The organism is Stenotrophomonas sp. YAU14D1_LEIMI4_1, assembly GCF_003086815.1.
Lineage (GTDB): Bacteria > Pseudomonadota > Gammaproteobacteria > Xanthomonadales > Xanthomonadaceae > Stenotrophomonas.
This window is the reverse complement of the sequence record NZ_CP025997.1, coordinates 4,240,663-4,298,105: the sequence shown is the minus strand read 5'-3', so window position 1 is coordinate 4,298,105 and position 57,443 is coordinate 4,240,663. Positions and strand designations below refer to the sequence as shown.

46 protein-coding genes, 1 rRNA gene and 1 pseudogene (2 of these 48 only partly in view) are annotated in these 57,443 nt (G+C 68.6%); 24 read left to right on the top strand and 24 right to left on the bottom strand.

Annotation, left to right across the window (positions count from 1 at the left end):
- Both leuE and C1932_RS19650 read right to left on the bottom strand, forming a co-directional pair.
- Nucleotides 1–20: the beginning of a leucine efflux protein LeuE gene (gene leuE, locus C1932_RS19655; RefSeq protein WP_108763282.1), read on the bottom strand. The gene continues 610 nt to the left of window position 1, outside the view; 20 of the gene's 630 nt are visible here — the first part of the coding sequence; it begins with the start codon at nt 18–20; the stop codon falls past the left edge of the window.
- Between the two features lie 8 nt (nt 21–28).
- Entirely contained in the window at nt 29–1,009 is a 981-nt protein-coding gene (locus C1932_RS19650) for a LysR family transcriptional regulator (protein WP_108754663.1), read from the bottom strand.
- 92 nt (nt 1,010–1,101) lie between these two features.
- Here C1932_RS19650 and C1932_RS19645 point away from each other — a divergent pair, with 92 nt between their 5' ends.
- Nucleotides 1,102–2,109: a zinc-binding alcohol dehydrogenase family protein gene (locus tag C1932_RS19645; RefSeq protein WP_108763281.1), complete on the top strand. Its 1,008-nt coding sequence runs from the start codon at nt 1,102–1,104 to the stop codon at nt 2,107–2,109.
- Between the two features lie 610 nt (nt 2,110–2,719).
- On the opposite strand, the gene C1932_RS19640 is transcribed toward C1932_RS19645, so the two are convergent.
- Nucleotides 2,720–3,322 carry a glutathione S-transferase N-terminal domain-containing protein gene (locus tag C1932_RS19640; protein ID WP_108763280.1) on the bottom strand — a complete coding sequence of 201 codons (603 nt, stop codon included), beginning with the start codon at nt 3,320–3,322 and terminating at the stop codon, nt 2,720–2,722.
- A 44-nt stretch (nt 3,323–3,366) separates the two neighbouring features.
- Between C1932_RS19640 and rmuC the strand changes: the two genes are divergently transcribed.
- The 3 genes from rmuC (at nt 3,367) to C1932_RS19625 (ending at nt 5,983) form a co-directional block, all read left to right on the top strand.
- On the top strand, nt 3,367–4,911 hold the full coding sequence (gene rmuC, locus C1932_RS19635; RefSeq protein WP_108763279.1) for a DNA recombination protein RmuC: 1,545 nt from the start codon (nt 3,367–3,369) through the stop codon (nt 4,909–4,911).
- 63 nt (nt 4,912–4,974) lie between these two features.
- On the top strand, nt 4,975–5,373 hold the full coding sequence (locus C1932_RS19630; protein ID WP_108754659.1) for a hypothetical protein: 399 nt from the start codon (nt 4,975–4,977) through the stop codon (nt 5,371–5,373).
- Between the two features lie 64 nt (nt 5,374–5,437).
- Nucleotides 5,438–5,983, top strand: a complete 546-nt coding sequence (locus tag C1932_RS19625) for a glutathione peroxidase (protein WP_108754658.1) — start codon at nt 5,438–5,440, stop codon at nt 5,981–5,983.
- A 66-nt stretch (nt 5,984–6,049) separates the two neighbouring features.
- Here the strand turns inward: C1932_RS19625 and C1932_RS19620 are convergent, their stop codons facing one another.
- The 6 genes from C1932_RS19620 to C1932_RS19595 are packed head-to-tail and all read right to left on the bottom strand — an operon-like array spanning nt 6,050 to nt 10,140.
- Nucleotides 6,050–7,054, bottom strand: coding sequence for a VacJ family lipoprotein (locus C1932_RS19620; RefSeq protein WP_108763278.1), 1,005 nt, complete (start codon nt 7,052–7,054; stop codon nt 6,050–6,052).
- Nucleotide 7,055: 1 nt separating this feature from the next.
- On the bottom strand, nt 7,056–7,367 hold the full coding sequence (locus tag C1932_RS19615) for an STAS domain-containing protein (protein ID WP_108763277.1): 312 nt from the start codon (nt 7,365–7,367) through the stop codon (nt 7,056–7,058).
- Nucleotides 7,357–8,022, bottom strand: a complete 666-nt coding sequence (locus C1932_RS19610) for an ABC transporter substrate-binding protein (RefSeq protein ID WP_108754656.1) — start codon at nt 8,020–8,022, stop codon at nt 7,357–7,359. The genes C1932_RS19615 and C1932_RS19610 overlap by 11 nt, the downstream gene beginning before the upstream one ends.
- Complete coding sequence (gene mlaD / locus C1932_RS19605) at nt 8,019–8,543, bottom strand: outer membrane lipid asymmetry maintenance protein MlaD (RefSeq protein WP_108757579.1); 525 nt, start codon at nt 8,541–8,543, stop codon at nt 8,019–8,021. The genes C1932_RS19610 and mlaD overlap by 4 nt, the downstream gene beginning before the upstream one ends.
- 59 nt (nt 8,544–8,602) lie before the next feature.
- On the bottom strand, nt 8,603–9,352 hold the full coding sequence (locus C1932_RS19600) for an MlaE family lipid ABC transporter permease subunit (protein ID WP_108751406.1): 750 nt from the start codon (nt 9,350–9,352) through the stop codon (nt 8,603–8,605).
- On the bottom strand, nt 9,352–10,140 hold the full coding sequence (locus tag C1932_RS19595) for an ATP-binding cassette domain-containing protein (protein ID WP_108763500.1): 789 nt from the start codon (nt 10,138–10,140) through the stop codon (nt 9,352–9,354). The genes C1932_RS19600 and C1932_RS19595 overlap by 1 nt, the downstream gene beginning before the upstream one ends.
- A gap of 194 nt (nt 10,141–10,334) precedes the next feature.
- Here C1932_RS19595 and recC point away from each other — a divergent pair, with 194 nt between their 5' ends.
- From recC to recD, 3 genes are read left to right on the top strand one after another with little or no spacing between them, the layout of a single operon-like run.
- The gene (gene recC / locus C1932_RS19590; RefSeq protein ID WP_108763276.1) at nt 10,335–13,676 is read left to right on the top strand and encodes an exodeoxyribonuclease V subunit gamma; all 3,342 of its coding nucleotides are present in this window, start codon (nt 10,335–10,337) and stop codon (nt 13,674–13,676) included.
- Entirely contained in the window at nt 13,673–17,317 is a 3,645-nt protein-coding gene (gene recB / locus C1932_RS19585) for an exodeoxyribonuclease V subunit beta (protein WP_108763275.1), read from the top strand. Before recC ends, recB begins: the two co-directional genes overlap by 4 nt.
- The gene (recD, locus tag C1932_RS19580) at nt 17,314–19,179 is read left to right on the top strand and encodes an exodeoxyribonuclease V subunit alpha (RefSeq protein WP_108763274.1); all 1,866 of its coding nucleotides are present in this window, start codon (nt 17,314–17,316) and stop codon (nt 19,177–19,179) included. The genes recB and recD overlap by 4 nt, the downstream gene beginning before the upstream one ends.
- Before the next feature lie 71 nt (nt 19,180–19,250).
- Here the strand turns inward: recD and C1932_RS19575 are convergent, their stop codons facing one another.
- The 6 genes from C1932_RS19575 to C1932_RS19550 form a co-directional block, all read right to left on the bottom strand.
- A complete protein-coding gene (locus C1932_RS19575; RefSeq protein ID WP_108763273.1) occupies nt 19,251–19,649 on the bottom strand; it encodes a hypothetical protein in 399 nt (132 codons plus the stop codon).
- A gap of 94 nt (nt 19,650–19,743) precedes the next feature.
- Nucleotides 19,744–21,783, bottom strand: a complete 2,040-nt coding sequence (locus C1932_RS19570; RefSeq protein WP_108763272.1) for an FUSC family protein — start codon at nt 21,781–21,783, stop codon at nt 19,744–19,746.
- Nucleotides 21,784–21,786: 3 nt separating this feature from the next.
- Nucleotides 21,787–23,247 carry an efflux transporter outer membrane subunit gene (locus tag C1932_RS19565; RefSeq protein WP_108763271.1) on the bottom strand — a complete coding sequence of 487 codons (1,461 nt, stop codon included), beginning with the start codon at nt 23,245–23,247 and terminating at the stop codon, nt 21,787–21,789.
- A complete protein-coding gene (locus tag C1932_RS19560; RefSeq protein WP_199911990.1) occupies nt 23,244–24,158 on the bottom strand; it encodes an HlyD family secretion protein in 915 nt (304 codons plus the stop codon). The genes C1932_RS19565 and C1932_RS19560 overlap by 4 nt, the downstream gene beginning before the upstream one ends.
- Nucleotides 24,155–24,364: a DUF1656 domain-containing protein gene (locus C1932_RS19555; RefSeq protein WP_108754648.1), complete on the bottom strand. Its 210-nt coding sequence runs from the start codon at nt 24,362–24,364 to the stop codon at nt 24,155–24,157. Before C1932_RS19555 ends, C1932_RS19560 begins: the two co-directional genes overlap by 4 nt.
- A gap of 102 nt (nt 24,365–24,466) precedes the next feature.
- Nucleotides 24,467–24,922, bottom strand: a complete 456-nt coding sequence (locus C1932_RS19550) for a MarR family transcriptional regulator (RefSeq protein WP_108751397.1) — start codon at nt 24,920–24,922, stop codon at nt 24,467–24,469.
- Nucleotides 24,923–25,519: 597 nt separating this feature from the next.
- Between C1932_RS19550 and folE the strand changes: the two genes are divergently transcribed.
- The 4 genes from folE to C1932_RS19530 all read left to right on the top strand — a co-directional run bounded on the left by folE (nt 25,520) and on the right by C1932_RS19530 (nt 31,801).
- Nucleotides 25,520–26,131, top strand: a complete 612-nt coding sequence (folE, locus tag C1932_RS19545; RefSeq protein ID WP_108763269.1) for a GTP cyclohydrolase I FolE — start codon at nt 25,520–25,522, stop codon at nt 26,129–26,131.
- Nucleotides 26,132–26,246: 115 nt separating this feature from the next.
- Entirely contained in the window at nt 26,247–27,716 is a 1,470-nt protein-coding gene (locus C1932_RS19540) for a DUF3375 domain-containing protein (protein WP_108757572.1), read from the top strand.
- The gene (locus C1932_RS19535; RefSeq protein ID WP_108763268.1) at nt 27,703–28,404 is read left to right on the top strand and encodes a DUF4194 domain-containing protein; all 702 of its coding nucleotides are present in this window, start codon (nt 27,703–27,705) and stop codon (nt 28,402–28,404) included. Before C1932_RS19540 ends, C1932_RS19535 begins: the two co-directional genes overlap by 14 nt.
- Nucleotides 28,405–28,420: 16 nt before the next feature.
- Entirely contained in the window at nt 28,421–31,801 is a 3,381-nt protein-coding gene (locus tag C1932_RS19530) for an SbcC/MukB-like Walker B domain-containing protein (protein ID WP_108763267.1), read from the top strand.
- Nucleotides 31,802–31,890: 89 nt separating this feature from the next.
- Here C1932_RS19530 and C1932_RS19525 read toward each other — a convergent pair whose 3' ends face one another.
- Nucleotides 31,891–32,670, bottom strand: a complete 780-nt coding sequence (locus tag C1932_RS19525) for a sulfite exporter TauE/SafE family protein (protein ID WP_108763499.1) — start codon at nt 32,668–32,670, stop codon at nt 31,891–31,893.
- 83 nt (nt 32,671–32,753) lie between these two features.
- Here C1932_RS19525 and C1932_RS19520 point away from each other — a divergent pair, with 83 nt between their 5' ends.
- Nucleotides 32,754–33,146 carry a YchJ family metal-binding protein gene (locus tag C1932_RS19520; RefSeq protein WP_108763498.1) on the top strand — a complete coding sequence of 131 codons (393 nt, stop codon included), beginning with the start codon at nt 32,754–32,756 and terminating at the stop codon, nt 33,144–33,146.
- Between the two features lie 3 nt (nt 33,147–33,149).
- Here the strand turns inward: C1932_RS19520 and C1932_RS19515 are convergent, their stop codons facing one another.
- Nucleotides 33,150–34,430 carry a GGDEF domain-containing protein gene (locus C1932_RS19515; RefSeq protein ID WP_108763266.1) on the bottom strand — a complete coding sequence of 427 codons (1,281 nt, stop codon included), beginning with the start codon at nt 34,428–34,430 and terminating at the stop codon, nt 33,150–33,152.
- Nucleotides 34,431–34,571: 141 nt separating this feature from the next.
- Between C1932_RS19515 and egtB the strand changes: the two genes are divergently transcribed.
- From egtB to C1932_RS19500, 3 genes are all read left to right on the top strand, one after another.
- Entirely contained in the window at nt 34,572–35,843 is a 1,272-nt protein-coding gene (gene egtB, locus C1932_RS19510) for an ergothioneine biosynthesis protein EgtB (protein WP_108763265.1), read from the top strand.
- On the top strand, nt 35,840–36,820 hold the full coding sequence (egtD, locus tag C1932_RS19505; protein ID WP_108763264.1) for an L-histidine N(alpha)-methyltransferase: 981 nt from the start codon (nt 35,840–35,842) through the stop codon (nt 36,818–36,820). The genes egtB and egtD overlap by 4 nt, the downstream gene beginning before the upstream one ends.
- 78 nt (nt 36,821–36,898) lie before the next feature.
- Entirely contained in the window at nt 36,899–39,055 is a 2,157-nt protein-coding gene (locus C1932_RS19500) for a lytic murein transglycosylase (RefSeq protein ID WP_108763263.1), read from the top strand.
- A 52-nt stretch (nt 39,056–39,107) separates the two neighbouring features.
- On the opposite strand, the gene C1932_RS19495 is transcribed toward C1932_RS19500, so the two are convergent.
- The gene (locus C1932_RS19495) at nt 39,108–40,316 is read right to left on the bottom strand and encodes a benzoate/H(+) symporter BenE family transporter (protein ID WP_108763262.1); all 1,209 of its coding nucleotides are present in this window, start codon (nt 40,314–40,316) and stop codon (nt 39,108–39,110) included.
- A 711-nt stretch (nt 40,317–41,027) separates the two neighbouring features.
- Here C1932_RS19495 and C1932_RS19490 point away from each other — a divergent pair.
- Nucleotides 41,028–41,942: pseudogene (locus C1932_RS19490) on the top strand (IS110 family transposase).
- A 98-nt stretch (nt 41,943–42,040) separates the two neighbouring features.
- Nucleotides 42,041–42,143: ribosomal RNA gene (gene rrf / locus C1932_RS19485) — 5S ribosomal RNA — on the top strand.
- Nucleotides 42,144–42,449: 306 nt separating this feature from the next.
- Here rrf and C1932_RS19480 read toward each other — a convergent pair.
- The 3 genes from C1932_RS19480 to hemH form a co-directional block, all read right to left on the bottom strand.
- Nucleotides 42,450–44,552: a methyl-accepting chemotaxis protein gene (locus C1932_RS19480; protein WP_108763261.1), complete on the bottom strand. Its 2,103-nt coding sequence runs from the start codon at nt 44,550–44,552 to the stop codon at nt 42,450–42,452.
- Between the two features lie 287 nt (nt 44,553–44,839).
- Entirely contained in the window at nt 44,840–45,694 is an 855-nt protein-coding gene (locus C1932_RS19475; protein ID WP_108763260.1) for an alpha/beta hydrolase, read from the bottom strand.
- Nucleotides 45,691–46,653 carry a ferrochelatase gene (gene hemH / locus C1932_RS19470; protein ID WP_108763497.1) on the bottom strand — a complete coding sequence of 321 codons (963 nt, stop codon included), beginning with the start codon at nt 46,651–46,653 and terminating at the stop codon, nt 45,691–45,693. Before hemH ends, C1932_RS19475 begins: the two co-directional genes overlap by 4 nt.
- A 162-nt stretch (nt 46,654–46,815) precedes the next feature.
- Here hemH and C1932_RS19465 point away from each other — a divergent pair, with 162 nt between their 5' ends.
- The 4 genes from C1932_RS19465 (at nt 46,816) to tatC (ending at nt 49,198) form a co-directional block, all read left to right on the top strand.
- On the top strand, nt 46,816–47,700 hold the full coding sequence (locus tag C1932_RS19465) for a lipid-binding SYLF domain-containing protein (protein ID WP_108763259.1): 885 nt from the start codon (nt 46,816–46,818) through the stop codon (nt 47,698–47,700).
- Between the two features lie 74 nt (nt 47,701–47,774).
- Nucleotides 47,775–48,002: a Sec-independent protein translocase subunit TatA gene (tatA, locus tag C1932_RS19460; protein ID WP_108751385.1), complete on the top strand. Its 228-nt coding sequence runs from the start codon at nt 47,775–47,777 to the stop codon at nt 48,000–48,002.
- Nucleotides 48,003–48,017: 15 nt separating this feature from the next.
- A complete protein-coding gene (tatB, locus tag C1932_RS19455) occupies nt 48,018–48,452 on the top strand; it encodes a Sec-independent protein translocase protein TatB (RefSeq protein ID WP_108763258.1) in 435 nt (144 codons plus the stop codon).
- Entirely contained in the window at nt 48,449–49,198 is a 750-nt protein-coding gene (tatC, locus tag C1932_RS19450) for a twin-arginine translocase subunit TatC (protein ID WP_108754634.1), read from the top strand. Before tatB ends, tatC begins: the two co-directional genes overlap by 4 nt.
- An 80-nt stretch (nt 49,199–49,278) precedes the next feature.
- On the opposite strand, the gene C1932_RS19445 is transcribed toward tatC, so the two are convergent.
- From C1932_RS19445 to C1932_RS19435, 3 genes are read right to left on the bottom strand one after another with little or no spacing between them, the layout of a single operon-like run.
- Nucleotides 49,279–50,190, bottom strand: a complete 912-nt coding sequence (locus tag C1932_RS19445; protein WP_108754902.1) for a BPSS1780 family membrane protein — start codon at nt 50,188–50,190, stop codon at nt 49,279–49,281.
- 51 nt (nt 50,191–50,241) lie between these two features.
- The gene (locus C1932_RS19440) at nt 50,242–50,988 is read right to left on the bottom strand and encodes a glutamine amidotransferase (RefSeq protein ID WP_108763257.1); all 747 of its coding nucleotides are present in this window, start codon (nt 50,986–50,988) and stop codon (nt 50,242–50,244) included.
- Nucleotides 50,960–52,795, bottom strand: coding sequence for a GspE/PulE family protein (locus C1932_RS19435; protein WP_108754632.1), 1,836 nt, complete (start codon nt 52,793–52,795; stop codon nt 50,960–50,962). Before C1932_RS19435 ends, C1932_RS19440 begins: the two co-directional genes overlap by 29 nt.
- Before the next feature lie 83 nt (nt 52,796–52,878).
- Between C1932_RS19435 and glyQ the strand changes: the two genes are divergently transcribed.
- The 3 genes from glyQ to C1932_RS19420 form a co-directional block, all read left to right on the top strand.
- Entirely contained in the window at nt 52,879–53,790 is a 912-nt protein-coding gene (gene glyQ, locus C1932_RS19430) for a glycine--tRNA ligase subunit alpha (protein ID WP_108754631.1), read from the top strand.
- Between the two features lie 71 nt (nt 53,791–53,861).
- Complete coding sequence (gene glyS / locus C1932_RS19425; RefSeq protein WP_108763256.1) at nt 53,862–55,937, top strand: glycine--tRNA ligase subunit beta; 2,076 nt, start codon at nt 53,862–53,864, stop codon at nt 55,935–55,937.
- Nucleotides 55,938–56,114: 177 nt separating this feature from the next.
- Nucleotides 56,115–57,443: the 5' portion of an autotransporter assembly complex family protein gene (locus C1932_RS19420; RefSeq protein ID WP_108763255.1), read on the top strand. It continues 468 nt past the right edge of the window; 1,329 of the gene's 1,797 nt are visible here — the first part of the coding sequence; its start codon is at nt 56,115–56,117; the stop codon falls past the right edge of the window.

Genomic DNA, 57,443 nt, shown 5'->3' with positions numbered 1-57,443 from the left:
TGGATGCCCATCCACGGCATGGCTTGGCTCATTGTTGTTGCGGGGGGGCGCCATTGTCGGCCACCGCGCTGGCCGCGGACAGGGGGCCGCCGTCGCCAGCGGGCAGGCCGGACAGCAGCGGTTGCAGGTGCTGGTGCAGCTGCGCGTGCAGTTGCCGCACCGCCGGCGAGAATTGCTTGCGGTGCGGGCAGACCAGCTGCAGCGGAATATGGCTGCCCACGCCACCCAGCAGCACCTGCAGGCGGCCTTCCTGCACGTCCTGGCGCAGGTCCAGCCAGGATTTGTAGGTGATGCCTTCACCGGCCACCGCCCAACGCCGCACCACGTCGGCGTCGTCGCAGACCAGTGGACCGCGCACCGGCACCACCACCCGGCGCCCGTCCACCTCGAAGGCCCAGCGGTCGTAGGTGCGTCCCCCGAGCTGGTAGGCCAGGCAGTCGTGCTCGCGCAGATCCTCCAGCCGCGCCGGCACACCGCGCCGCTGCAGATAGGCCGGTGATGCGGCCAGCACGCGGCGATTGCCCTCCAGCAGGGGCAGGGCCACGTAGTTGGCATCGTCGAACTGGCCCAGGCGGATCGCCACGTCCACCGGGTCGCGGAATACATCGGCAACTTCGTCGGACAGCCGCAGGTGCAGGCGCAGCTTCGGATGTGCGGCGCGGAAGGTCGCCAGCCACGGCAGCAGCAGGTTGCGGCCGAAATCCGACGGCGCCGACAACTGCAGGGTGCCGTGTAGTTCGGCCGCGTCGCCCTGCACCCGTGCCTGGCCCTCGCGCAGGGTGGCCAGCACTTCCTGCGCATAGGGCAGGTACAGCGCACCTTCGCCGGTCAGGCGCAGGCTGCGGGTGGTGCGCACGAACAGGCGCAGGTCCAGCTCGCGTTCCAGCCGCGCCACCGCAGCGGCCACCTGGCCAGGCAGCAGGTCGGCCTCGCGCGCGGCCTGCGAGAAGCTGCCCAGGGCGGCGGTGCGGACGAACAGCTGCAGGTCGTCGAAGCGGATCATTTTCATCGCCAGAGTGAAAGTGCTGACTGATTCTGCGCCTTTCCCGGCAGGCGTGCGCGGCGCACGCTGTGCCTTCCTGTCCCCCATTGGATCGCCCCATGCGCGCCATTGCCTACACCCACGCCGGCCTGCCCATCGATGACCCCCAGGCCCTGGTCGATATCGACCTGGACCTGCCCCAGCCCGGCCCGCGCGACCTGCGCGTGGCCGTGCGCGCGGTGGCCGTGAACCCCGTCGACACCAAGGTTCGCCGCAGCGCCGCCACAGAAAGCCCGCGCGTGCTGGGTTGGGATGCGGTGGGCGTGGTCGACGCCGTGGGCAGCGAGGTGACCCTGTTCCAGCCGGGCGACGCGGTGTACTACGCCGGCGTGATCGACCGCCCCGGCAGCAATGCCGAATACCAGTTGGTGGACGAGCGCAGTGTTGGCCGCAAGCCTTCCACGCTGGACGATGCCGCAGCGGCGGCGCTGCCGTTGACCGCGATCACCGCCTGGGAACTGCTGTTTGACCGCCTGCGCATTGCCGAGGGCGGTGGTGAAGGGCAGACCCTGCTGGTGATCGGCGCCGCTGGCGGCGTCGGCTCGATCCTGGTGCAGTTGGCACGCCAGCTGACCCGGCTGACGATGGTCGGTACCGCTTCGCGCCCCGATACCCAGGACTGGGTGTACGCCATGGGCGCCCACCACGTGATCGACCACAGCCTGCCGCTGGCCGAAGGCCTGGCCCGGCTGGGCATCGCCCAGGTGGAACACGTGGCCAGCCTGACCCACACCGACCAGCACTACGCGCAGATCGTGGAGGTTCTGGCGCCGCAGGGCCAGCTGGGGCTGATTGATGACCCGGGCCAACTGGACGTGATGGCGCTCAAGCGCAAGGCGCTGTCGCTGCACTGGGAACTGATGTTCACCCGCCCGCTGTTCAAGACGGCGGACATGCAGAAGCAGCACGATCTGTTGAACCGGGTGGCCGAACTGATCGATGCCGGTGTGCTGCAGACCACGCTGGGCGAGCACTTCGGGCGCATCAACGCGGCCAACCTGCGCCGCGCGCACGCACTGCTGGAAAGCCACCGCGCCAAGGGCAAGATCGTGCTGGAAGGCTGGTGAGGGTTCCGGCCAACGGCTGAGCCCCTGGTGGCTGGGGGTTGGTCGCGGAAAGCGGGTCATGCGCTTGGTCGGGCGGGTGGGTTGCGCGGGGGACGCCGTGAATCCCCCTCCGGGGCCCGGCCCAGCCGCCAGCGGCTGGGCGTTCGGGCGCTTGCGAAGCAGTGCTTCGCAAGCCAAAGCGCCCTCACCCATGGAGGCTTGTCGGCCGCATCCATGCGGCCGACACCCCCGCGCAACCCACCCGCCCGACCTCTGACAGTTCCCGTGTGCGGTCAGCCACGGAAAAGCAAAGAAAGAGCAAAAAGCCGGTCGCTTCGCTCGTGTGTCGACCAAGGTCGACACCTACCAGAGCCGGTCCCGTGCCAACCAAAGCAGAACGCAGTTCCGACAGATCGCGGAAGTCTGTCGATGGCGGGGTGGGTCCGGTTGCGGGGGTATCCGCGCCATGGATGGCGCGGCTAAGCCCGCATGGATGGGTTTACGGCGTCCCCCGCAACCGGACCCGCCCCGCCATCGCACGGATACCCAGCCCTTGACGTTGCTTCAGTCGAGCATGGCTCGACTCTACGGCAGGTGCAGGGCTGCAAGCCCTGCAAAAAACACCCGCCCCTCAGGCAACTCCGTTGTCGACGTGCTCGGCAAACCCTGGCTGTTGCCGCAGGCGCTCGAACCAGGCGGCCACGTTGGCCAGCGCCGGCTTGTTCCCCGGTGTGCAGCGCCAGCGCTGGGTCGACAGCCCCAGCACGATATCGGCCAGGGTGAAGGCATCACCGGCCACGTGGGCATGCTGCGCCAGGTGCGCATCCAGCATCGCCATCAGCCCGTTCCACTGCACCAGGCTGGCCTCCGCCCGCGCATCGTCCGGGTAGTCGGCATGACCACGCACGCGGGCCATGAACACCGCGCGCCACGCCGTGTTCAGATCGGTGGCCTGCCAATCCATCCATTGCTCTACCCGCGCCCGCGCCTGCGGTTGCATCGGCAGCAGATCATCGCGCCCGGCACGCGCGGCCAGGTAGCGGCAGATGCTGTTGGATTCCCACAGCACGAAGTCGCCCTCGCGCAGCACCGGCACCTGCACGTTGGGGTTCAGCCCGCGCAGCAGCTCGGCCGCCGGGGCCACGTGGTGCCGCAGTGGCTGGCCCAGCATGGCCGCCAGCCACAGCACCTTGCGCACGTTGATCGACGTCGGCTTTCCGTACAGTTCCAGCATGGTCAGGCGCAGCGTTTGAGACGGGGCCAGCCTACACTGGCGGCATGCAAACTGAATTCCTCATCGTTGGCGGCCTCCTGCTGGCCATTCTTGTCCTGCAGCTGGTCGCCCTGCTGCGCCGGCCCCCCCATGACCGCCTGGAACAGGCCGTGCGCGACGAGGCCCGCAGTGGCCGCAGCGAACTGCGTGAACAGCTCGATGGCTTCGCCCGCGCGCTGACCGATCTCTCGACCCGCACCGACCAGCGCCTGGACCTGCTGCGCGAAGCGCTGGGCGAAGACGCCCGCAAGGCGCGCGCCGAAGCGGCCGACAGCCAGCAGCGCAGCGGTGCGTTGCTGGGCCAGCGCCTGCAGGAGCTGCGTGCGCAGCTGGAAGTCTTCGGCCAGCAACAGGAAGCGCGCATCCATGCCTTCGGCCAGCAGCTGCAGGAACTGACCACGCGCACCGATACCCAGCTGGGCGCGCTGCGCCAGACCCTGGTGGATGATGCGCGTAAGGGCCGCGAAGAAGGCGCGCAGTCGCAGCAGCGGCTGACCGAAAGCCTGGGCCTGCGCCTGCAGGAACTGACCCAGCGCAACGAGCGGCGCATTGCCGAAATGCGCGCCACCCTGGAAGAGCAGCTGCGCGCGCTGCAGACCGACAACGCGCAGAAGCTGGAACAGATGCGGGTGACGGTGGACGAGAAGCTGCAGTCCACCCTGGAAACCCGCCTGGGGCAGTCGTTCAAGCTGGTGTCCGAGCGTCTGGAACAGGTGCAGCGCGGCCTGGGCGAGATGCAGCAGCTGGCCACCGGCGTGGGCGACCTGAAGCGTGTGCTGACCAACGTGAAGACGCGCGGCAGCTGGGGCGAAGTGCAGCTGGAGAACATCCTGGAACAGACCCTGATCCAGGAACAGTACGCACGCGCGGTGAAGGTGCGCCCGGACAGTGGCGAGATGGTCGATATCGCGGTGCGCCTGCCTGGCCGCGCCGCCGACGATGCACCGGTGTGGCTGCCGATCGATTCCAAGTTCCCGCGCGAAGATTACGAACGCCTGCTGGATGCACAGGAGCAGGGCGACGCCGAACTGGTGCGCGTGCAGGGCGCGCAGCTGGAGCGGGCGGTGAAGATCCAGGCCAAGTCCATCTGCGAGAAATACATCGTGCCGCCGCACACCACCGATTTCGCGGTGATGTTCCTGCCCACCGAAGGCCTGTACGCCGAAGTGATCCGCCGCCCCGGGCTGGTGGACCTGCTGCAGCGCGACCATCGCGTGGTGGTGGCGGGGCCGACCACGGTCACCGCGCTGCTCAACAGCCTGCAGATGGGCTTCCGCACCCTGGCCATCGAAAAGCGCTCCAGCGAGGTGTGGAGCCTGCTGGGCGCGGTGAAGACCGAGTTCGGCAAGTTCGGCGATGTGCTGGACAACGTGAAGGCCAAGCTGGACCAGGCCAGCAAGCAGATCGACCAGACCGGCGTGCGCACGCGGGCGATCGCGCGCAAGCTGCGCGAGGTGGAATCGCTGCCGGCCGAACAGAGCCGGCAGCTGTTGCCCGATGGCCTGGCCGCAGACGAAGCACCCGAAGCCGACGACGCCGGGCAGGGCTGACACACCGTTTGCACCGCGTGGTGCGTATGCTGGCGGCCTCGATTACCGCCAGCAGGTCCAACCATGCGCCTTCGTTTCCTTGCCAGCCTTGTCCTGGGCGTGCTGCTGGCCGCCTGCAGCAGCACCCCGCCGGCGACCGATGCGGCGGCACAGCCAGCCGCCGCCGATACCGCTGAAGCCAGCCAGGCCTACCAGGAAGCCCGCGATGTCGATTGCCGCGCCGCCGGCGGCACCCTGCAGCCGCTGGGCCGCCTGCAGCGCGTGCAGTGCGTGATTCCCTATGCCGATGCGGGCAAGACCTGCAGCGGCAAGCAGGACTGCAGTGGCCAGTGCCTGGCCACCGGCGAAACCGAGGCAGGCGTGGTCGCCACGGGTACCTGCCAGCGCGATGTCAGCCAGAACTTCGGTTGCCGCCAGCGCATCGAAGCGGGCAAGGCACAGGGCACGATCTGCGTGGATTGAGCGCGCGCAGCACGCGCGCGGCGCTATGCTGGCAGACCTTTCCCGCCATTGCCGGAGCACCCGCGTGAGCACCCCGATCCAGGACATTTCCCTCACCACCATCGACGGCCAGCCGTCGTCCCTGGCCGACTACAACGGCAAGGTACTGCTGCTGGTGAACGTGGCCTCCAAGTGCGGCCTGACCAAGCAGTACGAAGGCCTGCAGGCGCTGTACGCCGACAAGCAGGCGCAGGGCCTGGAAGTGCTGGGTTTCCCGGCCAACAACTTCCTCGGCCAGGAGCCGGGCAGTGAAGCCGAGATCCAGCAGTTCTGCCAGCTGACCTACAACGTCAGCTTCCCCATGTTCGCCAAGATCAGCGTGGCCGGTGAGGACATCCACCCGCTGTACCAGCAGCTGACCGCCGCCCAGCCGCAGGCCATCGGCGAAGGTCCGCTGCGCGAGCTGCTGACCGGCAAGGACATTCCCACCCTGCCGGCGCCGGCGGTGCTGTGGAACTTCGAGAAGTTCCTGATCGGCCGCGATGGCCAGGTCATCGCCCGCTTCGCACCGGACGTGGCCGCCGATGATGCGCGCCTGCGCGAAGCGGTCGAGGCCGCCCTGGCCGCCTGACCCCAGGGCAGCAGCCAGAAAAAAACCCCGCCAAGGCGGGGTTTTTTCATGCGCCGGTCGCAGCGATCAGTTGCTCCACTGCGGCATCGGCATGGCATCGACCGGAATGGGCGAATTGGCATCGTCGCTGCCACGCTCGCGCTTGCCACGCAGATCGTTCTCGATCTGGTAGTTGCGGCGCTGCAGCCAGGCATCGCGGGTCAGCGCGTACTCGTCCACTGCGCTGTCGCGGATATCGTCCAGCGCCATCAGCTGTGCGCGGGTGTCCACCAGCTGCAGGCCCTGCAGGCCGATACGCACCTTGTCTTCTTCGATGGTGCGGATGGGCGACAGCGGAATGTCACCGGCCAGGCCGAACACATCGCGCACGGTACGCGGGCCGAAGAACGGCAGTTCCACGTAGCGCGAACGGCGCCAGCCCCAGGCGCCCAGGGTCTGCCCGAAGTCTTCATTGCGACGCGGGACCATGGCCTTGCTGGCCGGATCGAACAGGCCACCGATACCCAGCGTGCTGTTCATCAGGAAGCGACCCAGGGTGTCCCAGGCATCGCCCGGTCGGCCCTGCAGCAGCTGGTTGGTGATGGTCAGCGGCGAACGCAGGTTGCTGAAGAAGTTGCTGACGCCGGTACGGGCAAAGCGCGGCACCACGTGGGTGTAGGCGGTGGCCAGCGGGCGCGCGACGCCACGATCAACCGCGTTGTTGAACGCATGCACCTTGCGGTTCAGCGGCTCCCACGGGTCGTAGGCCGAGGCATCGGCGGTGGTGGCATTGCTGCCATACAGCGCATCGAAGTCGTCATCATCGCCGGCCGCGGCGGTGCTGTTGCCAGCGCTGCCCGCCTGGCCGGCAGGCGGCGGGGCTGCGGTCGCGGCGGTGGCCGGTGCGGCGGTCGTACTGTCAGTGGTCGGTGCCACGTCGGTCGCCGGTACGGCATCGCTGGCCACCGGTTCGCTGGCGGCGGCCGGCACCACGGTGTCGGCCACGGGCGCGTCGCTGCGCGCGGGCTTGCCGGCGCACGCGCTCAGCGCGGCGGCAACAAGAAGAAGGGAGATGGCGCGTACGACGTTCATGTCAGCTCGCAGCAGAAGGTGCGGTGAAATCCAGGGTGGGCGACAGCCGGTAGGCCGCGCTCAGTTCGTTGTAGCCGGCCGGGGCGCCGGCGATGGCCAGGGTATGGCCCTGTGTGCGTGCACGTGCGGCCAGTTCGGCCAGCAGCGCCAGACCGGCGCTGTCCACGCGTTCCACATCGCCCAGTTCCAGCCGTGCCAGCTTGGCGGGCAGGGCCTGCAACTGCGGCCAGAGGGCAATGACCGCGGCGCGGTCCAACACCCCGCGCAGGCGCAGGGTGTCGCCTTCCAGCAGCGCCAGCGGCTTACTTGCCATTGCCCGCGGGCCCGGCCTGCATGCTGCCGCTGCGCAGTTCGCTGGCCACCTGCTTGATGCCCTTCTGGCGCAGCGGCGCGTCGAACTGGTTACGGAAGGTCTGCACGTAGGAGATGCCTTCGATGTTCACGTCGAAGATCTTCCACTGGCCGCCCACATTGCGCATCCAGTACTCCACCGGGGTGCCCTCGGCACCGGCGCGCACCAGTTCGGTGGCCACGCGCACGCCGCGGTTGCCCGGCAGCGGGCTTTCGCCCTTCAGGCGGAAGCTGGGCTTGCCCTGGATGTTCAGCAGGGTCGAGCCGTAGCGCTGCATCAGGCTGTCGGCCATGGCATCGGCGAACAGCTTGATGTCGGCGTCCGAGGCGCCGCGGGCGTGCGTGCCCAGCACCAGGCGCGCGGCGTAGTCGCGGTCGAAGGTGCGGTTGAGCTCGCTGTCGATGTAGCTGCGCAGGCTGGCCGGGTTGCTGCTGAACTCGCTGCGGCGCTGCTGCAGGGTGTTCAGGATGCGGGTGCTGGCATCAATGACCACCTTGCCGGCCTGGCCCTGCGGGGCGGCCACGGCCGGTGCGGTGGACTGCTGTGCCTGGGCCAGCAGCGGGCTGGCCAGCAGCAGCGAGGAAGCGAGCAGGGCCGGGATCAGTTTCGTCTTCATGGTTGCGGTTCCGTTGCAGGCGCGGGGGCGCTCTCGTTGGATTTCGGGTCGGCGCCGCCACCGGCGCCGCCACTGAACATGTACTTGCCCACCAGCTGGATCAGATCGACCGCCGGCTGGGTGAAGACAATCTCGTCACCGGCCTTGAGCACGTCCGGATCGCCGCCCGGCTGCAGGCCGATGTAGCTTTCGCCCAGCAGGCCGCTGGTGAAGATTCCGGCCGAGGTATCCGCCGGCAGGTCCTTGATCTTGCTGTCCATGCGCAGGGTCACGATCGACTCGAACTTCACCGGGTCAAGATCGATGGCGGCCACCTGGCCGACCGTCACACCGCCGATCTTCACCGGTGCCTGCTTGCGCAGCTGGCCCACCTGCGAAAAGCGCGCCTTCAGCTCGTAGCCCTGGCTGCCCCAGCTCCAACGCTGGTTGGTGGAGGCAACGGCCAGCACCATGAGCGAAGCCAGGGCCAGCAGCAGGAATGCGCCGACGGAGAATTCAAGTCTGGGACCGCGGATGGCCATGTGGAATACCTGATCGTCTCTGGGTGGCAGCGCGCCCTGCGCACCGCCGGTGGAAAGGGTTACGTGAACAGCATTGCCGACAGCACGAAGTTGAACATCAGCACCAGCAGCGAGGCGTTCACCACCGCACGGGTGGTCGCCACCGAGGTGCCTTCGATGGTCGGTTCGGCGTGGAAGCCCACATACGAGGCCACCAGCGCGGCGGTACCACCGAAGATGGCCGACTTCAGCATTGCCACGCCGAAGTCGTCCCAGAAGTCCACGCTGTTGCGCAGCGCCGACCAGAACACGCCGTTGTCCAGGCCCAGCACATGCACGGCCTCGAAGTAGCTGGCGCTGATGGCCAGCGAACAGAACACGCCGGTCAGCAACGGCACGGTCAGTACCGCCGCCCAGAAGCGCGGGGCCACGGCCTTGGCCACTGGATCGATGGCCATCAGTTCCAGCGCCTTGATCTGGTCGGTGGCGCGCATCAGGCCCAGCTCGGCGGCGATGGAACTGCCGGCGCGGCCGATGAACAGCAGCGCGGTCAGCACCGGCGCCAGCTCGCGGTACAGCGACAGGCCCAGCAGGGTGGACAGCGCGTCGGCTGCACCGAAGGTGGTCAGCGTGCGGTAGCCCTGCAGGGTCAGCACCAGGCCGACGAAGGCACCGCCGACGGCGATGATCGGCAGCGAGCGCGCGCCGATCTTGTAGATCTCGCGGGTCAGCTCGGCCAGGAAATCACGGGTGGGCAGCGAACCGCGCAGCACGGTCAGCGAGAACAGACCGGCGCGGCCCAGCGAACGGGTGGCTTGCACGAACGGCATCAGGCGACCCTCGCCCGCGGCGCAGCGTCAAAGGGAATGGGGCCGTCGGGCTGGCCGTGCAGGAACTGCCGCAGCAGTGGGTCCTGGCTGGTCTGCAGCGCTTCGGGGCTGCCCTGGAACACCACCCCGCCATTGGCGATGGCGATGACCTGGTCGCAGATCGGCAGGGTCTCGTGCACGTGGTGGCTGACGATGATGCTGGTCAGGCCCAGGCTGTGGTTCAGGCGCTGGATCAGGCTCATGATCACCCCCGAGGCGATCGGGTCCAGCCCGGTCAGCGGCTCGTCGTAGATCATCAGCGGCGGGTCCAGGGCCAGCGCGCGGGCCAGGGCCACGCGGCGCGCCATGCCGCCGGACAGCTCGCGCGGCCAGGCATCGGCCGCGGCCAGCAGGCCGACCGCGTGCAGCTTCATCTGCACCAGCCGGCGCAGCACCGGTGCCGGCAGGCGGGTGTGGGCGCGCAGGGGCAGGGCGACGTTCTCGGCAACGGTCAGGTCGGTCAGCAGGCCATTGCCCTGCAGCAGCACGCCCACGCTGCGGCGCATCTCCAGCAGTTCGGCGCTGCCGTGCGGAATGGGCTTGCCGAACAGGGTGACCTGCCCGGACACCGGGCGCAGTTCACCGGTGAGGGCGGCCAGCAGGGTGGACTTGCCGCTGCCGGACGGGCCGAGCACGGCGGTGATGCTGCCCTGCGGAACCTGCAGCGATACATCGCGCAGGATCGTGCGCCCGCTCCGGTCGATGCGGACGTTGGACAACTGCACCAAGCTGGAGGCGGAAGCCGACATGGGCACCATTAACGTTTTTTCGACAGGGCAGAATCGGGCCAGCCGGCTGAACATAAGCGGACTGGACGGTGCAGTATTGTCGCACGCCGTGCCACCTGCGCGGCCGGGACAATACCCGGGTACCCCGGAACAATCCGTACCGGTGCTGCCGGTACACCATTGAATAGCGGCGGTCGTGCGGCACACTGTGCACGATGAGTGACCCCGGCAACGATTTCCGTCTCTACCATTCCAACTCCCTGGATGTGCTGGCCGCGCTGCTGGCGCGCAACGTGCGTGCGCCGGTTCCCGGCCAGCCGCTGCTGGCCCCGGAGGTGGTGCTGATTCCCCAGGTGGCCATGCGCCGCTGGCTGCAGGCCACCCTGGCGGCCGAGTATGGCGTAGCGGCGAACCTGGAGTTCCTCACCCCGGGCGAGTTTGTTGCCCGCGCCCTCAACGCGAACGTGCCCGGCGAAGCCGACGACCTGGACGCGGCCGGGCTGCACTGGAAACTGTACAGCGCCCTGCGCGATCCGTCGCTGTTGGCCCTGCCGGCGATGCGTGCGCTGCAATCCTATCTGGCCGGGGGCGACACGTTGAAGCCGTGGGCGCTGGCTGGCGAACTGGCCGCGGTATTCGAGAAGTACCAGGCCTGGCGCCGCGACTGGCTGCTGCGCTGGGATGCCGGCGCCGACCCGGACGATCCGCAGGCGATCCTGTGGCGGACCATCGCCCATGGCCAGGGGTACCGCGCGCGGCGCATCCAGGACTACCTGGACCGCTACGAAGGCGCGGGCAAGCCGCTGCCGCAGGGCCTGCCGCCACGCCTGTCGGCTTTCGCCACGTTGAACATCTCGCCGGACGTGCTGCGGGTCATGGCCACCCAGTCGCGGGTGGGCGAGCTGCACTTCTATATGCCAACCCCGGTGCAATCGTACTGGGGCGACCTGCAGACGCTGGCCGAGCGCCTGCGCAGCGGTGCGCCGGACCCCTTCGGCGAAGCCGCCGGCGAAAACCGCCTGCTGGAAGCGTGGGGCGCGGCCGGCCGCGACTTCATGGCGGTGCTGGGCAGCTACGAGGTGGTGCATCCGGCCGGCGAGATCGCCGCCTATTCCGACCCGGAAGAAGACACCCGGCCCACGTTGGCCGAAGGCGGCCTGGCCGACAGCCTGCTGCACCGCCTGCAGCGCGACCTGTTCCACCGCCGCGCGTTGCCGTCGGGGGAACTGCGCGATGGCCTGCACAGCGATGACCCGAGTCTGCAGGTGCACGCCTGCCACACCCGGCTGCGCGAACTGCAGGTGCTGCACGACCAGCTGCGCGCGCTGCTGCAGGACCCGCGCTACGATCCCCCGCTGCAGCCGCGCGACATCGCCGTGCTGGCGCCGGACATCGACCCCTACGTGCCGTACCTGGAAGCGGTGTTCGGCGGCCGCAGCGGCGAAGAAGACCACATTCCCTATGCATTGGCCGACAGCAGCCCGCTGGCCGGTGAGCCGCTGGCCGATGTGTTCGTGCACCTGCTGGGCCTGCCGGTCTCGCGTTTCGGCCTGAACGAGATCCTGGATCTGCTGGCCAGCGCGCCGCTGGCCGAGGCCGCCGGCCTGGAAGCGGTGGATTTCGACCGCCTGCACGGCTGGCTGCAGCAGGCCGGCGCGCGCTGGGGCATCGATGCCAACCACCGCGGGCAGATGCAGGCGCCGCGCGATGACGCCTATACCTGGCAGTTCGCGCTGGACCGGCTGCTGCTGGGCCACGCCACCGGCAGCGACGTCGATCTGGCCGGTGTGGCGCCGTGGACCGAACTGGAAGGCGGCGCGCTGGACGCGCTGGACCGGCTGCTGCGCCTGTTGCGTGTGCTGGCGGTGTACCAGCGGCGGCTGGGTGACACGCTCACCCCGGCACAGTGGCGCCAGCGTCTGCTGGCCCTGCTCGATGCGCTGCTGCCCGAAGCGCCCACCTCACCCAACAGCCAGCGCGCACTGGAGCGACTGCGCAAGCTGCTGAACCAGTTCGCCGACGATGCCACCCGCGCCGGCTTCGAAGAGGGTGTGCCACCGGAGGTGGTGCGTGCGCACTTCGCCGGTGCGCTGTCCGAAGCCGATACCCGCGCGCCGCTGCTGACCGGTGGCATCAGCTTTGGCCGCATGGTGCCGATGCGCCTGCTGCCGTTCCGGGTGATCTGCGTGCTGGGCCTGAACGATGGCGACTTCCCGCGCCGCGACCCGGCTGCGGGCCTGAACCAGCTCACCGCCGAACTGGATACGCCGCGCCGCCGCCCGGGCGATCGTTCCACCCGCGAGGATGACCGCTTCCTGTTCCTGCAGCTGTTCGCCGCCGCCCAGGACGTGTTCTATCTGAGCTACCTGGGGGCGGACCCGCGCGATGGCAGCGTGCGTGAACCTTCGGTGCTGGTCAGTGAACTGATCGACGCCGCGGCCGCCTACCACCAGGACCCCGCCACGGCCACACGTGACTTCACCGTGCGCCACGCGCTGCAGCCGTTCTCGCCGGCCGCGTTCGGCGAAGGCGATGGGCGCCGCTTCAGTTACCGCCGGCAGTGGCACCCCGCGGCCGGGCGCCTGTCCGGCCAGCGCAGTGGACTGCCCGCGTGGTTCGACGCGCCGCTGCCACCGCCGCTGGACGATGCGGTGGAAGCGGAGGTGGCACTGGATGCGCTGCGCCGCTTCCTGTGCGACCCGGCCGGACAGTTCCTGGCCCAGGCCCTGGGCCTGCGCCTGGCCGACGAGGTCGACGAGGTGGATGACCTGGAACCGCTGGTGCTGTCCTCGCGCGGGCCGGACAAGCGCAGCGTGCAGGCCGCCGTCGTGCGCGCCACCCTCAGTGGCGATGCCGAGCCGCTGTACCCGCGCCTGCGCGCGCGTGGTTTGCTGCCGTCCGGTGCGCTGGGCGAACGCCAGTTCGAAGCCGAACAGCTCAAGACCCGCCCCTATGCCAGCGCGATGCTGGGCTGGATGCGGGGGCAGCCGTTGGAAAGCCGTCGCTACGACGTGGACATCGATGGCGTGCGCCTGCACGGCCGGGTGGCCGACCGCCACCCGGAGGGCCTGGTGCGCCTGCGTGCCGGCACGCTCAACGGCAACGCGGTCATCCGCCAGGGGCTGGATTGGCTGCTGGCCAATGCCGCCGGCGATGCGCTGCCGCTGGTGCAGTTCCACGATGGCGGCGACGCCGGCCCCGGCCCGCACCTGCTGCCCGCGCTCAGCGTGTCCTCGGCGCGCGCTGCCCTGCGTGCGCTGCTGCAGCTGCGCCAGCGCGGCCTGCGCGAGCCGCTGCGCTTCGCCCCGTACACCGGCTGGGTGCTGTTCACCGCGCCCGTGGAAAAACAGCGCAGCGAAGGCTGGAAGCAATGGCACGGCAGCGACCGCAGTTGGGGCGAAGCGAACAGCGATGCCTGGCAACTGCTGTTGCGGGGTGCCGATCCCTTTGCCGATGACGACAGCTATGCCGATCTGCTGCGCAACAGCCAGATCGTGTTCGGTGCGGTACGTGACGGGCGCGGTCCCGCTGGCACCAGCAAGGAGGCCGACGCATGAATGCCCCCGTTGATCCCTACCTGCTGCTGCCGCTGCACGGTATCGGCCTGATCGAGGCCAGCGCCGGCACCGGCAAGACCTTCACCCTGGCCACCCTGTTCACCCGCCTGGTGGTGGAACAGCGCCTGCGCATCGGCCAGATCCTGGCGGTGACCTTCACCGATGCGGCCACCCAGGAACTGCGCAAGCGCATCCGCGAGCGCCTGGCGTTGGCCGCGCGGCTGGTGGACCTGCCGCCGGCCGCCGACGAGGCCCACGACGCGCTGCTGACCCGGCAGGTGCTGCAGCGGCACCTTGATGGCGGCAGCGAAAGTGCGGCCGCCCTGCAGCGCCGCCTGCAGGTCGCCGCCGACGAGATCGACCTGGCTTCGATCTTCACCATCCATGGCTTCTGCACGCGCGTACTGCGCGAATACGCACTGGAAAGCGGGCATACCTTCGATCCGCCGGAACTGCTGGCCAGCGACCGCGAACTGCTGGAGGAACTGGCCGCGGACCTGTGGCGCGTGCATGCCAACGACCCGGCCACGCTGGAGCCGTTGACCTGGCTGTGGTCGCACCCCGATGCGCTGGCGTCGGACCTGCGTGCGCTGCTGGCCTCGCCACCGCTGCACCCGCGCCCGCAGGTGGTGGCGGTGGACGACCCGCGCCCGGCCCTGCAGAGCGCGGCGGCAGAACTGTCGCTTGCCGTGCGCGAGCATGGCGAACAGTTCTTCCTGGATCTGTGCGAAGCGGTCGACAACAAATGGATCAATGGCGTGTCCTACAAGCTGGGCTGGCTGCACCCGCTGGGCCGGCAGCTGCTGGCCTGGGGCGAGCGCGGGGATGCCACCGAACTGCTGTCCAGCGAGCGTCTGCCGGCCCTGCTGCCCGATGCGCTGGCGGCCAAGACCAACAAGAAGTGCGTCGATCGCACGCCGTCTTCGCCGCTGCAGGCACCGCTGCAGCGCTACGTGGCGCTGCTGGACCAGCGTGAGCAGTGGCTGCGCGGCACCGCGCTGAACTTCCTGCATGCGCTGCGCGAGGAGGCCGCCCAGCGTCTGGCCGCACTCAAGCGCACGCGCCGGGTACAGACCTACGACGACCTGATCGACGGCGTGGCCCAGGCGCTGGAGGGGCCGCAGCGGCTGGACCTGGTGCGCAAGCTGCGCCAGCAGTACCGCATCGCCCTGGTCGATGAGTTCCAGGACACCGACGATCGCCAGTGGGGCATCTTCCACACCGTGTTCGGTGATTCGGCCGAGGTGCAGACCCTGGGCCTGGCACCGGCGCTGTTCCTGATCGGTGACCCGAAGCAGGCCATCTACGGTTTCCGCGGCGGTGACATCCACACCTACCTGAAGGCCAAGCAGGCCGCGCAGCCGGCGCCGCCGCTGGACCAGAACTTCCGCTCGCGGCCCGCGGTGCTGCGCGCACTGCAGGCGCTGTATGACAACGGCGGCGACGAGGCCTTCCTGGAAGCGGGCATCGGCTTCGAGCCGGTGCGCCCCGGTGGCGTGCGCAGCGATGACGATTACCTGCGTGAGGGTGCAGCGGCACCGGCACTGACCCTGCGCGTGCTGCGCAGTGACGGCGACAAGGCGCTGGGCGCCGACGCCTCGCGCGCGGCAGCGACCCAGGCCTGCGTGGCCGCCATCCACCAGACCCTGGTCGACGCCCGCGCCGGCGCGGCGGTGCTGCGTGGCCGGCCGGTGCAGCCCGGTGATATCGCCGTGCTGGTGCGTTCGCACCGCGAGGCAACGCTGGTGCAGCGCGCGCTGGCCGCGGTGGGTATTCCCGCCGTGGCCGCCGGCAAGCAGAGCCTGTTCGCCACCCGCGAGGCCCGCGATCTGCGCGCGTTGCTGCTGGCCTTGCTGCAGCCGGCCGACGAAGGGCGGCTGCGCGCCGCGCTGGCGACCGTGCTGCTGGGCCAGCCCGCCAGCGCGATCGCCAGCATGGAGCGCGAAGGTGACCTGCAGCGTGGCTTCCAGACCCAGCTGCTGCATTGGCGCGAGCGTTGGCAACGCGGCGGCCCCTTCGCCGTGGTGGCCGATGTCTGTGCCGCGCAGGGCGAACGCCTGCTGGCCCTGATCGATGGCGAGCGCCGGCTGACCAACTACCTGCAGCTGGGCGAACTGCTGCAGGAGGCCTCGGCGCAGGCACTGGGCATGCATGGCCTGCTGGACTGGCTGCAGGGGCAGATGGTCCATGCCGACCAGAACGACGAACAGCAGCTGCTGCGCCTGGAGTCGGATGCGCGGCGGGTGCAGATCATCACCCTGCACAAGAGCAAGGGCCTGGAATACCCGCTGGTGTACCTGCCGTTCGTTGGCATCGACGGCGGCGCGTCCAACAACGCGGCGCACTGCACCGTGCACGTGGACGGCCAGCGCCAGCTGCACTGGAAGCTGGACAAGGACGAGGCCTGGGAGGCCGCCAGCGGCCAGCGCGAACGTGAGCAGCGTGCCGAGGACGCCCGCCTGCTGTACGTGGGCCTGACCCGCGCCGAGCACGCGCTGTGGATCGCCATCGGCGACCTTGCCGGGTTGGGCAAGACCCGCCTGGCACCGCTGCTGGGCGATCTGCAGACCCTGCGCACGCATGCCGACGTCTGCATCGACGACAGCGCGCCGGTGCTGCGGCTGCCGCAGTTGCCGGCGGAACAGGAAGGTGACCTGCCGGCCGTGCGCAGCCTGACCCGGCGCGTACCACACGACTGGTGGGTCTACAGCTTCACCCAGCTCGCGCACGCCGATGCCGGCAACGATGTCGAAGCGGCCGCCACTGAACTGCCGGCACCGGCCGCCGACGAACCTGCCGGCGCCGAGCTGCCACTGGAACCGGCCTTGCCCGAAGCGGCCGCCGCCGATGCCGATAGCGTGCCGCCGGACCCGCGCTTCATGGGCAGTCGTTTTGGCAACGTGCTGCATGAGGCGCTGGAAAACGTCGATTTCGCCGTGTGGGGTGGCTGGACACCGGACCAGCCCGCGCCCGAAGGGCAGGCCGCGCTGCTGCGCAAGGCGTTGCACGATGAAGGCTATGCCGATCAGGATCTGGACGATGGCGTGGCCGTGCTGGTGCCGCTGGTGGGCCACACGCTCACCGTTGGCCTTCCCGAGGGTGGTGCCCTGCACAGCCTGGGCGAGGGCGAACGCCGCGCCGAGATCGAGTTCCACTTCGCCATCGAGCCGACCAGTGTGCCGGCGCTGCTGCAGCTGCTGCACGCCCATGGCATTGCCAGCGCACGCCGTGGCTTTGGCCTGCGCCGCCGGCTGGAAGGGCTGATGACCGGCAAGATCGACCTGACCTATGTACGCGATGGGCGCTGGTACGTGCTCGACTACAAATCCAACCGCTTGCCGGGCTACAGCCCGGACTTGCTGCAGATCGCCATGCGCCACAGCGAATATGACCTGCAGGCGCTGATCTACACCGTGGCCCTGCACCGCTGGCTGCGCTTCCGCCTGGGCCGCGCCTACGACTACGCGCGTGACATGGGCGGTATCCGCTACCTGTTCTGCCGCGGCCTGGACGGCAATGGCAACGGGGTCCATGTCGACCGCTTCGCACCCGAGCTGGTGGATGGGTTGGACGCCCTGTTTGCCGGTGGCGACGCTGCCCATGCCGAACTGGCCGCGCGTGCCATCGGAGCCAGCGCATGAGCACCAGTCTGCTGAAACAGCTGTACGTGGGCCGCCACCTGCGCACGCTCGACCATGCCCTGGCCACCAGCCTGCTGCGGTTGCGCGACGATACGCCCGATGCCGTGGCGGTGGCTGCGGCGCTGGCCTCGCTGGCGGTATCGCAGGGCCATGCCGGTTTCGACCCGGCGCAGCCCGGTCGCCTGATCGAGGGCGTGGCCGCGTGGCCGCCGCCGCCGCAGTGGCTGGCCCAGCTGCAGGCCTCGCCCTGGGTGGCACAGCCCGATGACCCGGATGCCGCTGCCGCCGAGGCACCGCTGGTGCTGGAAAACGGCCTGCTGTACCTGCGCCGCTACCGCGAATACGAGCGGCAGCTGGCCGCCGGGCTGCAGCGCATCGGCCGGCACCCGCTGCCGGCGCCGGACATGGCCGCGCTGGCGCCCCTGTTCGCACGTCTGTTCCCCGCCGCCGCCACGCAGGAAGACCACCAGGCACGTGCGGCCGGGGTGACCCTGCGCCACCCGCTGGCGCTGGTCACCGGCGGCCCCGGTACCGGCAAGACCACCACCATCGCCCGTCTGTTGCTGCTGCTGGCCGCGCAGGCCCTGCAGGCGGGGCAACCGGCGCCGCAGGTGGCCCTGGCCGCACCCACCGGGCGTGCCGCCGAGCGCATGGCCGAAAGCCTGCGCCTGGCCGTGCAGCGGCTGCAGGAAGCAGGGCTGGACCCGGCGCTGTGTGCGGCATTGCCGAGCACCGGCACGACCTTGCATCGCCTGCTCGGCGTCATTCCCGATTCGCCGCGCTTCCGCCACCACGCCGACAATCCACTGCCGGTGGATGTGGTGGTGGTGGACGAAGCCTCGATGATCGATCTGCCGCTGATGGCCAAGCTGGTCGATGCCATTGCCAGCGGTACACGGTTGATCCTGCTGGGCGATCCGGACCAGTTGCCCTCGGTGGAAGCTGGCGATGTGCTCAGCGCGATCCTGCGCGCCAGTGGTGATGGCACAGGCACCCGTGTCGACGACGCGCAGGCCCTGCACGGCCTGCTGGCCGCGCCCACCCTGCAGCCGCAGGCACCGCCACGCGCCTTCGCTGGCCGCCGCGTGCAGTTGCAGCGCGGCTATCGGCAGAGTGATGCGCTGCAGCTGGCACCGCTGGCCCAGGCCGTGCGCGACGGTGACAGCGGCGCCGCCCTGGCCCTGCTGCGCGACGGCAGTCTGTCCGGGGTCAGCTTCCACGAACACGATGCCGATCCGCTGCGCGGCCAGCGCGAGCACCTGCTCTCGCATTGGCGAGCGCTGGCCGAGGCCGACGACCCCGGCCGCGCGCTGCAGCAGGCCGGTCGCCTGCGCGTGCTCACCGCACTGCGCGAAGGCCCGCAGGGCGCGCGCGGTCTCAACAGCCGCATTGAACAGCTGCTGGCCGGCAACACGCCCGGCTACTTCCAGGGCCGTCTGCTGCTGATCACCGAAAACAGCTATCGGCACCGGCTGTTCAACGGTGATATCGGCATCTGCCTGCGCGACCCGCAGGGTGCGATGGCCGCCTGGTTCCCCGGCGACACGCTCGACCAGCCCCGCGCCTTCCATCCGGCCGCGCTGCCCGCGCACGAAAGCGCCTTCGCGATGACGGTGCACAAGGCTCAGGGTTCGGAATTCGATGAGGTCTGGCTGCAGTTGCCGCGGCAGGACAGCCGCGTGCTGTCGCGTGAACTGGTCTACACCGGCCTGACCCGCGCCCGCCAGCGCCTGCACCTGGCCGGCAGCGAAGAGGTGCTGGTGGCGGCGCTGAAGCGCCACGCCAGCCGCCTGGGCGGCCTGGCCTGGCGGCTGGGTGCAGAAGCGGGGTCGGATCCCGTTCCCGACGGGAACGGGCTCTGACCCCATCGCGCCGAAGACGTTGACGTTGATGTTGATTCGGCAGGTGCAGGGCGCAGCCCTGCCGCCCCCCGTCATTCCGCGATCAGCACCAGGCCATCGGGGAAGACGATCGCGGCTTCATCGGCGCTGAGATCGAAGAAGCCCACGCCGTGCTGCTCGGCCAGGTCCTGCACGCGGCCATGCGCGCGCTCGGCCACCGAGTAGGCGAAGGCACCGTAGATCACCTGCCGGCCGATGCTGTAATCAGTCACTTCGGCGCGGTCGTCATCATCGTTGCTCAGCGGGCCGTTCATCGGTGGGAATTCCCGCGCCATGTCCGCAAACCAGGCCTGCAGCGCCGGGCTGCTGACCGCCGGGTCGTCGTACTCGTGGTTCTCGCCCCACTGCACCTGCTTCTCGAACCAGGCGATGAAGGCCGCCGCATCGCGTGGCGCCGCGCTGGCCTCGAAGACCATCATGTCGTAACTCATTGAACCGTCCTGTTGCAGCGCCGGGGTCGGATCCCTCTCCGCAGGAGAGGGCTCTGACCCCATCGCAGGGTCTGTGGCTGCACAGGGTATCGCGCTACGGCTGTCCGGCCGCACTCATCGCCACGCCCGGTGCCAGCGCCTTGGCTTCGGGGAACAATGCGAAGCGCACGCCGATCAGGCCCATCAGCGCTTCATCGCGCGCCTTGCAGGCGGCCACGCTGCCCACGCGGCCCAGCGAGGCATCCAACCGTTCGCGCAGCGCTTCGCTGGCGGCGATGGGTCGACGTGCCGCCACCTGGCGCCGGTAGTGTGCGGCCAGTTCTTCCAAGATGTGTTCCACCGCTTCGCGGCTGCGTTCCGGCAGTTCCAGCCGGGCACGGCGCAACTGCAGGATGTTCAGACCGATGCGCGCCTCGTTGAGCATGTCCACCGAGGCGATGTCGCTGCCTTCCGGCGTTGCCGCCAGGCGCGGCGCCAGCAGACCCAACAGATCCAGCATGCGCGCGGCGAAGCGCTGGCGATCCTGCTGGCCGCGCCCTTCGGCGGCCTCGGCCAGCGTGGTCCAGCCTTGCCGCACCAGCCGGCGCGCGGTCCATTCGGCACCCACCGAACGGAACAGGCGGGTCATCACCACGGCAAAGCCAATACCGATGAACATCGCGATGGACGAGTTCAGGAAGCTCTGGATGTTGGCGCTGTAGGTGTTCTGCAGGCTCAGCAGCGCGGCCAGGTTCACCGTCAGCGGCAGCGCGAACAGCGCACTCTTGGGGTGGTGCAACAGCAGGCCCAGCGGCAGGAACGCCACCGCCAGCACCAGCGCCAGCAGGCCGAAGTCGTGCACGGCCGGGAATACGCCGAACAGATACACGCCGGCCACCAGCGAAGCGACGATGGCCCAGACCAGGAACGAGACCATGCTCGGCGCCGGATCATCCTGTGCGGCGAAGAAGGCCGCCGTGACCGCCGCCATCATCGCGCCGTTGCCACCGCCCTCCCAGCCCAGGCCAATCCACAGCACGCAGTAGCTCATCAGGGCCACGCCGGCGCTGAGCGCGGAGAACAGCGCCATGCCGTAGTCCACGTGCTTGTCGGTGGCCACGCGCTCGGTGCGGATGCGGTAGTGCGCGCGGTCCAGCGGTGCGGTGCCGTGGTCGATGGCGTGCTGCAGGGTGCGGCAGTCCTGCCACAGGTCCACCAGCTCCTCCAGGCGCAGCAGCAGGCTGGCCAGCTGCAGGTGCTGCAGGTCGCGGTCCACCTGCGGCTTCAGGGCGCTGATGCGGGCGTGCAGGCGCGCGTAGTCGCTGGCGCTGGCAGGGGTGTCGATCCACGCGCGGATATCGTCCACCAGTTCCGGCAGGCCCTGCGGCAGTACCTGGCCGTGGCTGCGCAACGCGCTCAAGCGGTCGGCAATGGACGACAGCACCGGCAGCAACAGCAGCATGCGCTCACGCAGCCGTTCCATCGAAACGGCGGAGCCGGCATGGCGTGGATCGTCGCGGCGCAGGAACTCGATCAGGGCCTCGAACTGCACCAGATCGGCGGCCAGCCGGTTGCGCGGTGCATGCGCGCGGCCGCGCTCCAGGATCTGCCGGCACCACTGCGCGGCGTCTTCCATCCAGTTGTTGATGCGCCCGCGCAGCATCGGCCGCACCGAGGCGGGGAACAGCAGCGAAGCGAACAACACCGCCACCACCGTGCCCAGGATGATCTCCTCACTGCGCGCCACCACCGTGTCGAAGATGGTTTCCGGTGAGGTGACGGCCGGGAAGCCGATGAAGGCGGTGGTGTAGCCGGCCAGCAGGAACGCATAGCCGCGTGGGCCGCGGTTGAGCAGGGCCAGGAACAGGCAGGCGGCCAGCCAGAGCGACATCGCCGCGCTCAGCACCATCGGCGTTTCCACCAGCGCCGGCAGTACCAGAAGGGTGGCCAGGCCGGCCACCAACGTACCGACAATGCGGTACACGCCCTTGGCCCGGGTCGGGCCCAGCAGCGGCTGGCTGACGATGTACACCGTGCCCATCGCCCAGTACGGGCGGGACAGGTTGCCGGCCATGGCGATATACAGCGCGGCGATCGCGGCCAGGTAGGTCTTGATCGAAAACAGCCAGGCCTGGCGGTCGGTCAGTCCGTCCATCGTTTATTTCGCCGGGGCCTGTGCGGTGGCGGGGGCAACCGTGGTCTGCCAGCCGCCGCCCAGCACCAGGAACAGATGGATCTGGTCGCGCGACACCTGCGCTTCGGCGGCCGCCAGGGTGGCATCGCTGGTGGCCAGGCTGCGGTCGGCATCCAGGCTGGACAGGTACGGCGTGCGCCCGCCCTGGTACAGCCGGCGGTTCTGCTCGGCAGCGAGCGCGGCCTGTTGCTGCGCCTCGCGCAGCGACTGCAGGCGGCGCAGGTCCTGTGCATAGCGGTCCAGCGCGGTCTGGGTCTCGCGCAGGGCCTGCAGCACGGCGTGGTCGAACTCGGCCAGCGCGGCATCGGCACCGGCTTCGGCGGCGTGGATGCGCGCATGCGTACCCGAAGACGGCAGCGTCCAGGAGATCAGCGGGCCAATCGACCACTGCTGGGTCATCGGCGTACCGAAGTCTTCCAGCAGGCCGGCCGCGCCCAGCGAGGCGCCCAGGCGGATGTCCGGGTACAGCTCGGCCGTGGCCACGCCGATACGCGCGGTGGCCGAGGCCAGCTTGCGTTCGGCCTGGCGGATATCGGGGCGGCGCTGCAGCAGGGCGCGGCCATCACCCACCGGCAGCGGCTGCGCCAGGCGCGGCGCATCGGCGCAGTCGATCACCCCGGCAGGCAGCTGGCCAGGGGTCTGGCCCAGCAGGGCGGCCAGCGAATAGGCCGCGGCCGATCGCTGTGCGCGCAACGGCGGCAGCGCGGCCTCCAGCAGGGCGACCTGGGCGTTGGCGCGGGCCAGCTCCGGCGGCGTGCCACGGCCGGCATTGATCAGCCGCTGGGTGACCGAACGGCTGCGCTGCTGCAGCTGCAGCGAATGCTCGGCCACGTGCAGTTCGTGGTTGGCGTGGCAGATCTCCAGGTAGCTGTCGGCCACCTCGGCCACCACGCTCACCTGGGCCAGGTCGCGCGCGGCGGCCACCGATTGTTCGTCGGCGTGTGCCGCCTCGGCACCGCGCTTGAGCTTGCCGAACAGATCGAACTGGTAGCTGACGGCGAACTTGCCGTCGGCCAGGTTGATCACCGGCAGTTCGTGTTCCTGCAGGAAGGCCTCGGCTGACAGCTGCGCGCGGCTGATGCCGGCCTCGGCTTCGTACTCGAAGCCACCGGCATCCATCGCCTGCTCGTACACGGCGGCGGCACGGCGCAGGTGCGCATCGGCCGCCTTCAGCTCGACGTTGTCACGCAACGCTTGGGTGATCAGCCCGTCCAGCACCGGGTCGTTGTACAGCGACCACCAGCGGTCGGGCAGCGCCTGGTTGGCGGCCACGTCCGGGTTCTGGGTGTCGATGAAGGCCGCATTGGCCTGCGGGCGCTTGAACGCCGAGCCTTCCGGCAGGGCGTAATCCGGACCCACGGTCTTGCAGGCCGCCAGGCTGGCCAGGGCGACGATCAGGCCGAGACGGGGCAGGGCGGCGTTCACAGGCCCGCCTGTGTCGGCGTGGCGCCGGCCTTGTCTACGTGCTTGCTGTGGGTGTCGACGGTCACCGTTGCGGTACGGCCGGAGATCAGCTGCACGCCCTCGGGGACCTCATCGATGGCGATACGCACCGGGATGCGCTGCGCCAGCCGCACCCAGTCGAAGGCCGGGGTCACGTTCGGCAGCAAGCTGCTGCCGTTGCTGCGGTAACGGTCTTCGATGCCGGCGGCGATGCTTTCCACGTGACCGGTCAGCGCGACGTCCTCGCCCATCAGGCGGATGTCCACGCGCTGGCCCGGGGCCACGCCACGCAGGCGGGTTTCCTCGAAGTAGCCATCGATGCGGAACGAGCCGGTATCCAGCAGCGCCAGCACCGGCTTGCCGGCCACCACGTAGTCGCCCACGCGCATGGTGCGGTCGTTTACCCGGCCATCGGCCGGGGCGCGCACTTCGGTGCGGGCCAGGTTCAACCCGGCCAGATCCACTGCGGCCTGGGCGGTGGCCAATGCGGCCTGCGCGGCCTGCAGCTTGGCCCGGCGCACTTCGGCGTCCTCGGCGGCCACCAGGTCCTGCAGGCTGCGGTCGCGGCCGATCTCGCGACGCAGCTGGGCCACCGAGGCCTGGCGTTCGGCCAGGCTGGCGCGAGCCTGTTCCAGGGCGATGCGGTAGCGCGCGCGGTCGACCACGAACAGCAGGTCGCCCTTCTTCACGGCCTGGTTGTCAGCCACGTCTACCGCCTCCACCAGCCCTGACACATCCGGCGCCACCTGCACCACGTCGGCACCGACGTGGGCATCGCGGGTCCACGGCTCATCCATGTAATAGACCCAGAGCTGGCGCAGTACCAGCAGGGCAACGATCACGGCGGCACCGGTGAGCAGCACCGGCAGGGTCTTTTTCACGATCTTGTTCACGATTGCATCCAACGCAGAAGGTGGAACAGCGCACCCAGCACGATGCCGTACAGGGCCAGGTTGAACAGTGGCGGGTGCCAGACATGCCGATAGGCGCCGGCACGCTGCAGCAGCGCGTGCAGGCCGCTGTTGACCAGGTAGGCCAGCAGCATCAGCCCGAGCAGGGTCGGGACGAACACTCCGTGGAGACTGAATTCACCGGGCATCGGTAGGGGGCGGTAGTAGGGAAGGGGGGAGGAGCAACAACAACAACGCGACAACGCCGCTGGCGCGTCCACGGCAGCGGCGCACGCAGGGGCAGTGCGGGCTTACGTGATGCGGTCGGCGGCCTCGCCCAGCAGGCGCCATGCCTTCAGCACGGCGTGCAGTTCATCCATGGTCAGTTCGCCGAACACGTCCTGGCGCAGGCCGATCAACTGTTCTTCCAGCTCGCGCACCAGGGTCTGGCCCTCGTCGGTCAGCCACAGCAGGTTGGCGCGGCGGTCGCTGGCATCGCTTTCGCGGCGGACCAGATCGCTGGCGCACAGCTTGTCCAGCAGGCGCACCAGCGAGGGACCTTCCATGCCCAGTTGCTGGGCCAGCGCCACCTGGCGGATGCCACCGCCGGAGCGGCCGATCATCAGCAGGGGCATGGTGCAGGCGGTGGAGATGCCGTAGCTGCCCAACCGGCTGTCGGCCAGGCGCTGCCACTGCCGCCCTGCGTACAGCAGGCCGGAGCTGAGCTGCATCTGCAGCCGGGTGCGCTCGTCGAGGGGTCGGTCCATAAGAGATAGATAGGATACTACTAATTTCATTCCTATCAATAGTTTTTGCTGAATGGGTGGGTGTGTTGAGGAAAGCGTTGCGCCTGCCGTGCGTCGGGTGGGGCAGCGGGGGCCGGACGGTGCAGGACACGCCGCAAGTACGTCCCTGTAGGCTCGGCCGCGGCATCCATGCCGCGGACGGTCCTGCCCCGCCCGGCCCCCGCTGCCCTCCCATCACCCCGCGAGCGCGGTGGGTTGGCTCTTCAAAGGCAAGGGCAGGAGCAATGCGGACCAACGGTCCGCACCCACCACAGCAGCGGCGCGAGGTGCTTCCGAAGCCATGAACCCCAGCTTTTGCCCCCGCTTTCGGGCGGTCCGGCCGCGCGCGCATGGAACCGTCAGGGATGGGGAAGGGTGGCAGGGCAGGACCGCAGGCGCCATGGATGGCGCCTACGAGCCCCCATGGATTGGTTTACGGCGTTTCCTGCCCTGCCACCCTTCCCCATCCAGACCGGTAGCAGGTAGGCGCCTCGACGACCCCCGATGAACCGTCCCCACAGGACGACCCACCCCCCGGTCGGGTACGATGCTCGCCCCCCGTTCGGGACGCTGTACGCAATGAGCAAGAACAACGAAAAGGCCGCCCCGCAGGGCGATGTGACCCAGGACCAGGCCGAGGATGCGGTGCGCACCCTGCTGCGCTGGGCCGGCGAGGACCCGTCCCGTGAAGGCCTGCTGGATACCCCCCGCCGCGTGGCCGAAGCCTATGGCGACTGGTTCAGCGGCTACCGCGACGACCCGCGCGCCTACATGGAACGCACCTTCGAGGAAGTGGCCGGCTACGACGAACTGATCGTGCTGCGCGACATCGAGTACGAAAGCCACTGCGAACACCACATGGCGCCGATCATCGGCCGCGTGCACGTCGGCTACCTGCCGGCCGGCAAGGTGGTGGGCATCAGCAAGCTGGCCCGCGTGGTCGAAGCCTACGCCCGTCGCTTCCAGGTGCAGGAAAAGATGACCGCGCAGATCGCCCAGTGCATCCAGGACGTGCTGCAGCCGATCGGCGTGGGCGTGGTCGTGGAAGGCGCCCATGAATGCATGACCACCCGTGGCATCCACAAGCGCGGCGTCAGCATGGTCACCTCCAAGATGCTGGGCAGCTTCCGCGACGACGCGCGTACCCGCGCCGAGTTCCTGCGCTTCATCGAAGTGGGCAACAAGCGCTGAGCCGCTTGCCTGCGCCCCGCCGGCCCGCCGTGGCCGGCCGCGCCCGCGCGGCCGCATTGCCTGCGGCCGCCTGCGGCAGCCTTCCGCACCCCGCCAACCTGATCACTGTCGCTGCATGAAGCACCGCGAACGCATCTCCCGTTACCGCACCCTGCGCGAACAGCCGCAGTGGAAGCTGCTGGCTGCCGACCATGCTCCGGAAATCATCGGCCTGTTGCAGGGCCTGCTGATGGACGGCGAGCGCACGCTGCCCTCGGCGGTGCTGCACGAACGCCTGCAGCGCGCCCTTGACCAGCTCAACAGCGATGAACTGTCGCGCGACCTGCCGCGCACCGCGCAGGCCTATATCGCGCACTGGCTCGCCCAGGGCTGGCTGGAGCGCCGCCTGCCCGACGGCGCCGACCAGGAACAGTACGAACTGTCCACCCCCGCGCTGCAGGCCATCCGTTTCGCCGACAGCCTGGAACAGGCCCGCGTAGCCGCCACCGAAAGCCGTCTGGCGCTGGTGATCGAACAGCTCTCGCAGTTGGCTGCGCAGACCGAATCGGACCCGGACGCACGCCTGTCCGCGCTGCGCGACGAGCGCGACCGCATCGATGCGGAAATCGCCCGCGTCAGCGCTGGCCGGGTGATTGCACTGGACGGCAAACGCGCGCTGGAACGCACCCGTCAGATCATCGGCCTGGCCGACGAACTGACCGAAGACTTCCGCCGAGTGCGAGATGACTTCGAGCAGCTCAACCGCGATTTCCGCGAGCGCATCATCGACGACGAAGGCGAGCGCGGCGACGTGCTGTCGCAGCTGTTCGAAGGCGTGGACGTGATCGGCGAGAGCGATGCCGGCCGCAGCTTCCAGGCCTTCTGGCGGCTGCTCAACGATGCCGAACAGAGCGCCCAGCTCGATGCCGCGCTGGAAGCGGTGCTGGCGCGTGGCTTTGCCCGCCGCCTGGACCGCAACGAACGCAACTTCCTGCGCAGCTTCACCAGCACCATGCTCGAGCGTGGCGGCCAGGTGCACGACGTGCTGCAGAACTTCGCGCGCAGCCTGCGCGGTTTCGTGCAGAGCCGTGGCTACCTGGAACAGCGCCGCTTGAACCAGCTGCTGAAGCAGGCCCAGTCCGAAGCGCTGGCACTGCGCGACGAATTCCCGGCCCAGCGCGGCATCGGTCGCGACCTGCAGCTGACTACCAGCCGCCTGCGCTCGTGGTCGCAGTGGAAGCTGCACGATCCGCGCAGCGCGCAGGTCGATGGCAACGTTGAGTACAACGATGCGGCCAGCATCAGCCTGGAAAGCGTGGGCGACCTGGTGGCCTCGTCGGAAATCGACTTCCGCACCCTGCGCCGCGACCTGCACGATCTGCTGGACGCACAGCCGCGCCTGAGCATTGCCCAGGCACTTTCGCAGCGCGAAGCACCCCAGGGCCTGGGCAGTGTCATCGGCTACCTGTCGCTGGGCACGCGTTTTGGCAACGTGGTGGCTGGCGAGCAGGAGCTTGCGCAATGGCGCGGCGGCGACGGCCAGGTACGCCGCGCACGTATTCCGCTGGTTTGGTTCACCCAGGAGAGACGCCATGAGCTGGCATGAAGACCCCATCGAAGCAGCGGCGGACGAGCTGGTCGAAGACGCCTACGAAGCCGAACCGGCACCGGTGGCCTCGCCGCCGCGCCGCGGCAACGATGTCTATTACATGGGCGACACCGGTCGCCTGCCGCTGGATGCGCGCCGCGCGCTGTGCCAGCTGCTGATCGGCCCCAGCATCGACCAGCTGCGCCACGCCAAGCTGTGGCCGGCGCTGATCCGCAGCGAAGCCGGCATCCGCTCGGCGCTGGCCGATCTGTTCCTGGAACTGGTGCTGGACCGCGACAGCGGCGTGGCATTCACCCGCCAGGCCGACACCGAAGACGTGGATGCGCCGGTGCTGCTGCGTACCTCGCCGCTGACCTTCATCGATTCGGTGCTGCTGTTGTTCCTGCGCCAGCAGTTGGCCGAGGCCGACGCGCGCGGCAACCGCGCCGTGGTCGCCGATGCCGAGATGGCCGAAGCACTGGCCATCTATGAAAAGAACCTGTCCACCGACCGCGCCGGCTTCAACCGCCGCGTGGCGTCGGCCGTGCAGAAGATGAAGGACAACCACATCCTGACCCGCCTGAGCGGCCAGGAAGACCGCCACGAAGTCTCGCCGGCGCTGAAGCTGCTGTTCTCCGCCGAAGACGTGTCCCAGCTTTCGGCGGTCTACCGCCAGCTGCGCGAAACCCCGGCCGCCGAGGCCTGAGAGACCCGACCACCGCATGGCCATTTCCAAGCACACTCCCGCCCTGTTCAACGACGGCCTGCCCGACCCGCGCCTGCAGCAGTTCCGCATGCGCCGCCTGCAGGTGCACAACTGGGGCACCTTCAACGGCCTGACCGAAGTGCCGATCGCCGAGCGTGGCTTCCTGTTCGTCGGCCGTTCGGGCTCGGGCAAGTCCACCCTGCTCGATGCGATGTCCGCGCTGCTCACCCCGCCGGCCATCGTCGACTTCAACGCCGCCGCCCGCGAAGCCGAGCGCAGTGGCCGCGACCGCAACCTGGTGTCGTATGTGCGCGGCGCCTGGGCCGACCAGCAGGACAGCGGCACCGGCGAAATCGCCACCCAGTACCTGCGCAAGGGCGCCACCTGGACCGCCCTGGTGCTGGAATACCGCGCCGGTGATGGCCGCGTGGTCAGCCTGGTGCGCCTGCTGTGGATCTCCGGCAACGGCACCTCGGCCGGCGATGTACGCAAGCACTACATGATCGCCGAGCGCCCCTTCGACATCGCCAAGGACCTGGGCGGTTTCGACCTGGACCTGCGCAAGCTGAAGCAGAAGCTGGCCGACATCCACCATTTCGACACGTTCTCCGGCTATGCAGAGCGCTTCCGCGACCTGCTGGGCATCGACAACGAGATGGCGCTGCGCCTGCTGCACAAGACCCAGTCGGCCAAGAACCTGGGCGACCTGAACGTCTTCCTGCGCGACTTCATGCTCGATACGCCGCGCACCTTCGATGCGGCCGAGCGCCTGGTCAGCGATTTCGCCGAACTCGATGGCGCGCACCAGGCCGTGGTGACCGCGCGTCGCCAGGTGGAAACTCTGCTGCCGGCGCGCGCCCACTACAACGACCTGAAGGAGATGTCGCGCCAGCGTGGCGACGACGAAGCCCTCAAGCTGGGCATCGACAGTTTCCGCGAAAGCCGCCGCCAGCTGCTGATCGAAGCGCGCCTGCGCGAGATGGACGTGCGCGACCGCGGCCTGCTGGGCGAGGAATCGCAACGCCGTGCCGCGCTGGACAACCACACCGAGCGCCTGGCCGAACTGGAACTGCAGCGCCGCCAGCAGGGCGGCGAACGCATCGAGGAACTGGAACGCGAGCAAGGCCGTGCCGAAGCCGAGCGCGACCGTCGCCTGGCCAAGTACAACCAGGCCCGCGAGGCCGCGCAGAAGCTGCAGGCCGAACTGCCCGAGGATGCACACGGCTTTGCCGAGCTGGTCGCGCAGGCGCAGACCGAACTGCAGGACCGCCAGCGTGCCTCCAGCGCGCTGGACGATGCGATCAGCGACCGCCTGGGCGGCAAGCGCGATGACGAGCGCCGCTTCAGCGAAGTGCGTGGCGAACTGGAGGCGATGCAGCGCACGCCGTCCAACATTCCCGCGCCCATGCAGAAGCTGCGCGCGCGCCTGGCCGAAGAGACCGGCATTTCCGAAGCCGCACTGCCGTTCGTGGGCGAACTGATCCAGGTACGTTCGGACGAACAGGCCTGGCAGGGTGCCATCGAGCGTGTGCTGGGTGGCTTCGCCCTGTCGCTGCTGGTCGACGACAAGCACTACAACGACGTGGCCGAATGGGTGAACCGCACCCACCTGGGAATGCGCTTCACCTACTACCGCGTGCGCCGCAACGACGAGGCCTTCGCCCGCGAGCCGTCGGGCCGTTCGCTGCTGCACAAGCTGGAACTGCGCGACCACGTGTTCGAAGGCTGGCTGCGCCGCGAGCTGGGCAAGCGCTTCGACTACGAATGCGTGGATGCCAAGCAGCTGCGCAACGTCGATCGCGGCATCACCCGCGAAGGCCAGGTCAAGCACCCGGGCGACCGCTTCGAGAAGGATGACCGCAGCGCGGTGGGTGACCGCCGCCGCTGGATCCTGGGCTTCAACAACCACGACAAGGTCGGCGCGTTCGAGAAGGAAGCGCAGGAGCTGGCCAAGCGTATCGCTGGCTGCGAGACCGAAATCGCGCGCCTGCGTGGCCAGCGTGACCGCGACAACGAACGCCGCCTGGCCTGCCATGAACTGGTGGGCATCAGCTGGAACGAGATCGACATCGCCGCCCCGCAGCAGCGCGTGGCCGATATCGAAGCCAGCCTGCGCGACCTGCGCGAAGGCAATGCCGACCTGGCCCGCCTGGCGCAGCAGATCGATGCGGTACGCGCCGATATCGAACAGGCCCGCCGCACCTACGAAGACACCCGCGTGGAGCGTGGCCAGCTGGTGCGCGAGCGCGACCGCCTGGACCGTGCGCGGCAGCAGAGCCGTGCGCTGGTGCTGCCGGCGCTGGCCCAGGAGCAGGAAGCCGGATTGGCCGAGCGCCTGCAGGAACAGGGCCCGCTCAGCCTGGAAACCCTGGAAGCGCACATGCGCCAGGTCAGCAACGCGCTGAACGAGCAGTTGTCGTCCTCGCAGCAGGACGTCAACCGCGTCGAAAACCTGCTGCTGGGCTGCTTCCGCCGCTTCATCCAGCAGTGGCCGGAAGAATCGGGTGACTTCACCGTCTCGGTGGCGTCGGCCGATGATTTCCTGGCACGTCTGGAACGCCTGGAGCGCGACGGCCTGCCCCAGCACGAAGAGCGCTTCTTCGACCTGCTGCAGAACCAGAGCAAGAACAACCTGCTGGCCCTGCAGCGGCACAGCGCCGAGGCCCGCAAATCGATCGGCCAGCGCCTGGACGAAGTGAACGCCAGCCTGGAACAGGTGCCGTTCAACCGCGGCACCCTGCTGACCATCGAACTGAGCGATCGCCGTCTGCCGGAAGTGGGCGAGTTCCACCAGCAGCTGCGTGAAGTCCTGTCGCAGCAGCAGACCGAACAGCGCGAAGTGGCCGAATCGCAGTTCACCGTGCTGCGCCAGCTGGTGAACCGCCTGGGTTCGCAGGAAGGCGAGGACAAGCGCTGGCGCGAACTGGTGCTGGACGTGCGCATGCACGTGGAATTCATCGGCGTGGAACTGGATGCCGAGACCCGCCAGCAGGTGGAAATCTACCGCAGCGGCGCCGGCAAATCCGGCGGCCAGCGGCAGAAGCTGGCCACCACCTGCCTGGCCGCAGCGCTGCGCTACCAGTTGGGCGGCGCCGACAGCCAGCTGCCCAGCTATGCCGCCGTGGTGCTCGACGAAGCCTTCGACAAGGCCGACAACGAGTTCACCGCGCTGGCCATGAACATCTTCGACAACTTCGGTTTCCAGATGGTGGTGGCCACCCCGCTGAAATCGGTGATGACGCTGGAACCGTTCATTGGCGGTGCCTGCTTCGTCGAGATCAGCGGCCGCCACGATTCAGGCGTGCTGCTGATCGAGTACGACGAAGACGGCAAGCGGCTGAAGCTGCCCGAGCGCAGCCGCCAGCAGGCCAGCGAACCGGAAGAAGCCGACGCCTGATGGATAGCGCCGGGCCACGCCCGGCGGCTCTCAACCGCGGAAACAGCGTGCCAACCAAGGTTGGCACCTACCGGGTCATGGCTTCGCGCTCACGCGCCGCGGAACGTGTCCCACGCCATCCGCGCGATCAACACCACCACCAGGCCCACGAACAGCTTGCGGATGAAGGGCGTGCCGCCCTTCAGTGCCAGCCGCGTGCCCACCACCGAACCGATGATGTTCGCCGCCGCCATCGGCAGCGCGAACAGCCACAGGATGTTGCCGGTGGGAACGAAGAACGAGATGGCGGCCACGTTGGTGGCCAGGTTCACCACCTTCGATGCGGCCGAAGCGCGCAGGAAGTCCAGGCCGAAGAAGCGCACGAACAGGAAGATCAGGAAGCTGCCCGTGCCCGGCCCGAAGAAGCCGTCGTAGAAGCCGATGGCCGCGCCGATGGCCAACGCGATCGCCAGCTCGCGGCGGCCGATCTCCTGCGGCCGGTGCAGGGCGCCGAAGTCCTTCTTCCACAGCGTGTAGCCCAGCATCGCCACCAGCAGCACCAGCACCAGCGGGCGCACTGCGTCCTTGGGCAACAGGCTGACCGCGGTGGCACCGGCAAAGGAAAACACGAAGGCCGTGGCGGCCGCGAACAGCACCGGCTTCCACGGAAAACGCACGTTGCGCGCATAGCGCCACGCGGCCGCACCGGTGCCGAACATCGAGCTGAACTTGTTGGTGCCAAACAGCATGGCCGGGGTCTGCTGCGGCAGCACCGTGAACAGGCCGGGCAGCTGCACCAGGCCGCCGCCGCCCACGGCCGCATCGACCAGGCCGGCAATGAAGGCGATCAGCACCAGCCACCACAGTTCGGGGGGAATCAGCTCCAGCACGGCCATCAACCACAGCAGCAGGGCGCGACAGCATACGCCCATTGCCGATGGAAGCCTGCGGCGGCCCGCGCGACAATACCGGCATGAAACCCAGCCCTGCCGAAACCTGCCCCTGCGGTCTGGCCGCGCCCTACGCCGCGTGCTGCGGCCGCTACCATGCCGGTGAAGCGGCGCCCGATGCCGAGCGCCTGATGCGGTCGCGCTACAGCGCCTACGTACGCCAGCTGGCCGACTACCTGCGCCAGACCTGGCACCCCGATACCCGTCCGGCCGAGCTGTCGCTGGACGACGCGCCCGGCCAGCGCACCCATTGGCTGGGCCTGACCGTGCACGAACACACCGTCACCGGCGCCGATACCGCCGAGGTCCGCTTCACCGCCCGCTACCGCATCGGCGGCGGCAGCGCGGTGAAAATGACCGAGCACAGCCGTTTCCAGCGCATCGACGGCCGCTGGTACTACCTCGACGCGGTCTGAGGCTCAGCCGGCGCGGACGGCCAGCACGCGCTGGCCGCCATGCGCGCAGACCCGGTTGCGGCCTTCTTCCTTGGCCGCATACAGGGCCTGGTCGGCCGCCTTCACCACGCCGGCCGGGCGCGGGTCCACCCGGCTGTCGGCCAGGCCGATGCTCACCGTCACCTGCACCACGGCACCGGCGCCCCCCCGGCCGCGCTGCTGCTGCCCGGTGGTGTCGTCACGGCTGCGGGTGCGGCGGTCGCGCAACTGCATGCGGCTGTCCTGGATGCTCTGCCGCAGTGTCTCCACCGCTTCGACACAGGCCTGGGCAGGCCGGTCCAGGAACACCACCGCGAATTCCTCGCCACCGTAGCGGAAGGCCCGGCCGCCATCGGTTACCCGGGCCAGACGCGAAGCCACCAGCTTCAGCACGTCATCGCCGGTGTCGTGGCCATGGGTATCGTTGAACTTCTTGAAGTGGTCCACATCGACCATGGCGATGCTGTAGGTGCCGGCCGCGCGTCGCAGCGTTTCGTTGAAGGCGCGGCGCCCGGGCAGCCCGGTCAGCTCATCGCGGAACGCCATGTGGAAGGATTCCTGCAGGGTTGCGCCCAGCAACAGCAGCAGGGCTGCCACGCTCAGCGCCGGCAGCAGTGCCGGTTGCAGGTAGATGCGCGGCAGCATCCACCACAGGCACAGCAGCGCCAGCAGCATGGCCGTGTGCAGCGGCCGCGGCCGCCGCCATGCCTGCCAGCCCAGCGCCAGCGTGGCCAGCAGGAACAGCAGCGCCGGCAGCTGCGCCAGCGCGTTCCAGTCGCGCGGTACCCATTCGAAGTGGCGGTTGGACAGCAGGTCGTGCATGCCCTGCGGCTGCTGCGCGGCCAGCAGGATGAAGATGGCCAGCACGGTGCCGCTGGCGATCGCGCGCAGCAGCAGGTCCTGGCGGCGTCGCCCACGCTCGGGCCACAACGCGTGGGTAGCGAACAGCAGCGGCAGCCAGGCAGAAATGGCGTGGAAGCGTAGTGGTGTCAGCGCACTCACCCGACCCTGCCGCAGGTAGTGGGCCACGTCCGGGTGCAACACGCTGAATACCGCCGCCGCCACCAGCAACAGGCACAGGGTGCGCACCTGGTTGTACATCAGCGCCAGTCCGGCGCCCAGGCAGGCCAGCAACCATGGCAGCACGCGCTGCCCGGCACGGGCCACGTCCTCGTTGCCCAAAGTGGCCCACAGCACCAGCGCAACCAGCAGGGCGGGCAGCACGAACAGGTAATGCGCAGGCTGGCGGAGCGGATGATCGGACAAGCGTGGTTCCCGCGCGGTCACGAAGCGGCCGCGGCAAAGCCGTTAGCGGCGTTGCCACGCGCTTCTTGAATACGCAGCCTGTGAAAGCGGTGCTGGCACGCCATGACATCGCGCTCACCCACGACGGTCGAAGCTGGCCCCATGCACAGCGCATCTGCCGCCGTCGCTGCCGCGCAGCGTGATCTTGCCCGCCAGTTCGCCCGTGTCCGCGGGAGAAGCCTGCAGCTGGCCGCGCCGCTCAGCGCCGAAGACGCAATGCTGCAGAGCATGGACGATGCAAGCCCCAGCAAATGGCACCTGGCCCACACCACCTGGTTCTTCGAACGTTTCGTGCTGGCCAGCCTGCCGGGCCATGCGTGCTGGGATCCCGCCTGGGATTTCCTGTTCAATAGTTACTACAAGTCCCTGGGGCCCGCCCATGCGCGCCCCCGGCGCGGCCTGTTGTCACGGCCCTCGCTGCAGCAGGTCCGGGACTATCGCCAGCACGTGGACGAACAGGTGCTGGCACGCCTGCTCGATGGCGATCTCGGCGAGCACGCCCTGCAGCACCTGCAGCTGGGCCTGCAGCACGAACAGCAGCACCAGGAACTGCTGCTGACCGACATCAAGCACGCGTTCTGGTGCAATCCACTGCAGCCGCCCTACGATGCGTCGCTGGCGGCCGTGGCCAGCGTGCAGACGGCGCAGGCCTGGATCGAACGCGAGGAAAGCATCGTGGGCATCGGCGCAGCGCCCTGGCCACGGCAGGCCGCGTTTGCCTACGACAACGAATCGCCGCCGCATCGGGTGCTGCTGGCCGCCCATGCGCTGGCCGACCGTCCCGTCAGCAACGCCGAATACCGCGCCTTCATCGAGGCCGGCGGCTATCGCGAGCCGCAACTGTGGCTGAGCGAAGGCTGGGCGCTGTGCGAAAGCGAGGGCTGGCAGCACCCGCTGTACTGGCACGACGATCTGCAGCAGGAGTACACGCTTGGCGGCTGGCGCGCGCTCGACCCGCATGCACCGGTCTGCCATCTCAGCTATTACGAAGCCGATGCCTGTGCCCGCTGGCATGGCGCACGCCTGCCCACCGAATTCGAATGGGAAGCTGCGGCGGCGTCGCAGCCAGCGGTCGGCCACTTCGCCGACGATGACCGCCTGCATCCGTACGCGGGGCAGGGCAGTGGCCTGCGCCAGCTGTTCGGCGATGTGTGGGAATGGACCAGCAGCGCCTACGGCGCCTATCCCGGCTTCCGTCCCTTCGCCGGCAATCTGGGCGAATACAACGGCAAGTTCATGTGTGGGCAGTGGGTACTGCGCGGCGGCAGCTGCGCCACCCCGCGCGGCCATGTGCGTGCCAGTTACCGCAACTTCTTCATGCCACCGGCGCGTTGGCAGTTTTCCGGCCTGCGCCTGGCCAAGGATCTTCCATGAGTACCGTACAGGACGCGCTGCAGGCGCTGACCGATCTCACCCCCGGCCGCCAGCAGCTGCTGGCCGATGCCGTGGCCGGCCTCTCGCGGGCGCAGCGACAGCTGCCGTCCAAGTACTTCTACGATGCGCACGGCTCGCGTCTGTTCGAACGCATCACCCACACCCCCGAGTACTACCCCACGCGCACCGAACTGGCGCTGCTGGAGCAGGTGCTGCCGGACATCGCGCGGCGGGTGGGCCCGCACGCGCACGTGATCGAACTGGGCAGTGGCAGTGGCCGCAAGACCGCACGCCTGCTGGATGCACTGCACCAGCCGGTGGCCTACACCCCCATCGAAATCTCGCGCGCGGCCCTGCTGTCCAGCATCGAGCTGCTCGCTCCTGCCTTGCCGCACGTGGAAATGCTGCCGGTCTGCGCCGATTTCACCCGCCCGGTGCAGGTGCCGCTACCGACCCGCCCGGCGGCGCGGCGGCTGGTGTTCTTTCCCGGCTCGACGTTGGGCAACTTTGCCGGCGATGATGCGATCGCCCTGCTGCGCGCCATGCGCCAGACCATGGGCGCGGACGGCCTGGCACTGATCGGCATCGATCTGCACAAGGACCCGGCGTTGATCGAAGCCGCCTACAACGACGCCGACGGCATCACCGCCGCCTTCACCCTGAACCTGCTGACCCGCCTGAACCGCGAAGTCGGCAGTGACTTCGATCTGCAGGGTTTCCGCCACCAGGCGCGCTACAGCACCGCCCGCCTGCGCATCGAGACCGATCTGGTCAGCCAGTGCGAGCAGGACGTGCATCTGGATGGCCGCACGTTCCACTTCCAGGCCGGTGAACCCATCCGGGTCGAGTACAGCCACAAGTACACCGATGCCAGTTTCGACCACCTGCTGCAGCAGGCCGGTCTGGAAGTCGTTGCCCACTGGAATGCATCCGACCCGGCGTACGGCCTGCGCCTGCTGCGCGCCAGCGCCCAGTGACGGCAGCGCCGGGCGCTGTCCGCCGGCGGCGCGTTACCATGGCCAGGTAACGGCAACACGGAGGACGCCATGCCCTTGATGACCACGCTTGGCCTGGCCGCCGCCCTGGCCACGCCTGCGCCGCTGCCCGCTGCGCCCGCCACCGATCCGGCGTTTGCCGCCTGCATGCAGCAGCTGCAGGTCAGCGCGGGTCGCCAGGGCATCGCCGCCGACCGCTTCAGCGCGCTCACCGCGGGCCTGCAGCCCGACCCCAGCGTGCTGCCGCTGCTGGACGCGCAACCGGAGTTCACCACGCCCATCTGGGATTACCTGGCCGCCCTGGTCGATCGCCAGCGGGTGGACGACGGGCGCGCGCGCCTGCAGCAGCACGGTGATCTGCTGCAGAAGATTTCGGCGCAGTATGGCGTGGATGCCGCCACGATCGTCGCGGTGTGGGGCGTGGAAAGTGACTACGGCCGCGTGTTCGGCAAGCGGCCGCTGCTGCAGTCGCTGGCCACGCTGTCCTGTGCGGGCCGCCGCCAGCCGTTCTTCCGCGGCGAACTGCTGGCGCTGCTCAAGCTGATCGACCAGGGCGATCTGCAGGCCCAGGGCCTGACCGGTTCGTGGGCCGGGGCCTTCGGCCACACTCAGTTCATGCCCAGTACCTATGCGCGCATTGCCGTGGATGGCGATGGCGACGGTCGCCGCGATCTGGTCGGCAGCATTCCCGATGCGCTGGCGTCCACCGCGAACTATCTGCAGCGGGCAGGCTGGCGCACCGGCGAACCGTGGGGCATCGAGGTCCGCGTCCCTGAGGGCTTCAAGGCCACGCAGGCCGGTCGCACCCAGCGCCGGCCGCTGGCGGACTGGCGCGCGGCAGGCGTCACCGCGCTGGATGGCAGCGCACTGGCCCCGGCAGGCCTGCCCGCCGATGCGCGTGCGGCCCTGCTGCTGCCAGCCGGGGTGAAAGGGCCGGCGCTGCTGGTGTTCCGCAACTACGATGCGATCTACAGCTACAACGCGGCCGAGAGCTACGCGCTGGCCATCGCCACCCTGGCCGATCGCCTGCGTGGCGGGACCGGCCTGGTCACCGCCTGGCCCACCGATAATCCCGGCCTGGGCCGCGATGAACGCCGCCAGCTGCAGACCCTGTTGTTGGCACGCGGGCACGACATCGGCAGCGCCGATGGCATGATCGGTACCGCCAGCCGCCGCGCCATCCAGAGCGAACAGCGCCGGCTGGGCTGGGCCACCGCCGATGGCCGCGCCGGGCAACGTATCCTGCGTGCCCTGCAGGCCGAGCCGCGCACCCCCACGGTGCCCAGCCGCTTCAGTCTTCCCGCCAACTACAGCGCCGCGCAGTCGCCGGCCCTACGGAGTCGTTCCAGCGTGCAACAGATCCAGGGTGTCAGCAGTGGCCAGTTCCAGGGACTCGATGCCTGGCTGGTGGAAACCCCCTTCGCGACGGCGGCCATCAGTGTGTTCGGTGGTCAGCTGCTGTCGTTCATCCCGAAGGACCAGACCGACGTGATGTGGCTGTCGCCGCAGCGTGCGGCGCTGCCCACGCCCATCCGTGGCGGCAGCCCGGTCTGCTGGCCGTACTTCGGGCGGCAAGGGCAGGGCAACGACGTGCCCGCGCATGGTTTCGTGCGCACCCTGCCATGGGAACTGCAGCAGGCGCGGCGGCTGGACGATGGCAGCATCGAACTGACCCTGGTGCCGCCGGCGCTGCAGGACCTGGGCCTGCGGCTGTCCATGACCGTGCGCGTGGGGCGCGAGCTGCGCCAACAACTGGTCACCGAAAATACCGGCAGCACGCCGGTCAGCTTCACCCAGGCACTGCACAACTACTTCCGCGTGGGCGATGCCACCCGCGTGGAGGTCGATGGCGTGGACGGCGCGGATTACCAGGACAAGTTCGAGAACTACGCCCAGACCCGCCGCCAGCAAGGGCCCTGGTCGCTGCGTGACCCGCGCGATCCCGGCCGTAGCGATCGCATCTACAGCCCGGCCGGCGGGCGTTACGTGCTGCGCGACCCGGTACTGAAGCGTCGCATCCAGCTGCAGACCGAGGGCAGTCGCTCGCTGGTGGCGTGGAATCCCGGTGCCGAAGCGGCCGCGAAGATGGCCGACGTGGGAGAGGGCTGGCGCGAGTATGTGTGCCTGGAAGCGGCCAACGCCGGCCCTGACGTGGTGACCGTGGGGCCCAAGGGCCGCCATGTGCTGGTGCAGACGCTGTCGGTGTCGCCGCTGTAAGCGTCAGCCCCCGTGGTCCGTTGCCGGGCGGTCCGGCAACGGCCGATCCAGTTCAAGGGGTGCGGCGCGGCCGCAGCACCAGCAGACACAGCGCACCGGCCACCAGCCCCCAGAACGCCGAACCAATGCCGGCCAGGGTGACGCCCGAGGCGGTGACCAGGAAGGTGACCAGCGCGGCTTCGCGGTCGCGCTCCACCGCCAGCGCACTGGCCAGGCTGTTGCCGATGGTGCCGAACAGGGCGATGCCGGCCACGCAGGCCACCAGCTCGCGGGGGAAGGCGGCAAACAGGGCCGCGACCGTCGCGCCGAACAGCCCGATGACGATGTAGAACGCACCGGCGGCCATGGCCGCGGTATAGCGCCGGGCCGGGTTCTCGTGCGCATCGCGGCCCATGCAGATGGCCGCGGTGATGGCAGCCAGGTTCAGGGCATAGGCACCGAAGGGGGCCAACACGGTGTTGACCACACCGATCCAGCCGATCAACGGGGACACCGGTGCCTGGTAGCCCGAGGCACGCATCACCGCCACCCCGGGAATGTTCTGCGATGCCATGGTGACCATGAACAAGGGCAGGGCGATGCCGGCCACCGCCGACCAGGACAGCGAAGGGGTGACCCACTGTGGAGTGGCCAACTGCAGGTGTAGCGATTGCGCATGCAGCAGGCCACGACTGGCAGCCAGCGCGATGCCCACCAGCAACGTGGCGATCACCGCATAGCGCGGGAACAGCCGGCGCCCGGCCAGCCAGGTGCCGAACATGGCCAGGGCCAGCACTACCTGGGTGTTCATCGCCACGAACACATCCAACCCGAAGCGCAGCAGCACGCCGGCCAGCATGCCGGCGGCCAGCGCCATCGGCACCCGCTGCATCAAGCGGGCGAACACCCCGGAGAAGCCCGCCACCATGCCCAGCACGGCGGCCAGGAGGAAGGCGCCGGTGGCTTCAGAGAGCGAAGCCCCGCCTGCACCCACCACCAGCATCGCTGCACCGGGGGTCGACCATGCGGTCACCACCGGTACCCGGTAGCGCAGTGACAGGCCGATGCAGGTCACGCCCATGCCCAGACCCAGTGCCCACATCCACGAGGCGATCTGCGCCTGGTCGGCACCGACCGCCTGCGCGGCCTGAAACACGATCACCGCCGAGCTGGCAAATCCCACCAGCACTGTAATGAAGCCTGCCACCACGGCAGGGAAGGAGAGATCGCGCCACCAGGGCGAGTGCGGCGATGCAGCCGGTGCGGTGTGTTCGGTATCCATCCCTGCATACATAGCGTCAGTGGCGCGGTGTGCGCAACGCGAGCGCACTGCTGTCATCAGGATGAAAGAAAAGAGTTGACGAATCCTGCAGGATCTCTAGAATTCGCTCCCTTGCTGCAGCGCGCCACTTCCTCGGAAACGGCACGCGACCAGCAACGCCACCACCGCCGGACGAGATGATCGAACGAAGGTGTTGACGGACTGAAAAAGTCCGGCATAATAGGCGGCTCGCAACGACGAAAGGCCCTCGGGTCCAACGACGAAGCAGCATCGGCAACAACGTCCACTCCGGTGAGGCGGCCTTGAAAAAGGTGTTGACGAGGCGGAAAAGCCGGCTATAATGGGCGGCTCGCTACGAAGGAAACTTCGCAGCATACGGGAACGGCGCTGAGGCCACTTCCCCTGATCTTTGAAAGTATGCGCAGGTATCTTGTGAAGGCGCCTGCAGGAAGGATGATTGTCCATCTTGCAGACGTTTGATCAAGCAACTATTAATTGAGCCTTATCTGACGGAAATCTGGCAGCGTAGGTGCCGAGAGCCGGCGTGGGCCGCCGTATGAGCCTGGATCTCGACGATCGCCATGGAGCTTGGCGCCCACGCCGGATTCTCCCTTGATCCGCCCGAACAGTTGCTGGAGCTGGACACTCGAAGCGATAAGACTGGGCAAGCGGGGGAGCTCTCGACCCTTCCAGACTATACGGAGTCGGGCAATGAACGGGATCGGGATTGATGTGAGCAAGCGCCGATTGGATATCGGTACGACAGACGGCGAGACCCTGCAGGTCAGCAATAGCCCTTCTGGCTAAGCTGAATTGGATGCTTGGTTGAGGACGCGGCCGGCCATTCAGATCGTTCTGGAAGCTACCGGCGGCTATGAGCAGGCTGTCTTGGACTTCCTTCACAAGGCCGGCCATCCGGTGATCCGCGCCAACGCCCTGCGCGCACGCAGACTGGCTCAGGGGCTGGGTAAAGCGGCCAAGACGGACCGCTTGGACGCTCTTGTATTGGCGCAGATGGCCGCGCTGGTGGAACTGCCGTCCTATCAGCCGTTGGAGCCCTGGCAACGGAAAATGCGTGAGTTTGTGCGGGCGCGTCGACAGACAATGCAGGCACTGACCGTGGCCCGCCGGCAGCAGGAAATGGTGACTGACCGCGAGCTGCGCCGGCTGATGCAAGGCAACATCATCCGCCTGCAATCAATGGTCGAGCGGCTGGGGAAGCAGATCGCCGAACAGGTCGCGCAGCAGCCTCAACTGGCAGTGCTGAAGTCGATGAAAGGGGTTGGCCCGGCATTGCAGGCGGTGCTGGCCAGCTACCTGCCTGAGTTGGGGCAGATCAGCGGAAAAGCCATTGCCAGCCTGGTCGGCGTGGCGCCGATCTCCCACGACAGTGGAACCATGCGAGGGAGACGAAGCATCCACGGCGGCAGGGCCGAGATCCGCCAGGTGCTCTACATGGCGGCCACGTCGGCCATGCGGCACGAGCCGCGACTGCGGGACTTCTACCGGTCGCTGCGGGCCCGCGGCAAGGAAGGGAAAGTGGCCATCGTGGCCGTGATGCGCAAGATGCTGGTCATTCTCAACGCCCGCGTGCGCGACGCAGAAAGCGGACCGATCCCCGCTTGAGGCAAGCCCAAGCGCACCGCAGCGGCTGCCGGCCGGCGGCCGGCTTTGCCGTGACTGTCTGCCAGACGGCCAAAAAACCATCCGACAACACAGTTGCTCCATGGACGCTGTGGAACCACCCGATCCCATCCCGAACTCGGAAGTGAAACGCAGCTGCGCCGATGGTAGTGTGGCTCAAGCCATGCGAGAGTAGGTCATCGCCAGGGTTTACACCCGAAAACCCCGCTGCTCACGCAGCGGGGTTTTTCTTTGCGCGAAACCAAGCGCCCGATAGATCCACGCCACGCGTGGATGGAAAGACCTGCCAACCAAGGTTGGCGCCTACCGTTGGTGGGTGGGTAGCGCCGGGCCATGCCCGGCGGAAAGAAGTGCCAACCAAGGTTGCCACCTACTCGAGCTTGCTCGACTGATCGTGGGTGGGTAGCGCCGGGCCATGCCCGGCGGAAAGCAGTGCCAACCAAGGTTGGCACCTACCAGGGGCGCGCGGGGCGCGCCCCCGGCCCTGCCTCAGTCAATCAACGCCGGTTCGCGATCGCGGTGGAACACCGCCACGGCGGCGGTCAACGCGCCGGCCTGGGCCTGCAGTTCGCGGGCCGCGGCCGTGGCTTCTTCCACCAGCGCGGCGTTCTGCTGCGTGGCCTGGTCCATCTGCACCACTGTCTGGTTGATCTGCTCGATGCCGCTGGACTGCTCCTGCGATGCACCGGAGATCTCCTGCATCAACTGGCTGACATCCTGCACGCCACTGACAATGCCCTGCATGCGCCGCCCGGCGTCGGCAACCAGTTGCGCACCTTCGCCCACCTCGCGGCCGGCTTCATCGATCAACCCCTTGATCTCGTGGGCGGCCGAGGCCGAGCGCTGTGCCAGCACGCGCACCTCGCTGGCGACAACGGCGAAGCCACGCCCTTGTTCGCCTGCGCGTGCGGCTTCCACGGCCGCGTTCAAGGCCAGGATGTTGGTCTGGAAGGCAATGCCGTCGATCACCCCGGTAATGTCGCCGATCCGCCGCGAAGCCGCTTCGATCGACTGCATGGTGTCCACCACGCGCTGCATGGCGCGGTCCCCTTCGCTGGCCACGCCCTGGGTGGACGACGCCAGTTCGCTGGCCTGCCGCGCGTGGCTGGCGTTCTGCCGCACCGTGGCGGTGAGTTCTTCCATGGACGCTGCCGTTTCCTGCAGATGCGCCGCCTGCCGTTCGCTGCGCTCGGACAGCGCGCCGTTACTGGCGGCAATCTCGCTGGCCGCGGTGCTGATGGCCGCGGCGCACTGCTGGATGTGGCCGACCATGGAGGAAAGCTGCTGCGCGGTGGCGTTGGCGTCGCGGGCGATGGCGGCGAACGCGCCCTGGTAGTCACCGTGCATGCGCCGGTCCAGATCACCCTGGGCCAGCGCCGCCAGCATCTGCCGCACCTCTTCGACCGTGCTGCCGACGGTTTCCAACAACTGGTTGATGCCTCCGGTCAGCCCGTCCAGGAAGCTGGCGCCCTCCGCAGGGCGCAGGCGCTGGTCGAGATCGCCGGCGGCCGCGGCGCTGACGATGTCGGCCACTGCGTTCTCCAGCAGCAGCTCGTGGGTGCGGTCGTGCCATTCCACCGCGAAACCCAGGCGCGTGCCCTGCGCATCGAAGACGGGGGTGACGACCTGGGCGAAATGCACGGGCCCGATGCGGACCTTGCCGTTGTGCGCCACCTGCAGACCATTGAGGATGGCGCGAATGCGATCAGGATTGGCGTGGAAGCGGTGGATGCTGGTGCCTACCAATCGTTCGGCGTCGAAATCCGGGAAGGCTTCGCGCAGCGTGGCCTGCTGGTTGCGCAGCAGGGCCACCACCGAGCGGTTCACGTAGCGGATCACGTGATCGTTGTCGGCAATCATCATTGACGTGCGCGAGGCGTCCAGCGCCTGGCGGATCTGCGCGTTCTCGGCGTGCAGGGCCGTGTCGCGGCTGCGCTGCGCCTGCACGTGGCGCGCGGTATCGGCCAGCGCATGGGCCAGGGTGCCGGGCAGGTAGTCCTGCGTATTGGCATGCGCGGCAAGGTCGGCGCCGGTGGCGATATCACGCGCCAGCGCCGCCAGGCGGCGTGGGCCGTGCCCCAGTGCCTCGCTCTGCTGGCGCAGGCGCTGTGCGGCCTGGCCCATCAGTGCGGCTGCTGCGGCGACCAGCGCGGCCTGAGGCAGTGCCGGCATCCATGCACCTGCCTGCAGAGCAGGCACCATCGCGCAAAGCGTGCCCGCCACGCCGGCCGACCACAGCGGGCCACGGTCGCGGTAGGCCAACAGGCACGCCAGCAGCACGCACTGCGGCAACGCCGGGGCCACACCGATGGACGCACACACGGCAGCCAGCTGCATGGACAGCAGCACTGCCAGCCCGTTGCGCGCGACCGGCTGGCCTGCAAAGCGAGTGGCCAGCAGCAGCGACGGCAGCCACGCCGCCGCGATGATCGCCGCCAGCAGCGGTGAACCGCGCCACGCCAGGGCCGCGCCGGTCACGGCCAGGGCGGCACTTGTCAGCAGCAGGCGATGGTCGGCGCGGCGCGCCAGCGCCTGCAGATACGGGGGGCGGGCGGTGTTGTGACCGCGCTGGGGTGGGGGTACGGCAGACATCGGCAACTCCTGGTTCAACGAACAGCAACGACCCGGCCGCGCGGCACGCATGGATGCGTGGTCACGGCAGGGCAGGAAAGGGGGAGGTGGCGCCACGGATGGCGCGGAACAGGAACACCGTGGCCACATCCTGTGGATGACGGTGCAGCAGTGCAGACATGCGTGCTTCCTTGCAGAACCCGGACAGGCCGCCGGCCCGGCTGGGCAGGCGGAGTGCGGGCGAGAAGGCCCGCAACTGTTCTATCGGCCGCCGCTACGCGCAGTGAAGCGCAGCGGCATGCACCGGGTCAGCCGGCGTTGGGCTCGCCAAGGAAGGCGTTGATGACCGCGGCGATCTGCGCGGGGTGTTCCATGTGCAGGTGATGGTTGCCGGCGAATACAACCAGGCGCCCGTCGCGCAGGTGCTGCAGGCGCTCGCTGCGCATCGGTTCGGGGTAGTACGACTGCGCCGGCGTGGCGTAGATCACCTGGGTGGGGCAGGCAATGGCCTGCAGCAGGTTGTCGATCTGCCCTTCGCTGAGGCGGATGGCGGTGGGCAGCATCAGGCGCGGATCGCTGCACCAGCGGTAACCGCCTTCCACCGCTTCCACGCCACGTTCCACCAGCAGGCGCGCGCAGCCCTCGCTGAGCTGGTTGGCCATCATGCGTGCGCGCACCGGTGCGGCCAGGTCGGCGAACACCCGCAACTGCTTGCGCGCCAGCGCACGGCTGGCCCGCACATGGTCGCGCAGGCGTTCGGCGGTTTCTTCTTCCGGTCCGCGCAGTCCGCCCAAGGCCTCGATGGCCACCAGGCGCTGCACGCGTTCGCTGACGGCTGCGGTCAGGCTGGCGATGCCGGCACCCATGGAGTGGCCGATCAGGGTGAACCGATCCCAGCCCAGCGCATCGGCCACGTCCAGCACGTGGGTGATTGCGGCTGGGGTGGTGTAGGGCGCGCCGGGCGGCAGGTGCGCACTGTGGCCGTGACCTGGCAGATCGATGGCCACCAGATCCAGCTGCGGCAGGTGTGCGGCCAGCGGGACGAAGCTGGCCGCATTGTCCAGCCAGCCATGCAGGGCCAGCACGCGGGGGCCCGGGCCTGCCTGGCGCAGGCCGGCCACGCGCGCGCCGGCCACGTGCAGTTCGAACGGTTGCAGGCTCATGCCAGCGCAGCCGTGGCCAGCCGGGCCAGGACGCGGGCGTGGTCGACGCTGGCGTTCAGGCAGGGGATGTAGCGCATCTGCGCGCCGCGCTCGGCCAGGGTTTCGGTGAAGCCCATGGCCACCTCTTCCAGGGTTTCCAGGCAATCGGTGGCGAACCCCGGGCAGACCACATCGATCTTCTTCACCCCGGCCTCGGCCAGCTCCCACAGGCGCGGTTCGGCATAGGGCTGCAGCCAGCGTTCGCGACCGAAGCGCGACTGGTAGCCCAGCTGCCAGTCGTCCGCGCCCAGATCCAAGGCGGCGGCAATGGCGGCGGCGCTGGCTTCGCAGCGCTGCGGATACGGGTCGCCGGCGTCGGCCAGGCGCTGCGGAATGCCGTGGAAGGAAAACATCAGCGTCTGTCCGCGGCCATGCGTGTCCCAGTAGGCGCGGATGGACGCGGCTACGGCAGCTACCCACTGCGGGTCGATGGCGTAGTCCTGCACCAGGCTGATATGCACGCCGGGGTTGCGGCGCTGCCAGTCGGCCACCCGGTCTTCCACCGAGGCAGTGGTGGTGGTCGAGTACTGCGGGTACAGCGGCAGCACCGCGATGCGGCGCACACCCTCGCTGACCAGGCGGTCCAGTTCGCGGGCCAGCGCCGGCTCGCCGTAGCGCATGGCGTGGCGCACGCGCAGCTGCGGCAGCTCGGCCTGCATGGCCTGCGCCAGCTGGCGGGTGTAGACCATCAGCGGGGAGCCCTCGGGCAGCCACACTTGGGCGTACTTGGCGGCCGAGCGGCTGCTGCGCAGCGGCAGGATGAGCCCGCGCAGCAGCGGCTGCCACAGCAGCGCCGGAATCGAGACCACGCGGGGGTCGGACAGGAATTCAGCCAGGTAACGGCGTACGGCGGGGGCCGTCGGCGTCTCGGGCGTGCCTAGGTTGACCGCCAGCACGGCGGTATCGGGTGCGTCGAGCATGGGCACCATTGTCGCCGATCCGATGTGCTGCCGGCATTGCTTCTGCGCATCGTGCCGATCGCGACTTCCGATCGCGGCGCGCGCTCATTGGCGATTCATCGCAACACTACTAATTTCAGTCACTTGCTATATCTTCCTATGGACTGACTTCTGGAGCCTGCCATGCGTCGCCCGATCCAAGCCCTGCTGATCGCCGCCAGCCTGCTTTCCAGCCAGGCCATGGCCGGACCGCAGGAAGACCAGCGCGCCCGCAACGCGGTGCGCGTGCTGGCTGAAATCCAGGAAATCCCCGAGCAGGGGATTCCGGACAAACTGCTGGACGAAGGCCGCGCGGTCATCGTCATTCCCGACACCATCAAGGCCGGTCTGGTCATCGGTGGCCGCCGCGGCCACGGCCTGATGTCGGTGCGCATGCCCAACGGCGCCTGGTCGAACCCGGTATTCATCAAGCTGACCGGCGGCAGCATCGGCTTCCAGGCCGGTGTGCAGTCGTCCGACGTGGTGCTGGTGTTCCGCAATGACCGCAGCCTGGACAATCTGGTCAACGGCAAGTTCACCTTGGGCGCCGATGCCGGCGTGGCTGCGGGCCCGGTGGGGCGCAACGCTGCCGCCGCCACCGACGGCCAGCTGAAGGCGGAAATCTGGTCGTGGTCGCGCGCGCGTGGCCTGTTCGCCGGCGTGGCCCTGGATGGTGCGGTGCTGCAGATCGACGATGCGGCCAACCTGGATGCCTACGGCAGCAACACCACCCCGCGCATGATCTTCGAAGGGCGTGCGGTGGGCACGCCGTCGATGGACGTGGTGGCCTTCCGCGACCGTCTGGAAGAGGCGACCTACGCCGCGCGCAACAACCGCAACGGCAATGGCGCCACTGCCAGCGCACCGCCGCCGCCGCAGACCAGCCAGCCTGCGCCTGTTCAGGCGCCGCCGGCCGAAGCGACCACCGCGCCGCTGCAGAACGTGCCGCAGAACCCGCCGCCGCAGCAGCAGGGCTTCCAGCCGGTGGGCGACGGTGAAATCCGCACCGAGACGCTGGGCGGCAACTGACTTTCGTCACGCGCGCCGGCTTACGGCCGGTGCGCTATGCTCGACAGCCTGATCACTAACGTAACGAGCGACTTATGGGCAGTTTCAGCATCTGGCATTGGTTGGTCGTGCTGGCCATCGTACTGCTGGTGTTCGGCACCAAGCGCCTGACCAGCGGCGCCAAGGATCTCGGCTCGGCGGTGAAGGAATTCAAGAAGGGCATGCGTGACGAGGACAAGCCCGCCGCGCAGCTGGGCGACGAATCGCGCAGCCAGGACGCCTCGCGCACCGCGCAGGACGAGCACGACCGCACCCCGCGTTGATCCGGAGCGGTCACGGTGTTTGATATTGGCTTCAGCGAACTGCTGGTGATTGCCGTGGTCGCCTTGGTGGTGCTCGGTCCCGAGCGCCTGCCCAAGGCGGCCCGCTTCGCCGGCCTGTGGGTGCGCCGTGCGCGCAATCAGTGGGATTCGGTGAAGCAGGAGCTGGAACGCGAACTGCACGCCGAGGAGATCAAGCGGCAGATGCAGGACGTGCGGCAGAGCATGCAGGACACCGAAAGCCAGTTGCGCGCCAGTGGTGAAGCGGTGCGCCGCGAAGCCACGCAGGCGCAGCAGCACGGCGATGCGCTGGCCGACGAAGTGCGGGCGCCGACACCGGCCGCAGCGCAGACCCCGCCGCATCTGCTGGATACGTCGGCAACCCCGGCCGATGCCACGCCCGCGACAGACGCCGCCGCGACGCCGGCCACACCGCCGGAGCGCCAGCCATGAGCGAACAGGACTTCGGCGAAAGCTCGCTGGTCGAGCATCTGGTTGAACTGCGCGCGCGCCTGGTGCGTGCGCTGCTGGGCCTGGGCGTGGTGCTGCTGGGCTTGTTGCCGTTCACCCAGAAGCTGTACACCGCGCTGGCGCATCCGCTGGTATCGCAGCTGCCGAACGGGCAGACGATGATCGCCACCAATCCGGCCGGTGCGTTCTTCGCGCCGTTGAAGCTGACCTTCTTCGTGGCCCTGTTCGTGGCCGTGCCCTGGCTGCTGTACCAGCTGTGGGCGTTCGTGGCGCCGGGCCTGTATGCCCGCGAAAAGCGCCTGGCGGTGCCGCTGCTGGTGTCGTCGGTGCTGCTGTTCTACACCGGCTGCGCGTTCGCCTACTTCCTGGTGCTGCCGGCGGTGTTCCACTTCCTGACCACCTTCAGCCCGGAAGTGATCGCGCTCACCCCCGATGCGAATGCCTACCTGGATTTCGTGCTGGCGATCTTCTTCGCCTTCGGCGGCAGCTTCGAACTGCCGGTGGCGATGGTGATCCTGGTGCTGCTGGGCTGGGTAACGCCGCAGCAGTTCAAGGAAGGCCGCGGCTACGCGATCGTCGGCATCTTCGTGGTCGCCGCCGTGCTGACCCCGCCGGACGTGGTGTCACAGCTGATGCTGGCCATTCCCATGTGCCTGCTGTACGAGCTGGGCATCCACGCCGCACGCTGGCTGGTGCCGTCGTCGGTGGCGAAGAAACCGGCCGCCTGATGCGGGAACGCCGGGCATTGCCCGGCGTTCTTCATTGATCCGTTTCATCCACGCATGGCGTGGATCTACTGCGGTGCAGGTCAGGCGTGGAAGACGTCGTTGGCCGGCGGCGTGGCCGGGATCGGCGGCACCGCGCGGCTGCCACGGTGCACGAACATCTGCTTCCAGGCCGCGTACACCGCGCCTACGTACAGCGGCATCAGCACGGTGGTCAGCACCAGCTGGGCGATGAACGCTGCAGCAAGCGGGCCGCCGATCAGCATGGCCAGCTGGATGACGATGACGAAGGCGATGTAGCCGCAGAACAGCGCGATCACGCCCAGCAGCGCGAACACCACCATCGCCCCCAGGTTTTCCACGCAGCCCTGCAGGCTCAGGCGCAGCGCGTGCATGCCGCTCTGCTTGTCGAACACCACCAGCGCCGGCTGGGTGAACATGGCCAGGGTCAGGCCGATGGCGGTGATGAACACCAGCAGCAGCCACAGCGCGATGCGCTTGGCCGGCAGGTTGGCCACCAGGGCGGCGGCATCGTCGGGGCTGATCTGCTGCCCGCTCTGGCCGATCTCTTCCATCCGCTTCATGACCTCGCTGAAGGCGGCAAAGCCCTCGCGGCCGATCATCAGGTACAGCAGCACGCCCAGCAGCAGCACCGCCAGCACCTGGATGGCCAGCGGCACCAGCAGGTGGCTGACACGGTGGTCGCGGATCGGCTGCAGCAGGTGCGTGGCCAGGCCCGGGCGGCCTTCGTCGATCTCGCCCACGGCGTACAGCATGCCGCCGAACATGATGGGCGAGATGGCCAGGGTCATCAGCTGCACCGCCAGCCCCGCCGCGCCAGGAATGAGCGTGGACAGCAGGGTGACCACCCAGCTGACCAGCATCCAGGTCAGGCCGATCCGGGCCAGCTGCAGCGGCGCACGCCGGTACAGGGAGAACGTATCCAGCAACCACTGGGCGCCCGCCGAAGCCGGCAGCTTGCGAATCTCTTTCATGGACATCCGGGAAGGACAGTAAGGGGGCCGGGCCGGGGCCCGTGCCGCCGATTATCCCTGTTTTGCCACCGGCTGGGCTGAAGACAGCCGGGCCTGGCGCACGAAACGGCGCAGCAGCTGGCGTGCCAGCGGTGCCGCGCTGACCGCCCGTTCCACGCTGCGTGCGCAGCCGCCGTGGCGGCCGATGCAGTCGGCGCGAGCGCGCACGTAGCCGCGCATGTGGTGGGTGGCGAATTCGGGATGGAACTGCACGCCCCAGGCCTGCCGACCCCAGCGGAAGGCATGGCAGCCGTCCAGCGGCGAGCGGGCCAGCACGGCGGCACCTTCCGGCGCACGCAGCACGGTCTGCAGGTGGGTGGCGTGGGCGGCGAAATGGCGCGGCAGCCCACTGAACAACGGGTCCTCGGCGGCGGCCGGGTCCAGTTCCAGTTCGATCGTGCCCGATTCGCGCCCGGCCGGGTTGTAGGCCACTTCCCCGCCCAGTGCATGGGCCAGCAGCTGGTGGCCGTAGCAGATGCCGAACACCGGCACGCCATCATGGGCGGCCGCACGCAGCCAGGCCGCGCTGCGCTCGCTCCATTCGGCGCGGTCGGTCACGTAGGCGGCCGAACCGCTGACCAGCACACCGGCGAAGCCACGGGCATCGGGCAGGGCGGCACCGTGTTCGACATCGACCACCACGGTCTGCCGTTCGTCCAAGCCGGCGGCCACGCGGATCCAGTGCGGAAAGCGCCCGTAACGGCGCAGGGTCGGCACCGGGCGGCCGGTTTCAAGGATCAGGAAGGGCGCTGGATTCATCCGGGGGCGGCAGGACTGACAGGACTTCCTCGATTGTAGTCAGCCCCTGCGCCACCTTTTCAAGCCCAGCCTGGCGCAGGGTTCGCAATCCTTCAGCACGCGCGGCCCGGCTGAAACCGGCCAGATCCATGTCCGCGCGGATCAGCCCGCGCAGCCGCGAACCTAATGGCAGCAACTCATACAGCCCGATGCGGCCGAGGAAACCGGTGCGCCGGCACTCCAGGCAACCGACCGGCCGACAGGGCGTGGCGGCATCTGGATATGCTGCATGGCTATCAGCCAGCACCGCCCAATCGGCCGGTCCCAGCGTGTGCGGCTGCTTGCAGTGCGGGCACAGCGTGCGCACCAGGCGCTGGGCCAGGATGCCGTTCACGGTGGAGGCCAGCAGGTAGTGCGGCACGCCGATGTCGAGCAGCCGGGTGATGGCCGAGGGCGCATCGTTGGTGTGCAGGGTGGACAGCACCAGATGGCCGGTGAGCGAGGCCTGCACCGCCATCTGCGCGGTTTCCAGGTCGCGGATCTCGCCGATCATGATGATGTCCGGGTCCTGCCGCAGCAGGGTGCGCACGCCCGCGGCGAAATCCAGGTCGATGTTGGTCTGCACCTGCATCTGGTTGAACTCGGCGGCGATCATCTCGATCGGGTCTTCCACCGTGCAGACGTTCACGTCGGGCGTGGCCAGCCGCTTCAGGGTGGAATACAGGGTGGTGGTCTTGCCCGAACCGGTCGGCCCGGTGACCAGCACGATGCCGTGCGGGCGCTCCACCAGCGCGTTCCAGCCGGCCGCTTCCTGCGGGCTGAAGCCGAGCTGGTCGATGCTCTTGAAGGCCGCATCGGGGTCGAAGATGCGCATCACGCACTTCTCGCCGAAGGCGGTGGGCATGGTCGACAGGCGCATTTCGACTTCGCGCCCGCCTGGCGAGCGGGTCTTGATGCGGCCATCCTGCGGGCGCCGGCGCTCGGCCAGGTCCATGCGCCCCAGCACCTTGATGCGGCTGACCACGGCGGTCATCACCGCCGGTGGCACCTCGAACACCTTGTGCAGCACGCCGTCGATGCGGAAGCGCATGCGCCCCATCTCGCGGCGCGGTTCCAGGTGGATGTCCGAAGCACGTTGTTCGTAGGCGTACTGCAGCAGCCAATCGACAATGTGCACGATGTGCTGGTCGTCGGCGTTGACGTCGCCGGTGCGGCCCAGCTCCACCAGCTGCTCGAAGCTGGGCAGGGTGGCGTTGGCTTCGCCGCGCACGTCGCCGCGGGCCCCGCGCACCGAGCGGGTCACGCCGAAGAACTCCATGGTGTAGCGGTGCAGGTCCAGCGGGTTGACCACCGCCAGTTCGATCTGGCGCCGGGTCAGGTGCTGCAGGTCGCGGCGCCATTCCTGCGCCAGCGGTTCGCTGGTGGCCACCAGCACCCGCTCGCTGTCCACCGCCAGTGGCAGGAAGCGATGGCGGCGCGCATAGGCGTGCGAGGCCACGGCGGTCACGCTGGCCACGTCCACCCGGGTCGGGTCGATGCGCAGGTAGCGGCAGCCGGTACGCTGGGCCAGCCATTCGGTCAGCCGTTCCAGGCTCAGTTCGCCGCCGCTGCTGGCCGCCAGTTTCAGGTTCGACAGCAGCACCAGCGGATGCACTTCGCTGGCATTGCGCGCGCCCTGTGCGGAAAAGCGCACGCGCTCGCGGTCCTGTGGCGCGACCAGGCCATCGGCCAGCACGGCGGCGGCCACCTGCTCGAACTGCAGCCGCCCTGGCGGCAGCGGTACCGCAGCCGAATCACCCGAACTCCCCACCGGCAGCCGGTGATCCATCTGCCTGCTCCTCCCGGGTACGGAATGCCCCGCAGGTCGGCCGTTATACTAGCGCACCCCTCAGCCGGCCAAGAATCGTCCGCATGTCCGCGACCCCGACCGTACCGATCACCTTCCAGGGCCTGATCCAGACCCTGAACCAGTTCTGGGCCCAGCAGGGCTGCGTGCTCATCCAGCCGCTCGACCTGGAGGTGGGCGCCGGTACGTTCCACCCGGCCACCTTCCTGCGTGCGATCGGCCCGGAAGGCTGGAACGCGGCTTACGTGCAGCCCTCGCGGCGCCCCACCGATGGCCGCTACGGCGAGAACCCGAACCGCCTGCAGCGCTACTACCAGTACCAGGTGGCGATGAAGCCGGCGCCGGACAACATCCAGCAGCTGTACCTGGATTCGCTGAAGGCGCTGGGCATCGACCCGCTGGTGCATGACCTGCGTTTCGTGGAAGACAACTGGGAATCGCCGACCCTGGGCGCCTGGGGCCTGGGCTGGGAAGTCTGGCTCAACGGCATGGAAGTGACCCAGTTCACCTACTTCCAGCAGGCCGGTGGCCTGGAATGCCGCCCGGTGCTGGGTGAGATCACCTATGGTCTCGAGCGCCTGTGCATGTACCTGCAGAACTGCGACAACGTCTACGACCTGGTCTGGACCTATGGCCCGGACGGCCAGCCGGTGACCTATGGCGATGTCTACCACCAGAACGAGGTGGAGCAGAGCACCTACAACTTCGAACACGCCGACGTGGAAGAACTGTTCCACCGCTTCGATGCGTGCGAGCGCGAGGCGCAGAAGCTGGTGGAAGTGAACCTGCCGCTGCCGGCCTACGAGCAGGTGATGAAGGCCAGCCACACCTTCAACCTGCTGGATGCGCGCCGCGCGATCAGCGTGACCGAACGCCAGCGCTACATCCTGCGCGTGCGCGCGCTGGCCCAGGCGGTGGCCAAGGCCTACTACGAGCAGCGCGAGAAGCTGGGCTTCCCGGGCGCGAAGAAGGCCTGAGGGCCGCGCTTTCCACCACTTCCGGGCGCCGGACGCGTTGCGCGCTGCGCCCCCACCACAGGATTGAAACGATGAGCCAACTGTCCCCCCTGCTGATCGAACTGGGCACCGAAGAGCTGCCCGTGAAGGCGCTGCCGGGCCTGGCCCAGGCCTTCTTCGATGGCGTTGTCGATGGCCTGCGCAAGCGCGGTGTCGAACTGGAACTGGGCGATGCACGCCCGCTGTCCACCCCGCGCCGCCTGGCCGTGCTGCTGCCCGGCGTGGGCCTGGAACAGCCGGAACAGCGCAGTGAAGTGCTGGGCCCGTACCTGAACATCGCGCTGGATGCCGAAGGCCAGCCGACCAAGGCCCTGCAGGGCTTCGCGGCCAAGGCCGGTATCGACTGGACCGCGCTGGAAAAGACCACCGACAACAAGGGCGAACGCTTCGTGCACCGCGCCGTAAGCCCGGGCGCACGCACTGCCGCGCTGCTGCCGGAGGTGCTGCGCGAGGCGATTGCGGCCATGCCCATTCCCAAGCCGATGCGCTGGGGTGACCACGAGTGGGGCTTCGCCCGCCCGGCACACTGGCTGGTGCTGCTGCACGGTACCGATGTGGTCGAGGCCGAACTGTTCGGCCTGAAGGCCGACCGCATGAGCCGCGGCCATCGCTTCCACCACGACAAGACCGTGTGGCTGAGCCAGCCGCAGGACTACGTGGAATCGCTGCGCGCAGCCAAGGTGCTGGTCGACCCGAGCGAGCGCCGCGAGCGCATCGTGGCCGAAGTCGAGACCGCTGCGGGTACTGCCGGCGGCAGTGCGCGCATCACCGAAGACAATCTGGAGCAGGTGGTGAACCTGGTCGAGTGGCCGTCGGCTGTGCTGTGCAGCTTCGAGCGCGCCTTCCTGGCGGTGCCGCAGGAAGCGCTGATCGAGACCATGGAGATCAACCAGAAGTTCTTCCCGGTGCTGGATGACAGCGGCAAGCTGACCGAGAAGTTCATCGGCATCGCCAACATCGAATCGAAGGACGTGGCCGAAGTGGCCAAGGGCTACGAGCGTGTGATCCGCCCGCGTTTCGCCGATGCCAAGTTCTTCTTCGACGAAGACCTGAAGCAGGGCCTGGAAGCGATGGGCGAGGGCCTGAAGACGGTGACCTACCAGGCCAAGCTGGGCAGCGTGGCCGACAAGGTGGCACGCGTGGTGGCCCTGGCCGAGGCCATTGCGCCGCAGGTGGGCGCCGAGGCGCTGCTGGCCAAGCGCGCCGCGCAGCTGGCCAAGAACGACCTGCAGTCGCGCATGGTCAATGAATTCCCGGAACTGCAGGGGATTGCCGGCCGCCACTACGCCGTGGCCGGTGGCGAATCGCCGGAGGTAGCGCTGGCCATCGACGAGGCCTACCAGCCGCGCTTCGGTGGCGATGACATCGCGCTGTCGCCGCTGGGCAAGGTGCTGGCCATTGCCGAGCGCGTGGATACGCTGGCCGGTGGTTTCGCCGCGGGCCTGAAGCCGACCGGCAACAAGGACCCGTTCGCCCTGCGCCGCAACGCGCTGGGCCTGGCCCGCACCATCATAGAAAGCGGCTTCGAGCTGGACCTGCGCGCGCTGCTGGCCAGCGCCAACGCCGGCCTGGCCGCGCGCAACGTGCAGGCCGACGTGGGTGAGCTGTACGACTTCATCCTGGACCGCCTGAAAGGCTATTACAGCGACAAGGGCGTACCGGCCACCCACTTCAACGCCGTGGCCGAACTGAAGCCGGCCTCGCTGTATGACTTCGACCGTCGCCTTGACGCAATCGGCACGTTTGCCGCGCTGCCGGAAGCCGAGGCGCTGGCAGCAGCCAACAAGCGCATCCGCAACATCCTCCGCAAGGCCGAAGGCGACATCCCGGGCCAGATCGATGCCTCGCTGCTGCAGGAAGACGCCGAGCGCGCGTTGGCCGAGGCCGTGACCGCGGCCATCGACGACACCGGCGCCAGCCTGCACCACAAGGATTACGTGGCCGTGCTGGCGCGCCTGGCCCGCCTGCGCCCGCAGGTGGATGCCTTCTTCGATGGCGTGATGGTCAATGCCGAAGACCCGGCCCTGCGTGGCAACCGCCTGGCGCTGCTGACCCTGCTGGGCGAGCGCCTGGGCAAGGTGGCGGCGATCGAGCATCTGTCGAGCTGACGGGGCCGCCCCCCCCATCCACGCATGGCGTGGATCTACTGGAACAGGTAGCGCCGGGCCGCGCCCGGCGTTGTCGTTTTCGTGCCGATGATGCGCACAAAGGCGCGCATTTTGACTGCCACTTAACAACCGATCCCGATTCGCGCGCTGCATTTCGCATCGTCACGCGCGGTCGGTATGCTGTGCCGCATGCAGCCAAAGAACTACGCCCTGCCCCTGGTGCTCCTGTCCTTCGCCGTGGCCTCGTCCGCCCACGCGCGCGGCACCATCGACAAGGTGGAAATCAAGGGATTGGACAAGGGCGACGACGCCGAGATGATCGAGAACATCGAGGTCTCGCTGTCGCTCTATGAAACCATCGGCAAGGAACAGGGCGAATCGCGCCTGGAATACCTGCTGTCGCAGGCCGAGCGGCAGACCCGCCAGGCACTGGAACCCTTTGGTTACTACAATCCGGTGATCACCGTGGATGCGCCACGCCAGGACGAACACCTGCGGGTGGTGATCCACGTGGAAAAGGGCCCACCGGTAACCGTGCGCCGCGAGCACATCGACATCACCGGCCCGGCCACCTACGACCAGTACCTGCAGGATGACCTGGCCGCGTTCAAGCCGCGCAAGGGCCAGCGCTTCGAACACACCCAGTACGAAGCCAGCAAGATCACCGTGACCCGGCGCCTGGCCGAGCGCGGCTATTTCGATGCCGACTACACCCAGCGCCAGGTGCAGATCACGCGCGCCGAGAACGCCGCCGACATCGACCTGACCTGGGACAGCGGCCGCCGCTACAACATGGGCCCGGTGCGCTTCGAGCAGGATTACTTCGTCGACAAGCTGTTCGACCCGCTGGTGTACTGGGAGCAGGGCAGTTACTTCCACGAAGGCAAGCTGGACCGCCTGCGCGAATCGCTGACCAAGCTGGACTACTTCAGCGTGATCGACATCCAGCCGCGGCCGGACCAGGCCGACGACAACGGCGAAGTGCCGATCGACGTGAAGCTGACCCGTGCCAAGCGCACCATCTACACGGCCGGTCTGAGCTACGGCAGTGAAAGTGGCGCCGGTGTGCGCGGCGGCGTGGAGCGGCGGTTCCTGAACAGCCGCGGCCACAAGATGAACACCCAGCTGGACTATGCGCAGAAGCGCAAGAGCCTGGTCAGCACCTACCGCGTACCGGCGTTCAAGTGGCTGGATGGCTGGTATGGGCTGACTGCCAGCGCGTATGACGAGCAGACCGACTACATCGATCTGCGCAACTTCAAGCTGATCGCCAGCCGCAGTGGCGAGATCAACGAGCACTGGACGGCCATCGCCTCGATCAATGCGCTGCGCGAGCGCTGGCGCTACGCCTCGGGCACCGAGTTCACCGATGCGGTGTACAACACCTCCACGCTGGTCTACCCGCAGCTGGTGGCCGACTACGTGAACGTGGACGATGAACTGTTCCCGCGCAGCGGCGTGAGTGGCAGCGCCACCCTGCGCGGCGGCGTGGAGGGGGCCGGCTCG

Excerpts from the sequence above, each read along its gene's own strand:
- C1932_RS19650 (WP_108754663.1), bottom strand. The coding sequence starts at position 1,009 with ATGAAAATGATCCGCTTCGACGACCTGCAGCTGTTCGTCCGCACCGCC.
- C1932_RS19645 (WP_108763281.1), top strand. The coding sequence starts at position 1,102 with ATGCGCGCCATTGCCTACACCCACGCCGGCCTGCCCATCGATGACCCC.
- C1932_RS19640 (WP_108763280.1), bottom strand. The coding sequence starts at position 3,322 with ATGCTGGAACTGTACGGAAAGCCGACGTCGATCAACGTGCGCAAGGTG.
- rmuC (WP_108763279.1), top strand. The coding sequence starts at position 3,367 with ATGCAAACTGAATTCCTCATCGTTGGCGGCCTCCTGCTGGCCATTCTT.
- C1932_RS19630 (WP_108754659.1), top strand. The coding sequence starts at position 4,975 with ATGCGCCTTCGTTTCCTTGCCAGCCTTGTCCTGGGCGTGCTGCTGGCC.
- C1932_RS19620 (WP_108763278.1), bottom strand. The coding sequence starts at position 7,054 with ATGAACGTCGTACGCGCCATCTCCCTTCTTCTTGTTGCCGCCGCGCTG.
- C1932_RS19615 (WP_108763277.1), bottom strand. The coding sequence starts at position 7,367 with ATGGCAAGTAAGCCGCTGGCGCTGCTGGAAGGCGACACCCTGCGCCTG.
- C1932_RS19610 (WP_108754656.1), bottom strand. The coding sequence starts at position 8,022 with ATGAAGACGAAACTGATCCCGGCCCTGCTCGCTTCCTCGCTGCTGCTG.
- mlaD (WP_108757579.1), bottom strand. The coding sequence starts at position 8,543 with ATGGCCATCCGCGGTCCCAGACTTGAATTCTCCGTCGGCGCATTCCTG.
- C1932_RS19600 (WP_108751406.1), bottom strand. The coding sequence starts at position 9,352 with ATGCCGTTCGTGCAAGCCACCCGTTCGCTGGGCCGCGCCGGTCTGTTC.
- C1932_RS19595 (WP_108763500.1), bottom strand. The coding sequence starts at position 10,140 with ATGTCGGCTTCCGCCTCCAGCTTGGTGCAGTTGTCCAACGTCCGCATC.
- recC (WP_108763276.1), top strand. The coding sequence starts at position 10,335 with ATGAGTGACCCCGGCAACGATTTCCGTCTCTACCATTCCAACTCCCTG.
- recB (WP_108763275.1), top strand. The coding sequence starts at position 13,673 with ATGAATGCCCCCGTTGATCCCTACCTGCTGCTGCCGCTGCACGGTATC.
- recD (WP_108763274.1), top strand. The coding sequence starts at position 17,314 with ATGAGCACCAGTCTGCTGAAACAGCTGTACGTGGGCCGCCACCTGCGC.
- C1932_RS19575 (WP_108763273.1), bottom strand. The coding sequence starts at position 19,649 with ATGAGTTACGACATGATGGTCTTCGAGGCCAGCGCGGCGCCACGCGAT.
- C1932_RS19570 (WP_108763272.1), bottom strand. The coding sequence starts at position 21,783 with ATGGACGGACTGACCGACCGCCAGGCCTGGCTGTTTTCGATCAAGACC.
- C1932_RS19555 (WP_108754648.1), bottom strand. The coding sequence starts at position 24,364 with ATGCCCGGTGAATTCAGTCTCCACGGAGTGTTCGTCCCGACCCTGCTC.
- C1932_RS19550 (WP_108751397.1), bottom strand. The coding sequence starts at position 24,922 with ATGGACCGACCCCTCGACGAGCGCACCCGGCTGCAGATGCAGCTCAGC.
- folE (WP_108763269.1), top strand. The coding sequence starts at position 25,520 with ATGAGCAAGAACAACGAAAAGGCCGCCCCGCAGGGCGATGTGACCCAG.
- C1932_RS19540 (WP_108757572.1), top strand. The coding sequence starts at position 26,247 with ATGAAGCACCGCGAACGCATCTCCCGTTACCGCACCCTGCGCGAACAG.
- C1932_RS19535 (WP_108763268.1), top strand. The coding sequence starts at position 27,703 with ATGAGCTGGCATGAAGACCCCATCGAAGCAGCGGCGGACGAGCTGGTC.
- C1932_RS19530 (WP_108763267.1), top strand. The coding sequence starts at position 28,421 with ATGGCCATTTCCAAGCACACTCCCGCCCTGTTCAACGACGGCCTGCCC.
- C1932_RS19520 (WP_108763498.1), top strand. The coding sequence starts at position 32,754 with ATGAAACCCAGCCCTGCCGAAACCTGCCCCTGCGGTCTGGCCGCGCCC.
- egtB (WP_108763265.1), top strand. The coding sequence starts at position 34,572 with ATGCACAGCGCATCTGCCGCCGTCGCTGCCGCGCAGCGTGATCTTGCC.
- egtD (WP_108763264.1), top strand. The coding sequence starts at position 35,840 with ATGAGTACCGTACAGGACGCGCTGCAGGCGCTGACCGATCTCACCCCC.
- C1932_RS19500 (WP_108763263.1), top strand. The coding sequence starts at position 36,899 with ATGACCACGCTTGGCCTGGCCGCCGCCCTGGCCACGCCTGCGCCGCTG.
- C1932_RS19495 (WP_108763262.1), bottom strand. The coding sequence starts at position 40,316 with ATGGATACCGAACACACCGCACCGGCTGCATCGCCGCACTCGCCCTGG.
- C1932_RS19480 (WP_108763261.1), bottom strand. The coding sequence starts at position 44,552 with ATGTCTGCCGTACCCCCACCCCAGCGCGGTCACAACACCGCCCGCCCC.
- C1932_RS19475 (WP_108763260.1), bottom strand. The coding sequence starts at position 45,694 with ATGAGCCTGCAACCGTTCGAACTGCACGTGGCCGGCGCGCGCGTGGCC.
- hemH (WP_108763497.1), bottom strand. The coding sequence starts at position 46,653 with ATGCTCGACGCACCCGATACCGCCGTGCTGGCGGTCAACCTAGGCACG.
- C1932_RS19465 (WP_108763259.1), top strand. The coding sequence starts at position 46,816 with ATGCGTCGCCCGATCCAAGCCCTGCTGATCGCCGCCAGCCTGCTTTCC.
- tatA (WP_108751385.1), top strand. The coding sequence starts at position 47,775 with ATGGGCAGTTTCAGCATCTGGCATTGGTTGGTCGTGCTGGCCATCGTA.
- tatC (WP_108754634.1), top strand. The coding sequence starts at position 48,449 with ATGAGCGAACAGGACTTCGGCGAAAGCTCGCTGGTCGAGCATCTGGTT.
- C1932_RS19445 (WP_108754902.1), bottom strand. The coding sequence starts at position 50,190 with ATGAAAGAGATTCGCAAGCTGCCGGCTTCGGCGGGCGCCCAGTGGTTG.
- C1932_RS19440 (WP_108763257.1), bottom strand. The coding sequence starts at position 50,988 with ATGAATCCAGCGCCCTTCCTGATCCTTGAAACCGGCCGCCCGGTGCCG.
- C1932_RS19435 (WP_108754632.1), bottom strand. The coding sequence starts at position 52,795 with ATGGATCACCGGCTGCCGGTGGGGAGTTCGGGTGATTCGGCTGCGGTA.
- glyQ (WP_108754631.1), top strand. The coding sequence starts at position 52,879 with ATGTCCGCGACCCCGACCGTACCGATCACCTTCCAGGGCCTGATCCAG.
- glyS (WP_108763256.1), top strand. The coding sequence starts at position 53,862 with ATGAGCCAACTGTCCCCCCTGCTGATCGAACTGGGCACCGAAGAGCTG.